Raw genomic sequence first — 57,671 nt, 5'->3', positions numbered from 1 at the left:
GATAATATAAATTATGGAGCTGAAATAAACTTAAAATATGGTACAGGAGCACGGGAGACACTTTTTGGAGGAATAATTGTAGATGTAGAAATAAAGGAATACAAAAGGTCATATTATGCAGTAATTAAGGCTAAGTCTTCTACTTGGATTTTGGATCAGAAATTAAAGAAACGTTCATTCCTAAAAGATACAATAACTTATGAAGATATTTTGAATGTAATGAAAAATGATTATGAAAGATGTGCTTTCGTTGCAGATGACAAAGCAGTTCAAAAGGTTGACAAACTTATTGTACAGTATGATGAAACAGATTTTGAATTTCTAAAACGCATAGCATCACATTTAGGAATGGTTGTTATTCCAGAAGACTTATTTAACTTACCTAGATTTTATTTTGGAATAAGTCAAAGAAATTCAATAGAAATAGATAAAGAAGATTATAAATTAGTAAGATATTTCGATAATATTGCTGGAGAAAAATATGAATATAAATTAATTAGTGGACAAGTTATAGAATTAGGATGTGAAATTGTATTAGATAATCAAAGTTTTACAGTTATTAAAAGTGAATCAAAATTAATTGATTCAAAACTTTCGAATACATATACGATTTTAGAAAGTCATTTAATTGAAGTACCAAAGATATATAATGAAAATATACGAGGAACTGCTATTGAAGGAACAATTATAGAGCCTAAGGGAACTCAAGTTAGAGTACAATTAAATATAGATAATGAAGATGTAACAAATTGGTATGATTTTATAGTTGGAAGTAATAATGCGTTATACTCCATGCCATATGCAGGGGATAAGGTAAAAGTATATTTTGAAAGTAATGAAGAGGAAGAATCAAGCGTAAGTTTTGCTACATATAGTGGAACGGGACTTGATCCAGATACAAAATTTTGGTCAAATAGAGATGGCAAAAAGATCGAATATACACCACAAACAATTGAAATTAGTGGAAAAAGTGGTACACTTAATAATAGCATAAAATTTACTGACTCATCAGGAATTGATATTAAAAGTGATTTAAAAATAACAATAATGAGTGCAGGAGACTTATCTATTAAAGCAAAGAATATAGAAATCACAGGAAAACAAGGAGTAAGCTTTAATCATTATCCAAATCCAAAAGAGAAAAATACAGGAATTCCAAAAGGGATAACAATAGATGCAACAGATGTCAGCTTTAAAGTAAATGATGCATATTTCGAAGGTTCTGAAAAAAGACAATATCCTATAGAATCAGAACCAAAACCTACTAAACCAAAGCCAAAAGTGCAAACAAAACAAGTAGCTGCAAAAAGCAAAAATGAATCAAGAGTAGAAAGTGGATGGAAAACTTTTGGTAAGGGACTTTTATTAGGGTTAGGAGCAGTCGCTATGGTAGCTGCCGTAGTGGTAACTGGAGGAGCAGCATTGGCAGTAGGAGCTGCATTGCTTGAAGGTGGTCTAGTTTCAACAGCATTAGGAGTAGGGGTAGTGGCAACTGCAGCTGTTGGAACTGAGATGGGATTAACAGCTGCTGAAAAAGAAGGTGAAATTGCAGATGCAACCATGGATGAAGGAATCGATGAAATAAACAACGGAGAAAATGGGGTAGATGAAAAGGGCTATAATAGAATAAGAGATGGAGAATTTGGAGGAGATGAAGAAAAGTATCAGGAGTACCAAGATCAAGTAATAGGACTATGGGAAACAGGGGTTATGTTAAATATGACAGCGGCCACCGCTGGCACAGAGTTATTACCAGCAGCAGGATGTGCTGATGCATATTTAGGTAACAAAATTTCTACTAATTTTAGTAATGGCAATTTTATAGGTGTCTTTAGAGGACAAAATAATACTTATGGACTTGCAGTAGGGAAAGATGTGGCAGGAGAAGAAGGAGAATCAGCGTTTAATAATGTTATAAATAATGGAGGCAAAGGATTTCTATTTCAAAGCAAAAATGGTGGATTTGGAGTTATGGGAGCTTCAAGATCAAGTAATCTTTTAGAAAACGAAAGTAGTGATCTTGTACCTACAACAGGTAATTTACCTGCGGTGCAAAATAGTGGTTATCCACCAACGATGAATTTCAATTCTAATGTGGCTAATAATCAGGCTTTAATTAATGGGAATAATCCTTTATTATTGAATGAAGGGATAAGTAATCCTAATTCAATATATAAGAGTAATCCATTAGAAAATCCAAAAGTTGCAAAAGATGTTATTGAAAATCCAGATGCAGTGTATGGCTATTCACTAAAGCCGGAATCAAAATTAAATTCTTTTGGAGTAGATTGGACAAATCCAGATGAGGTTGCATATGCACAGAGTGAAAGAATAAGATATCATGAGCATCTTGAGCAAAAGAAAGAAATGTTGAAAGATGAAATAACTAAATTACAAAATGATGGATATTCAATGGAGGATATAGCCAGAATGAAAGTTGAACAAAGAAATCAAGATAGAATTAATAATTACATTAAATCTAATAATTATGATGGATTAGAAGCAATGAAACAAAGAAATTTGGAGGAATATCAAAGAGCTGAAGGACCAACAGCAGACCAATTATATAAAAAATATGGTTCGTGGGAAGATGTTATTTATTCAAGTGTCAGAAGTAATCCTGCAATGGATGTAGTAACGGGGTTATATGATATATATGGAGGTAATTAATTATGTATGAGGAAAAAAGAAAGCATAATAAAATATGGTATAAATATAATGAGTTTATGTTTAGGGTTCAAGCTATTGATGATGAAAATTCTGTAATATGGTTAAATTATCGCTTTAAAAACCCAGCATTTTCAATGGTTATGAGAGATTTTTTGAATAGGATGGAAGAGTATCGAATACCTATAAAAGTAAATAGTATTTGGAATAAGCATAAAGGATTTGAAGTTAAAAATGCAGATGTAAAATTATTAATTGGAGAGATTATTAATTTTTGTGCTGAAAATGATGTGGAATCAATGGTTTCAAAAGATATTTATTTAAGAGATGAATGGTATGAATAATTTTTAATTGTAGCACAATGAAAATTCTATTAGTTAGATTTATTAAGGATGAAGTATTTGACAATCTGATATTGAGATCTTAAGAAATTTTAAGGGGCTGTAAAATGGATCTAATAATGAATAATAACTTAATAATTAATAAGGAAAATGTTTAAGTTTACTCGGATTTAAATTGATAGTAATGAAGAGATGTGTGATAAAATGAGGCCTGAAATGGCAGAATTTTTATATAGAGATCCTAGTTTCGATCCAGATGAAAATGGAAACAGAGTAATTATAAATAAACGTTGTGTAGGCCCAATAGAAGTAATTATTTATGGAATAACAAAAGAAAATGAATATTATCTTGATTGGACGTTTCCTGAATGCTATCCAGATGATGATGAACTTGAAAGAGATTATAAAATAATAAGTAGAGATGAAATGATTGAGGCATTGGATATAGAAATTGAGACATGTAAAAGAAATGGAAATATTGTAATGACAGATAAATATATTCAAGCGAAAAAAATAACTGAAAATTATAAATTTTAATAGATTATGAGCATATGTATGGTGGAATATGTAAAATTATTTTTGAAGAGGTACAGAATATGTCAAAAGTTTTTATAATAGCAGATACACATTTTGGAGATGAAAATATTATAGCATATGAAAAACGTCCATTTTCAAGCGTTGAAGATATGGATAAGCAGATGATCGAATTATGGAATAGTGTGGTGCGTGAAGATGATGTAGTATTTCATCTTGGAGATGTTGGTTCGTATCCATTATTGAAAATGCAGGACATTATTAAGCAGTTGAATGGCAAAAAGATACTCATTATGGGCAATCATGATAGTTATCTAACCATAAAGGAGTGGATGGAATGCGGGTTTGAGGAAGTATATAAATATCCAATTATCTACAACGAGTTTATAGTAATGCAGCATCAGCCTCCACAGTATATTAATTCTTCAACTCCATTTTTCTATTTGTATGGACATGTTCATGGAACTAAGATGTATCCTACTGTTACAAAACAATCAGCTTGTGTTAGTGTAGAACGGTGGAATTATGTTCCGGTAGAGTTTGGACATTTGAAAAAATATGTAGATGAACTACCTAAATAGAAATTTTCTAAAAGTAAAAAAATCACATGAATATAAACTTATTAGTGTAAATACTGTTTTTCATAGGATTAAGCCAGTTATCATATGTATCAACTGCTTTGCAATGTAGTTTGCATACAACAATTCATCAGGATGCTATCTGTAAGAAAGAGGATATTAATATACTTCAAGCAATATAAAATGTATGGTATATAGAAAATCGTTAGATGATTCATTAACATTTGCATACATTTAATTTAGCTTGAAGTAATTAATATCTTTTATTTTTAAACTGCTATGCTCAGACAAAAGAGAAAAATACAGGAATACCAAAAGGGATAACAATTGATGCAACAAGTGCAATATATGATCATATACAAAATGAATATGAAAATGCTAATGAAGAATTTGATCCATATTTTTATTTAAGGAGGAATGAAGGCAGTAAAAATTGATAGTGAAATCTATAGCATAATCAATTAAAATAGCTAGCGAACAAAAGGCTTTAATTTGGGAGGAAATTTAATGGGTGAAAATAGTCAATATGCAAAGATTGTTGAAGTAAGTAAAATTACTGGATATGGAGAAATGTATTGTTTACGGGCGTTAAAGGAGACAAATTGGGATGTTGAAAAGGCAGTCAAATATTTGAAAGAGCATCCACCTGTGTATTTAACATAAATAATGAAATTTTAAGCAGTAACATGAAGAATAATTCTGTCTAAGGAGTTTATATAAAGTGTTAAAAAATTCCTGTAAAGAAAAGATAGAAAATGTGATATTTGAAATTAATGATTATAATATAAATATGGATATAAAAAAGGTCATAGGCATTTTAAAGCGAATGATATAACTTATTAATAAATTTAAAAGTATATAAATAATGTTCTAAAGCGGCTAAACATCAGTGTTTCAAAGTATCATAAAATACAATAAAGTATGATTTGGTACAAGTACCTCCTAATATAGAACTCGTATAAATGAATTAATTGAATTAGAAATAATAAATCATAGCTTGAAAGATATAGAAAACTTACAAGGAATTAAATGCTATGATTGGAGTGAGAAGAATTATCATATAACTGGGAGATTAGGAAAAGTTTATTACAAGTGGTTTAATTGGATTAGGCTGGATTAAAAAATCTCTTACAAACAGAGAAGTTGGAATTACAGGAGATGGTAAAAAGAATTTATATAAACATTTTGGTATAGAACTTTAAATAATTTTATTGATGAAAATATAGTTGATAACCTAATATCGTTATGACTTACTACTGATACGGTGAACCTACCATAAGTAAATGCGGTTTTTTAAAAGGTTACAATAAGACAAATAATAATTAATATCAACTAATAGTACAGCGACTTAAAGATTATTGAAAGTAATTACGCCAATATCACAAAATGGAGAGTTGCAAATGAAATATAATGAAGATAATAATATAAAGTTTGAGGTATTTACAATTGGACAGGTTGCAGAAATAACAGGAATATCAAGGGATAGGCTAAGATATTATGAAGAAAAAGGTATTCTATATCCCACACAAAATGAAGGTAACAATTATAGAAGTTATTCTGTATCCGATATACTTACGGTTTTGTCTATAGAATTTTATCGATCTATGGATTTGAGCATGAAGGAGATTAGTTCAATATGGTCAAATAATGAACCAAAAGATATTTCTAACGTATTAGATGATAAGGAGAAAGCAATCGCTTTACAGATTGAAGAATTGCAGAAGTATCAAAGAAATATTCAAAAAGGGAAGGATGCTTGTGATAAGATTGCAAAAAATTTGAACAAATTTTCTGTACAGCCTATGCCTGCTTTTGAAGTGATAGGAGAAATATCGGATTTTACAGCTTTTTCTGAATATAAGGAAATTCATAATAGAAGAAGTAAATTAGTAGGAAAATCTATTGTCAATAGCATAAAAAGGTTGATCACTTTTTCTGAAAAAGGCATTGAGGATAACAAGATGATTATTACTAAAAATGTTATGCCAAATGTTACTGCGGATACTAATATAATGGAATATAACAAATGTTTATATACAATTGTGGAAGATTCGTTGGAAAAAGGTGATATGATGGAAGAAATGTTTGCGAAATCATTAAAGTGGGCTAGTGAAAATAATCTTAAACATAAAGGTATTGTTATCATTAATATGATTTTAATTACTGCAAATAAAAAAGCTGCTAAATCTTATCTAGAAATATTTGCTCCAATTGAATAAAAAAAGAACTTGACCTTGGGATAATACCAAGGTTTATTTTTATTGTAGATGATATGATAAAAGCGATATCATAAAATATATTCTTGGAGGAATCACGATGATAGATAAAAAAATTAAACAACTTTCCATTGTAAACTTATTAGTATTAGTATTTTTTCCTGCGTTTTTAATACTCATGACATATTTATGGTCGATACAGTTTAGAGAAACAATTCCACCATTTTTAAGTTTCATGGTTATTATTTTGGTAGTATTAATACCCATTGAGCTGGGTATTATTTTAAATTTTTCGAAAAAAGAAAATGGAAAGTTAAATCTACAAAGTGCTTTTATAGAACATGAAAAACTTTTACCCAAACAGATTATTGGAATATCAATTGTTTTAATAGTTTTCGCAGCACTGGTATTTACTGTTATCTCACCGATTGAACATAATTTTATGTTTAAGACAATATTTGGTGAGATACCGGAGTACTTCAAACTTTCATATTTTTTTAATAATTACAAAAATTATTCAAAAAGCATTATAGCGATTAGCCTTGTATTATATATTATTTGCAATGGGATCTTGGGGCCTATAGTAGAAGAATTATATTTTAGAGGACTCATTATGCCACGTATAAATAGATTTGGAAATTGGACACCAGTTATCATTGCTATTTTGTTTTCAGCTTACCACCTATTCTCGCCATGGGAATTTATTACAAGAATAATAGCTTGTTTCCCATTTGTATATTGTGTTTATAAAAAGAAAAACATTTATATTGGAATGGTAGTTCATTGTATACTTAATATGGCAAGTGCAATTATCGCTATTACTAGTCTATTGTCAAATTCAGGATTTTGGCAAAGAATATAGCATGAAACTGGCAGCTAGTGACTTCAAGGCTTCGCCTTCAAGTCTAAGGAAGTAATAGACAAGCGTATTATTATTTCTGCAATATTTATATAAAAGTATGTTGATATTGTATAATGTACAGCTGCAGGTTATTTCATTAAAGCTAGCCTATTACCTTAATTTTAACTCGCTTACGCTCAAACAAAGGAAAAGCAGTACAAGCTATAGCAAGACCTTTAAGCAGTTTTTTATAAGCTTTATTCATGGAGTTTAATTACTTGAAAGTATCGTCTTGTAGCTTGCACTTCTTATTGTTTTTATAGCCTGCCGGCAGCAAGGAATAAATTTATTAAGGAGCACTGAGTGCCCCTTTGTGGCTGCGCCACTACATAGCTTCTTGTTATTCTTATGGGTGAGTAACTATTGATGTATTCATATACATATAGTTAATTATAAAGACTTGTTGAACTATCAATCCAGTACTCTTTCAGCACACTTAAGAAGCCATCATCTATTGAATATCCTGAACTTTCTACAATAACTTTTTCTGCGCCGCAATAAGGACAAATAACAGATATATCACTATATTTTTTTATTTCATCACTGTAAAATATTTTTAGGCAGTTGATGCATCCACATTTTTCTTTTATTTTCATTATTTTATGCTTATTTATTGTATATAAATAAGCAGTGGATACAGATGATAATAATTCATCTGAAAAATAAGAGCATCTTATTTTTTTAACCTTAATTAGTTCATCAATACGGTCATCTATTAATTTTCTAACTTTATATGTAAAGAAAATTATTGTGGAAATATCTACGACAAGAACTGAAATAAATATTATGAATTCAATAGTTTGTAATTTAGTAAATTTATTAATTTCAGAATTTCCAAGAACTAAATATGCTACCCATAATACAATAAAGGCTATAGTGGAACAAGATAAAAGTGAAAATAAATATTTTTTATATTTATATCCATAATAATAGGAAAGTTTATTTTGTTTTTTAAGTTTAGAGGAGAGCCAACAAGTGCCTTGTATTTAAAACGAAAATTTTTAATTGCTTTTTTATATTCTTTAGAATATTTATCTAGAGATTGGATCTTACGAACTTCTATTGGCATAATTATTTGCTATTTTAAAAAATTTACTTTCATAAAACAATAAGGAATTTTGAAACAGATATCGAAGATAGAACTTGGCTTATGGCTTATCTCGCATTAAATAATTGCAAGGATTTAGGAAATATAGTATATGTATTTCCTTTAGTTTTTCCTTGCTTTTTTGTTATATAAATAGATGAAGGAATGTCATAAAAATCTTAGACATTCTTTTTGTTTGCCTGAAATTATGTATTTTAACAATTTTAATTAATCGCTATTATAAATAACTAGATATATTATGAGCATGTAGAATATAGTTCAATACAAGCTAAATAGTGTAATTTAGTTCTACAAGTGAATGTATGATATGAATAACGCCATTGATTTACAACTATTGAATATTTAGTGAAATATGATTTAAATCACATTCTTTTTGAGGATTTTAACTTAAAATTATGTTAAGAAACAAATCCAATTATTATTAGAGTATTCTATTTAGTAATGGTGAAAAGAGAAAGAACTAGATGTGGAAATAAAATGAAGTATAGTTTAAGGAATATTTAATATATGAAAAGACGCTCAGGAGGAAAAATAATGAACATATTTAGAAATAAGAAATTTAAGGATTTAGAAGATGAGCAAGTAATTGATGTTGAAGAAACAAAACAATTACAGGATGATACTAATAATTTTATTCAGAAAATGAGTAAGTCCTTAACTAACATTGTAAAGCAACATCATAGGGTAGATGATCAACATGATGTTTTAGGAAAGCTTGCTGATGAAGTAAAGGTGCATATGAGTGAAATTTCTATTTTAACAGAAAATACTAATGGCTTGACAGATAAATTATATTCAGAGGGGAATAATCTTATAGAAATTACAAAAGATACGGTAAAGAAATCATATGAAGGTAAAAATGCTATTGAAGAAATTGTTGAAGCAGTTAGATCTTTAGAAGATGAGAATAAGAATAATACTCAAAGTATAAACGAATTAGTAAGAAGATTTAGTAAAGTTAATGAAGTCGTAAAGTTAATAACTAATATAGCAAATCAAACTAATTTATTGGCTTTAAATGCTGCGATTGAAGCAGCAAGGGCCGGTGAACAAGGGAAAGGCTTTGCTATAGTTGCTGGTGAAATAAGAAATTTAGCAGAAATGACTAAGCAAAGTACTAAGGATATTTCAACATTAATAGGTAATATAGAAGATGAAACAAAGATTGTTATAAATAATTCTAATAAATCTAAAGAGGTTATTGCGAAAGGAGTTAATGCATCAATAAATGCGGCAGAAAAAATTGAAGAAAGTTTATCTTCAATAGGAAAAGTTGAGCAGGAAGTAAGGGACGTAATGGCAATTTTAACAAATCAAAAACAACATATTGAAAACATGAGCAAAGAAATAATGAATGTTGATGAAATATTAAAAGAGACATCAAAAACTATAATAAATCATATAGGAGAGGCGAGTATTGTAGACAGACAATTAGAAGAAATGAAAATACAACTGGAATCTTAAAAGGATAATAAAAAATACATTTTAATTAAAGTATTTTTGATTTGAATCACATAATTATAAATGGAATTCCAATATAATTAAGATATACAAATAGTGTAGGTATGTAGCTAGAATATAGTTTTACAAGGAGCTAAAGATGAAAAATAAGAATTTTAAAATCGTGGTATCAGGTGACATATGTATAAATGCGCTACAATGGGTAACATATCCTAAGATTAATAACGGCTTAAACTGGCAGACACATTTAAATATTCATAATACTTTAAAACCAGGAGAAGCATTGCTTCTGTCAAAACTTGTGGAACTCTCGATAGGGGCATCTGTACTTGCTCCACAAATACGTGATATAGAAGGAGTTTGGCAAAGAGAGTTTCTTAGTTCTACTGTGGAGTTAGATGTTTTTCCTAAATTTAATGATAAAAATAATAGTACTAAAGTTTATAGAATAAAGCGTTTAATGGGATTTACCGAAGCTATGTCGGGTATGACAAGGCTTTTGCCAATTATGAATGATGATATGAATGTGGATATGATTATATTAGATGATGAAAATAATGGCTTTAATTTTAGTAAAGACTTTTGGCCTTTAGCCTTAAAATCGACTCAAACGTCACCAATTGTAGTATATAAAATGAATAATCCTATTGATACTAATGAGCTTTGGAAGCACTTGCAAAAGTTTCACAATGAAAAAACAATAGTTATAATAAACGGTGACGATTTGCGTTCAAAGGGAGTTAACATAAGTAAAAGTCTTTCATGGGAGAGAACAGCACAAGATTTTGCTTGGCAGATTAGCAATAATCCTAATCTGGCATTTCTCTCAAAATGCCATCATCTTATAATACCTTTTGGTCTTGAAGGTGCAATCTATTATAGAAATGATAGTGCACCTGAAACCAGGTTATTTTTTCTACCTTATGGATTTGAAGGGAGTTTGGTTAAAGATTCGCAAGGCAAAATGATTGGACTTACTTCTTGTTTTGTGGCAGGTCTTGCAAGTGCAATTGTTTCCGGGAGTCAAGATAATGAAGAATTATATGAGTCAATAGGTAGTGGAATACGCAAAGGAATTGTTTCAGCCCAGAAATATTATATTGAAGGTTTTGGAGAGAATATCGAAGAATATTCATATCCCAATTCTTTAATATTTATGGAAAATGAAGATGATTTCGTGCAAAAGGAGCATGTACAAGACGTGTTAGTTCCTATTTCACATAATTCTAATTGTCGTTCTTGTTGGTATATCTTAAAGGATAAAAGTTCTACTAATTTAGCTGAAATAGCTTATGATATAGTTAAAAATGGGGTGAAAAATGCACTACAATCTATACCAATAGCACAATTTGGAGATTTAACAACAGTAGATAAAACTGAAATAGAAAGTTATAGGAGTATCAAAAATCTTATGTTGGAATACATATCCACTAAAAATACAGTTAGACCTCTTTCAATTGCAGTATTTGGTACGCCAGGGTCAGGGAAATCTTTTGGTATAGTTGAAGTGGCTAACAGCATAGCATCAAATTTAATTAGAAAGCTGGATTTTAATTTGTCTCAATTTAGATCACCAGTGGACTTAGTTAATGCTTTTCATAAAGTCAGGGATATTGTGCTGGAGGGGAAAATTCCATTAGTGTTTTTTGATGAATTTGATTCAGCCCTTGAAGGAAAACTTGGATGGTTAAAATATTTTTTAGCACCTATGCAGGATGGAGTATTTAGAGAAGGAGATTCTATTCATCCTATAGGGAAGGCTATATTTGTATTTGCTGGTGGAACAAGTAGCACATTTAAAGAATTCTGTGGAGAAGATTTTGAAGATAAAAATGATCAAAAAAAGTTTTTGCTTGAATTTAAAGGGGCTAAAGGACCAGATTTTATAAGCCGATTAAGAGGTTATGTAAACATCTTAGGCCCTAATCAAACTGATGAGAAATGGGATCATTTATTTATAATTAGAAGAGCAATGCTACTGCGTTCACTACTAGAACGTAAGGTATCACATCTTATTAATGACAATGGGGAAGCTCAAATTGATGATGGGGTACTTCGAGCATTACTTAAAATAAAGAGATATAAACATGAATCAAGATCTATGGAAGCAATAATGGAAATGAGCATGTTGACAAATGCAAAAAAGTGGGAACAATCACATTTGCCATCTAAAGAACAATTAAAGTTACATGTAGATGAGGAACAATTTCTGCGTCATTTAATGCATGATGCATTCTATAGTGAAAAAATTGAAAATCTTGCAAAGTCTATATATGAGCAAAATAAGGATAAAAATTTAGATAATATAATTCCATGGCAGGAACTAAGTGAAGAACTTAAAGATTCCATTAGGTATCAAGCGAAAAACATTCCTAATGATTTACTTAAAATAAACTATGATGTTGTATCAGTTAAAGAAAGTGAGCCATTTATAGAGTTTACAGCTAAGGAATTAGAAATTTTAGCTAAGAATCAACATACGAGTTGGTATAAGTATAAGAAAAAATTGGGCTGGAAGTATGGGGAGGTTAAAGATAATATCCAAAAAACTGATCCTGCTGTTGTGAATTGGGATAACTTATCAGACCATAAGAAAAAAGAGATATATGAAATGGTAAAAGCTTGGCCAGAAATACTAGCAAAAGAGAACTTTAAAATAGAAAGATTAAAATTCTTGTGTTATTGTGAAACTCAATCTTGACATTACATTAATATATTAGAGATTTAACTAAAAATTACATTTAAATATAAAGAAATTTTAATATATATTTGATTTAAGTCACATCTTATTAAAAGTAATAAAGTTATAATAAAGTCAGAAGTAACAAAAAAGTTCTAATAATTAGATAATAAATTTAGGAGGAATCAAATATGTTAAATTTTACTGCAACTGTGGATGCTAGAAAATATGAGCCAAGAGATAAGCATCCTGTTATTTTTAAAACTTTCGAAGGATTAGCATCTGGCGAAAGAATGGAACTTGTAAATGATCATGACCCGCGTCCATTGCATTATCAGTTTATAATGGAGCTCCCAGAAACATTTGAATGGGAATACTTAGAAGAGGGACCTGAGGTATGGAGAGTTGCAATTACAAAAAAATAAATTTTTAAAAAAGATGTCTTAGATATCGATCTGAGTCATCTTTTTTTATTTACAAGAAAATTATTCTTTGAAAGATTAAAGGTTTATTTTTCTTTTAATTTTATATATGAATACTTATTTTCAGGGGTTGGCAATTCTTTTAAGTATAATCTAACAGAAAACTGCATATATTAAGGTTTGAATTATGCAGTTTATAGAAGTTGTGAAGTGGAATTTAACTAATAGGAGGAATTAGCATGAAGGAACTTAGAAATGGAGTATATTGGGTTGGGGCTACTGACTGGGCAGTAAGGAATATTCATGGAAATGAATTATCTACACATAGAGGAAGTTCATATAATTCATATCTTATTAAAGATGAGAAAACTGTTCTTATAGACACTGTGTGGGAACCCCTAACTGATATATTTCTTAAAAATTTAAGTGAGGTAACTGATATATCAAAGATTGACTACGTGGTTATGAATCATGGAGAACCTGATCATTCAGGAGCGTTACCTGCATTAATGGAGTATATTCCTAATGTAACAGTTTTTGTTTCAAAAAAAGGTTTAGAGTCAATACAAAAGCATTATCATAAGGAATGGAATTTTAAGGTTGTTTCCACAGGGGATAAAATAAATATAGGAAAAAATGAACTTGTATTTATAGAGGCACCTATGCTTCATTGGCCTGATAGTATGTTCACATATCTTACTGGGGAAAATATATTGTTCTCTAATGATGCCTTTGGACAGCATTATGCCTCTTCAGGTATTTTTAATGACGAAGTAGATGAAGCAGAAGTTAATCAAGAAGCTCTTAAATATTACGCTAATATACTCACTCCTTTTAGTAGACTAGTTACCCAAAAAATAGATGAACTTAAAAAACTTGGAGTACCTGTAGACATGATAGCTCCAGCTCATGGCATAATTTGGAGAAAAGATCCTATGGCAATAGTGGAAAAATATTACGAGTGGGCAGCCGGAAAATCAAATAAAAGTGTAGTTGTTGCATATAACTCAATGTGGGGAGCTACCCACAAAATGGCTGAATTTATAGGTAAAGGCATAGGAGAAGCAGGAGTCGAATATAAAATATTCAATGTTGGAACTTCAGATAAAAGTGATATATTGGCTGAAGTTTTTAAAGCAAAGGGAATAATACTTGGATCATCAACGGTTAATAATGGGCTCTTAACTTCATTATTACCTCTTATTGAAGACTTAATTGGACTAAAATTTAATAATAAAGCAGGTGCTGCTTTTGGCAGCTATGGATGGAGTGGAGAATCAACAGACATTCTTACAGATTATCTAACAAAAGCTAGAATTAAAGTTGTTGATAAGGGATTAAAATTGAAATACATGCCAAATGATGGCGAACTTGAAGAGTGTATAGCCTTTGGAAAAAATTTTGCGGAGAAGATATTAGAAGAGTTTTAAATATCAATAGTTGCTTAATAGATTTAAAACATGATTAAATAAAATAATGTTATATTTAATACTCAAAGAACCTTATGAGAGTGATGCAGTCATTTGTTTAATCTCATAAGGTCCTTTTGGGTGATATTTATGATTATTTTAAATTGCGCCAAGTAGCAGGTCAGAAGTATATGTAACTATTCTATCAATGTTTTTTAGGTTGTCTTCTTTTAATGAAAATCTAATTCTTAGAGGTAATTCTATATCAGTCATACCAGTAGCTTTAATTGTATCAGAAGTATTTAATACTTTTAAACTAGTTTCATTTAAATAGTCTTGTACAACCTCTATAGCTTCTCCACTCCATCCATAAGAACCAAATGCTGCACCTAGCTTGTTTTCTATGGCTTTATTTTATAGCTATTTAATCAATTAAAATATGATTTAAATCAAATACTTATTATTTTTCGTAAAGATAAAAGTTCGTAATATTTTAGGCTTATTACGTTATTAAGGGAAAAATGAAAATATTTATTTGGATTTGATTTGAATCACATTTTATTAGAATTGATAAAGCTATAATGATGTCAAAGGATAAATAAAAAAACTCAAAAATAGAAAGAGTTAGGAGGAATTTATATGAAGATTATATACTTTAGTCAAACTGGAAATACAGAAAAGATGGCAAATTTAATATTACAAGGAATAGAAGCAGAAGGTAAAAAAGCTGAATTACTTGAAGTGTCAACAGTAACCATTAATGATATTAAAGATGAGGAGATTCTTATTTTAGGGTGTTCCGCTTATGGATCTGAAGAATTAGATGAAAGTGAAATGGAACCATTTGTAAAATCTTTAGAAGGAAATATAGCAGGAAAAAAAGCAGCACTTTTTGGTTCATATGGATGGGGCAATGGTGAATGGATGGCAGAATGGGAAAAGAGAATGGAATCATATGGAGCTATATTAATAAATGAAGGCTTAACAATACAAGAATCCCCAGAGGGTGAAGATGAAGAAAGATGTATAGATTTTGGAAAATTAATAGCAAAATCAGAATAACAAGAACCAGCAAATAAGGAGCGTAATCTCCTTATTTGTTCATGTAATAGGTATTAATTATTCAGCTCCCTTTTTAGTTCTACCAGATTTAATTAAAAAATTATGTTCAAAATATTCAACAACGGTTAATAATAGTGATGTAATTAATGCACCCCAAAAAGTTATAATAACATTCATAAAAACAAATTGACTTAAGTAAATTATTGCAAATGCTACTACAAAATCAGATATTGTACTCACCCAGAATGTTCCATTCTTTAGAATTAAAACTTCCATCATATGAGCAACAATAGCTAAAACAATGCCTACAATTAAAGCTTGAGTAAATGTATAACCAAGTCCAAAAATATAATTGGTAATTAGCAAAAGAATAGGACAAAGAATTAATTTCATTATTAAACCAGTCATAAAAAGCACCTCCTTCATAGAAATATTACATAATATAATTTAACCAGGCAAAAATTATATATACTGCAGTTTGGTTATTTTCAAAATTCATCTTGACATTGTAAACGGTTATGATAGAATAAAAATATAGCTACCATACAAGTATGGTAAAAATAAGAATATAATTTATAAGCAAATAGAATTATATTTGATGAAACTTTGTATTTATATTGACACTTAAAACAATAGTGATAAAATAAAAGCATAACTACCATACAAGTATGGTGGATCTTAATTAAATAAGAAATATGGGTATAATAAAAGTGTGGTATAAATACAGGATGGAAAATAGAAATATAACTACCATACAAGTATGTTACCTATAGACGAAGGAGAAAGTATAAAATGGTTTTAGAATTAAATAAGAATACAACAAGCAAAACTATATATTATAAGCTCAGGGAAGAAATTATTAATTTATATCTTGAGCCTGGTACAAATATTTCTGAAAAAGAACTTTCAGAAAAGTATAGTGTAAGTAGAACTCCGGTAAGAGAAGCTCTTGTACGTTTAGCTCAAGAAGGATTAGTAAATATTTATCCTCAAAAAGGAACTGTTGTTTCTCTAATTGATTTATCAGCGGTTGAAGAAGGTCGATTCTTGCGTGAACATCTAGAAAGAGCTGTAGTAAAAGAAGCTTGCAAGGAATTTTCACAGGAAAACATACTAGCATTAGAAATGAATTTGAAACTTCAAAAAATGTATATAGAAAATCATGATAATAAAAAACTTTTTGAAGCTGATGAGCAATTTCATAAGATAATTTTTGAAGGCTGCAACAAAAAAAGAATTTGGAACAGCATTAATGATGCAAGTACTGAATTTCAACGAATTCGAATATTAAGATTGTCAACTAACTCCAGTTGGGATAATATTTATCAACAACATAAAGAAATTTTTAATGCTATAAAAAATAAAGAAATCGAAAAAGCTGAGGAAATCATGGAAAAACATTTGAATATGGTTATCTTTGATAAGAACCAAATAAAAGAAAATTATCCTAATTACTTCAAAGAATAGATTAATCTTTAGATTTATAAAAAGTTATTATTATATATTAATTTGAATTTTATATTTAGGGAGGTGAGGCTTATAGAGAGGATAAAATTTTAATTTATCGTCTTTCCACATAAATTGTTTATGGGGAATTATTATGAAAAATAATATTGGATAAATGACAGGAGGGGATACTATTATGAAAATGGGTTTTAGATGGTACGGAGAAGGAAATGATACCGTAACCCTTGAACAAATTAAACAAATTCCTGGAGTTACAGAAATTGTTTGGGCTCTTCATGATATGGCAGCTGGTGATGAATGGCCAATGGAAAAAATTCTTGAAGTAAAAAAAGCAGCTGATAAATATGGATTTAACATTGATGTTGTAGAAAGTGTCAATGTTCATGAAGATATTAAGTTAGGATTGCCTACAAGAGATAAATATATTGAAAATTATAAGAAGACTATTGAAAAGTTAGCTAAGGTAGGAGTTAAAGTGATCTGTTATAACTTTATGCCTGTATTTGATTGGCTAAGAACAGATTTGTATAAGAAAGCAGAAGATGGATCTACAGCTCTTTTCTATGAAAAAGCAAGAATTAATGATATTGATCCGATGGAACTAGTTAACAAAATAGCATCTAATCCAGATCTTACAATGCCTGGTTGGGAGCCTGAAAGATTAAAGAATTTAACACAGCTTTTTGAAGCATATAAAAATGTAACAGAAGAAGATTTATGGAATAACTTAAAATATTTCTTAGAACAAATTATTCCAGTAGCTGAGATCAATGATATAAAGATGGCAGTACACCCGGATGATCCGCCTTGGTCAATTTTTGGATTACCAAGAATAGTTAAGAATAGAAATGACTTAGCAAGATTATTAAAGCTTGTTGATAGTCCATATAACTGCTTAACACTTTGCAGTGGTGCTATAGGATCAGATCCTAATAACAATGTACCATCTATGATAAGAGAATTTGGAAATAGAATTGCATTTGCTCATATTAGAAATGTAAAGATTTATGAGAATGGTGACTTTATTGAAACATCTCATAGAACTTGTGACGGTTCATTAGATATATGTGATATAGTGAAGGCGTATCATGAAGTAGGATTTACAGGATATGCAAGACCAGACCATGGAAGACACATTTGGAATGAGAAGTGCAGACCGGGTTATGGACTTTATGATAGAGCTCTTGGAATTATGTATATATGGGGAATATGGGATTCTCTTAAAAGAAATAAATAAAAAGAGACATAAACAAAACTTTTGATTTCAAAGAAATTTAGCTCGTAGGATCATAAAATAAAAGAGATAAGTAATGATATTAATCCTATTAGCAATAGTTTTAAAGAGGTGAAAAAATGAATAATGCCAAGATAGTACTAAACAAGGAAAGTATAAAAGACAGTACTTTATGGGAAAAAGCTGGGATTGAAATTCCAAAGTTTGATTACGATAAGATGTCTACTTCAACAAAGGAAAATCCTACATGGATCCATTTTGGAGCAGGGAATATATTTAGAGGATTTATTGCAATGCTGCAACAGCAATTATTAAACAAGGGTAAAGTAAGTGGTGGTATTGTTGCTGTAGATGGACATGATTGTGATATGATGGACAAAATTTATACGCCTTATGATAATTTAAGCTTGCTTGTAATTATGAATCCAGATGGAAGTTTAGATAAGAAAGTTGTAGGAAGTATAGGTGAAAGTTTAGGTGCAGATTATTCAAGAGAAGAAGAGTGGAAGAGATTACACGAGATATTCTCAAGTCCATCATTACAAATGGCAAGTTTCACTATAACGGAAAAAGGTTATAGTGTGAAAAATATTTCTCAAAATGATTTGACAGATGGTTTAAACCACCCAAAAAGTATCATGGCTAAGGTTGCATCACTTGCATATACAAGATATAAGAATGGTAAATTACCCATTGCTTTTGTTAGTATGGACAATTGTTCACATAATGGCGAAATACTTCATAGTTCAATTGAAACAATCGTAAAAAAATGGATAGAAAATGGTTTAGTAGAGGAAGAGTTTCTTAAGTATATCAATAATAATGAGAAAGTGTCATTCCCTTGGAGCATGATAGATAAAATAACCCCAAGACCATCACAAGCTGTTAAGGAATCATTAGAAAAAGAAGGCTTTAAAGGTATGGATATTATATGTACAAAGAATAATACTTATGCTGCTCCATTCGTTAACGCAGAAGGACCACAATATCTCGTAATAGAGGATAACTTTCCAAATGGGCGCATGCCTTTAGAAGAAGCTGGTGTATTTTTAACAAATAGAGAAACTGTTGAAAGAGTTGAAACTATGAAGGTATGTACTTGCTTAAATCCATTACATACTTCTTTGGCAGTTTTTGGATGTTTGCTTGGATTTAATTTAATTGCAGATGAAATGAAAGATCCGGCCTTAAAAAAATTGGTAGAGAAAATTGGATATGAAGAAGGAATGCCGGTTGTAGTGAACCCTGGAATATTAAACCCAGAGGATTTCATTAAAGAGGTAGTTGAAGTTAGACTTCCAAATCCTTATATACCTGATACGCCACAAAGAATTGCTTCAGATACTTCCCAAAAAGTTGGTATAAGATTTGGAGAAACAATTAAAGCTTATATAAAAAGAGAAGATTTAAATCCAAAAGAACTTAAATATATCCCTCTTGTTATTGCAGGATGGTGCAGATATCTAATGGGAATTGATGATAATGGAAATGCTATGGAATTAAGTCCTGATCCGTTATTAGATGAACTAAGAAAATATATAGCTGGTATAAAATTGACTTCTACAGAATCAGTAGTAAGTAGCTTAAAGCCAATACTAACAAATGAAGAAATTTTTGGAGTAAATCTTTATACTGCAGGTTTAGGAGAGAAAATTGAAGGCTATTTTAATGAATTAAATTCAGATACTGGCGCTGTTAGAGCAACTTTGGATAAATATCTAGAGTGTGAGTAATCAGAGATGATACTTGAATATACACAAAAAAATAAACATTTTTATCATTCTTCATTTATTATCTGCCCAATAATATCAACAAAGAATGATAAGAAATGTTTAAGAAAATTAATATGAAATTCATTATAACATAAATTATGCTAATTAACAACCTTATGAGTATACAGGAGTATTCTTAAGTAAGGTCGTTAATTTAGCTAAATACAAAAATATGTAATTCAAAATAAATAAGGTTAATATATAAAATTAAAGAAAACGTTGTAGTAAAGTATTGAATATATACAACTTACAATAAAGTGCGTGAATTTATATATTGTGTATTATTAACCCATTCAATACTTTACAAATAGGAAATATTTATTTGAAAGTAGGATGACGAATATGAAAAATTTCATGGATGAGAATTTTTTACTATCTAATAAAACTGCTATAGATTTATATCATAATTATGCTAAAGATTTACCTATTATTGATTATCACTGTCATATTGATCCAAAGGAGATATATGAAAATAAAAAATTCAATAATATAACTGAAGCATGGCTTTATGGTGATCATTATAAATGGAGAGCCATGAGAAGCAACGGGATTGATGAAAAATATACCACTGGAGATGGAAGTGATTATGATAAATTTTTAGCTTGGTCACAAACTATACCTATGTCCATTGGGAATCCTCTTTATCATTGGACTCACTTAGAACTTCAAAGATTCTTTGGAATATATGAACCACTTGATGAAGATACTGCTCCTGCAATTTGGAAAAAAGCTAATGAATTACTAAATGGAGAAGGCTTTAATGTTAGAGACTTAATTATAAAATCAAATGTTGAAACTATATGTACAACAGATGATCCTATTGACACATTAGAATATCATATAAAAATTAAAGAAGATAGTAGCTTCAATGTAAATGTTTTACCTACTCTAAGACCAGATAAGGGAATCGAAATAAATTTAGACGGTTTTGTTTCATGGGTAAAAGATTTAGAACAAATATCTGAAATAACTATAAATAATTATGATGAGTTTCTACAAGCTCTTGATTCAAGAATAAGATTTTTCCATTCAGTTGGATGCAGGATAGCAGATCATGGTATAGATGGCGTTGTAGTTTATGCAGATGCATCAAGAGAAGAAGCGTCAGCTATATTTGCAAAGGCTTTAAAAGGTGAAACCATAAGTATTGATGAAGAAAAGAAGTATAAAACCTACACATTAAGACATGTATTCAAGCTTTATCACGAGCTAGGTTGGACTATGCAGCTTCACATTGCAGCTCTTAGAAGTAATAATACAAAGATGTTCGAAAAAATAGGAGCTAATACAGGTTTTGATTCAATTAATGATGAAAGTATAGCTTATCCATTATCTAGACTTTTAGATTCAGTAGACAGAGAAAATTCTCTTCCAAAAACTATTTTATATACATTAAATCCAAAGGATAACTATGTTCTTGGTACTATGATAGGCAATTTTCAAGGGGATGGAATTCCAGGAAAAATGCAATTTGGAGCAGCATGGTGGTTCAATGATAACAAGGATGGAATGATTGAACAAATGAAAGCTTTAGCAAACCTAGGATTATTGGGACGTTTTGTTGGGATGTTAACGGATTCAAGAAGTTTCTTATCATACACTAGGCACGAATACTTTAGAAGAATTGCTTGTAATTTAATTGGAGAATGGGTAGAAAACGGAGAAGTACCTAAAAATGATAAATTATTAAAAAGAATTGTTCAAGGTATATGCTACAACAATGCAAGAGAATATTTTGGATTTAACGGAAAATAACTTGGGAATACTTAATTGATGAAAGAGAGGAAAAGTATATGTCAAATAAAAATAGAAAAATTACCATAGCTAGAGGCGTTGGTTATGGACTAGTTGATTTAATGGGTGGTGGCGCATTTACCATCATCGGAGCATTCTTACTATTTTTTTATACAACATTTGCTGGATTAACTCCAATTGAAGGAGCTTCGATTATTGCCATTGCCCGTATTGTAGATGCAGTTGCCAGCTTATTTATAGGTGGTATATCTGACAATTTCCATAAAACGAAACTTGGAAAAATATTTGGAAGACGTCGTTTCTTCTTATTAATTGGAGCGCCTTTAATGGCTGATTATGTGTTGTTATGGGTGACAGGAAGAAGCTATACGTTTTATCTAGTTACTTATCTATTATTTGAAATAATTGCTGCAATGGTTTTAATTCCATGGGAAACTTTGCCGGCGGAAATGACAAAGGATTTTAATGATAGAACTAAATTATCTGCATCAAGAATGTTTATTTCTGCGACAGGTACGTTCTTAGCTACTTTTGTTCCAGGAAGATTAATAGCTCTTTTTGGTGATAAGACCCCACAAGCTTATTTTATTAATGGTTTAGTTTTTGCTATCTTATATGCAATTTGCATCTTAATATCACATAGAGTAACATGGGAAAGAGAACTTACTCCTGAAATGGAAAGAGAATTAGATGCTAACCAAAATAGAAGTGTTGGGGAACGTATAGCAGGAGTTGTAAAAGTGGCTGGTGATTATGTTTCTACATTGAAGGTTAGAGCTTTTAGAAAACATTTAGCAATTTATATATGTTCATTTACTGCTAAAGATCTATTTAATTCTGTATTCATATATTTCTGTGTTTATAATTTAACTATTTCATCAGTTACCGCTGCTAATTTACTTTCTGTTAGCATCATTGGTATACCTGTAACAATTTTAGGTGGATTTTTAATGATCAAAATTGGACCAGGTAATTTGTATAAGTTTTCGTATACAACTATGATTATATGCATATTAGGATTTTATGGTGTATATATAGCTGGATTAGGGTCAAATATTGCTCTATTATTTGTAATTGCTACTATTTATCAAGTTGGAAGAGCTTTATTAGAATTTACTCCATGGAATGTATTCCCATTCATTCCTGATGTTGATGAGATGATTACAAGGCAAAGAAGAGAAGGTCTTTTTGCAGCTGTTATGACATTCACTAGAAAGAGTAGTGTTGCTATAGCTACATTTGTTATCGGTGTTGTATTACAAAATGCTGGTTTTGTTAAAGGACAAGCAACTCAATCACCAGAGGTATTATCAACTATTGCAGGTCTTTTAACTGTTGGATGTATATCATTACTTGTTGTAGCTTTATTTTTTGCTGCTTCTTTCAAGCTTAATAAAAGAACACACGGTATATTGGTAGATGAAGTTGAACGCTTGAAAAATAATGGTTTAAAACAAGAAGTTAGTTCAGAAACAAAAGCAATTGTTGAAAATCTTACTGGATATAAATATGAGAAGGTTTGGGAAGATACTACTGTATAGAAAATTTTTAAATTAATAAAAAGTTTGTTAAGTTAAAATATAAAAAAGTATATCCTATCTCTATAAATATTTTAACTTGATTACTATAGCTGTCTTAAGATGGAAAATCGATTTCTATTTTGAGGCAGCTAATTTTAAATAAAATAATCATATAAGTGAGGAGATTTTAATATGAATAGTAAAATTAATTGCCTATATTGCTATAAGGATGAAAAACTTGACAATTTAATGATTGAAATATGTAAGCTTAATGTATCCACCCTTTATTTGTTTAAGGAACAAAGTCATAAAGGAAGATGTATTGTTGCATATAACAAACATGTAAATGAATTATTTGAGTTAGAAGAAAAAGAATTAGAATTATTTATGAAAGATGTTACAAGAGCAGCTGCTGTAATTAAAAAGTCCTTTTCACCTGATAAAGTGAACTATGGAGCATATTCAGATACACTTCCTCATCTTCATTTTCATTTAGTTCCTAAATATAAGGATGCTTACTCATGGGGGGGAGTATTTGAAATGAATCCACAGAAAGTATATCTTAGTGATGAGGAATATAAGAAAAGAATTGATATCATAAAAGAAAACTTAAAAAACTAGAGATTATATACATGGAATTATATTATTATAACTAGAATAAATTAATAGTTGAATAGACTATTTAATAGGTGGTAAATATGTACATATCTATACCAAATAATTTTATAGTTTCTGTCTATTATAATGAAGAAATTTTAAGAATAAAAAAAGTTCAATTGAAAAAATATACTGGAGATTACATTTTTTTTAATAAACTTAAATATAGAAAGGATTTGGTAATAGGAGTTTCTTTACCTAATCAAAGAGATGAGAGATGGATTAAGGACAGGCAGGCTATGGAGGCATATGCTAAGGAAAAAAAAGTTATTTTAAAAATAGAAGATGCTGAATATGACGTCGCTAGACAGGAATCACAGGTAGGCAGTCTAATATCACAAGGAATAGATGCACTAATTTTAGTAGCTATAGATGTAAACACAGCAGGAAGTATGGTTGAAAAAGCTAAGCAGGCAGGAGTTAAGGTAGTAGTTTATGAGGCGCTTATATTAAATACCGATTTAGAGGTTTTTGTTGCGTTCAGTCACTTGAGGGCTGGAGAAATTCAGGGGCGATTTCTCATTACTAAAGTTCCAAGAGGAAATTATATTATTTTGTATGCGGACCTCCCATATGATACTTCCTTAAGAGATGGTGCTATGGAATATATACAACCATTAGTTATTATAGGAAATGTAAAGATAGTTGCAGAAAAACCAATTAAGAACTGGGATCCCAATATTGCTTTTCAAGCAGTAAAAGAAGTTTTAGCTGCAAATCCAAACAGTAAAATAGATGCGCTATTAGCACCAAATGATTCAATAGCAGGTGCCTCAATTCAAGCATTACAAATGCAGGGCTTAGCAGGAAAGGTAGTTGTAACTGGGCAAGATGCAGAATTAGCTGCTGTTAAAAGGATAATCCAAGGAACTCAGTCAATGACACTGTTTAAAGATACTAGGGAATCATCAAAAAAAACTATAGATACAGCAATACAACTTATTGAAGGAAAGACTATATTAACTGAGACGGCTATGTTTAATGGTAAAATGCATGTACCATCAATTCTTATTACACCGGTGCTTGTTGAAAAGAGTAGTATAGATGAGGTACTTATAAAAAGTGGATATTTTACAAGGGCAGAGGTTTATGGAAGTTAATATGGGTTTGTTTTGCAGAATGTATATAATTCAAGGCTTATAGTATAGCCTTGTTTTTTTTGCTTACTTTTTTAAAATAAACGAAATAAAACTAATTATTTCCATATTGTTATTTTCCAAGCAGCTAGATTTTGAATCATTAAATAAATGGAATAAAAATATACATAGTATTAATGCAAGTAATATTTAGGAGTAAAATATGGCTGCTTCACGTGACTGTAATTTATATTATGATCCAAATACTGCAAATTATTTGATAGAATATAAAGGTAACTTTAAAGAACGAATAGATAAAATATCTTATGCTTGTGGTGATATAATTACAGACACTATTGGGGTGGTATCAGTGCAAGAAAAAGATCTTGATAGACTCTTAAAGGATGTTCCGGAAATTGTTTTTTATGATTTTAGTACTGCATATGTATTACAAGACATCTCACCTTCATCTGTAGATAATATAAATAATATTAAAATAAATCCTTATTTAGACTTAAATGGAAGAGGGGTATTAATAGGAATAGTAGATACAGGAATAGACTACTTGAACGATGAATTTATAAGAGAAGATGACACATCAAGAATAGTTAGCATATGGGATCAATCAATTCGTGAACATACAGATAAGTCTGTATATATTGGCCAAACTTATTCAAATAACCAAATAAATCAAGCAATTATTGAGTATAGGAATAAAAGAGATCCATACAAAATTGTGCCTTCAAAAGATGAAAATGGGCATGGTACTAAGGTTGCGGGAATTATAGGGGGAAGAGGAGTTAGTAGTCAATTTCAAGGTGTTGCAAATCAAAGTAACTTTGTAATTGTAAAATTATTTGAGTCGACTAATTTTAGGAGAATATTACAAGAAAATGGAGTGCCGTATACTCCTGTGTATAATGCTTCTGAAATTGTTGGAGGGTTAGAGTATTTAAAAAGAGTAGCGCAACAGCTCAAACAACCAATGGTGATTTATATTGGTGTTGGGAGTACTGAAGGAAGTCATGATGGCCAAAATTTAATTTCTAGATATGTAACATCTTTAGGCAGCATTAGGGGATTGTGTTTTGTAGCTGGAGTTGGAAATGAAGGAGATTCACAAGGACATGCATCGGGATATTTTAAAAATGCAGGAGAAACAAAAGTAGTAGATCTAAGAATATCGAAAGAAATGAAGCGCTTTCATATAAACATTTGGGTACGAAGACCAAATGTTGCTTCTATAAATGTAATTTCACCTACTGGAGAAGCTTCGTCAGTTATTGAATCAAAAATAGATAAAACTCAACCAGTTAAATTTATTTTCTTAAATACGAGTATGGTTGTTAGATTTTACTCACCTGAACATTTTACTGGGCATCAAGTAATAAGTGTTGATTTTACTGATATAAAACCAGGAATATGGAGTTTTAATTTAATAGGAGAGTATGTAATAAATGGGAGATACGATATATGGCTTCCACCAAAAAGCACTTTACCAGAGAATACAATATTCCTTGAATCTGATCCGTTTATTACAATAACATTACCAGCATTGGCGGTTAATGTAATTACAGTAGCTTATTATGGAAATAATAATGCATTAATAGCTGCTTCAGGAAAAGGGTTTAATGCTAATGGTTTAATTAACCCTGATGTTGCAACTATAGGAGTAAATATTTTAACCACAAAGGTTGGAGGAGGTGTTACTACCTTTTCAGGAAGCTCAGCGGCAGCAGCAGTAGTGGCTGGAGGCTGTGCACTTTTATTACAATGGGGCATTGTTCAGGGAAACGATAAAACTATGTATACAAAAAAAATGAGAAGTTATTTGATGTATGGTGCGACTAGAAATCAATCTACTAGATATCCAAGTAGAGAAATTGGGTATGGTGACTTTGATTTGCTAGGAACTTTTAATGTACTTAGCAGGACATTCACAAGGATAATGTCAATAGAAAATACACATAACGATAACTCAAAATATAGAAATAAAAGTAGTGAGTATAGTGAATATTATGTTAATAATTTATTTATTAGAATTCCAAATGAAATATATGGAGGAATTTAAGTGGATAGAAGTTTTAGGGCTCCAAGGGAGATTTTTTCAGATAAAAACTATTTTCATTATGTAGTCCAATATGAGGGGAATATAGAGGAAGAGGTCTCAAAACAACCAGGATATTATGTAACTATAATTAATGATAGATATGCAATAATATCTGCAAATAGAGAACTTGAATTAAATATAAAACCGCCATTTTTTTCTACAATAGTATATGTTGCAACGCCAGACATATATACTCTTCAAGAAATTTCACCAATAGAAGCATCCGGGGCAAATTTTTTACAATTAGAATTACCATTAAGATTAACTGGTCAGGGGGTTGATGTGGCAATTATAGATACTGGTATTGATTATTTAAATGAAGAATTTATAAGGGAAAATGGAGAAACTAAAATTGAATATATTTGGGATCAGACAATTACTTCTGTGGGATCAAATGAAAATAGTGATGTACCATTTGGAACTACCTATGATAAAAATAATATACAAGAAGCTATAAATGCCTTTAGAGCTGGAAGATCGCCTTTTGATATAGTTCCATCGAGAGACGAAAATGGACATGGAACTAATATGGCTGGAATAATTGGAGCACTAGGTAAAAATCCAAATTTAAAAGGAATGGTTCCAGATTGTAATTTTGTAATTATAAAATTAGTTGAGAGTTTAGCATATAAATCACTTTTTAATATACAGATACCAATATTTGATATTGTGGCAGCTTTTACAGCTATTGAATTTTTGCATAGATACTCATTGCGCAGCAATAGACCAATGGTTATATATTTTCCTCTTGGGAGTAACTTGGGCAGCCACAGAGGAAATGGTATTTTAGAGCAATTTATGGATGCAGTATCTTTAACTAGCGGAATAGCTATAGTTGCACCTGCTGGAAATCAAGGGGCAAGTCAAACTCATACATCTGGTACTGTTTCACAAGTTAATGAATCTAGAGCAATTCAATTATATATTTCCCCAGAACAAAAAAATATTGTAATAGATATATGGGTTGATTCACCAAATATAATGTCATTAAGTATAGTATCACCTTCAGGGGAAAGCACTGGAACAATAAGCACTCAAATTGGAGCTTTAGATACGTATTCATTTGTATTTGAAAATACATCAACAATAATTAATGCTTATCTTCCCGAGGAGTATACAGGTGATCAATTAATGCGGATTAGATTTTTCAACGTTAGGGAAGGTATCTGGAATCTTGTATTAACTGGCCAGCTTATTCTAGATGGAACATATAATGCGTGGATACCACAAGAAGGAGTAAGTATAGGTGGGACAAGGTTTGTTTCATCAGATCCATATGGAACAGTTATGAGTCCAGGCACTTCTGATTATGTACTTACTGCAGCTGCATATAATCAAACTAATAATACTATTTTGAATTATTCTGGAATGGGATTTTTAAATGACTATACAAGCAGAGTAGATATTGCGGCAGGAGGTGTAAATGCATTAACTGTAGCTCCAAATAATGAAACTGCAATTATTAACGGAACAAGTGTTGCTGGAGCAGTTGTGACTGGAGCATGTGTGATGCTATTTCAGTGGGGAATTGTGGAAAAGAACGATCCTAATATATATTCTCAAACTATAAAAACATATATTCAAAGAGGTTCAGTTCAAAGAAGTGGGGATATATACCCAAATCCACAATGGGGCTATGGAGTGCTGAATGTATTAAAGATGTTTCAAAGTATGGTATAGAGATAACTTTATATATGCATTAACATATATAAAGTTATAAATTAAATGTATTCTTAATATTATCCCTACTATTTTGTATTTGAGAGCAAAGCATTATTTCTTTGAAGCATTAATAAATGCCTCAAAAAGTTTAAGCATTTTTTTATCATTATAAACAGTCATAATTTCAGGATGAAATTGAACCCCAACAACAAAATCTTCGTTACATTTTTCAATACCTTCAATTACTTTATCCTTTGAGTAAGCAGTAACTTTAAAACCTGAAGCAAGATTTTTAATTGCTTGATGATGAAAAGAGTTACTTATAACTGAATTTCCTAAAATACTATGTAAAATTGAATCTTCAATAATATCTACAGTATGGGTTGCTGCGCCATCCTTTGTTTGTTGTTGGTGTTTTATGTAGCATCCTTCCATATCTGATAAATCTTGATACAAAGTGCCGCCAAAGGCAACATTTAATATTTGATGTCCTCTGCATATAGCTAGAATAGGTTTTTTAAGCTCACAAGCTATTTTGGCTATTAAAACATCAAAATCATCTTTATCAGGATAAATATATCCTAATTTAGGGGAAGGTTCTTCATTATATAATAAAGGATTAATATCTATACCTCCGGAAAGAAGAACACCATCGAGGAGTTCCACTTGTCTTCTTACAGACTCTTCATCGGAAACTATGGGTAAAACTATAGGAATTCCACCAGCTTTAATTACTGATTCAACATAATCATTACTAAGAGATTCTATAACAGAATGAGAATAAGCTGTTTCATGCTTAATAACTCTGCCAGAGTTTATACCAATAATAGGTTTTTTCATAACAATGCCGCCTCCATTAAGAATATATATAAATTATACTATATAGGGACAAATAAATAATGTCAATTATGGGTTGTTGGAATATCAATAAAAATCTGTTAGGAATATATGCGAAGATAAGTAAAAATATATTTACAAAATAAATAAAGGAAGTACAATAGAAGTAAAAGCAATAGTAAATAAATGCATAAGATAAAAGAAATAACTCTAGGGGGATATATCATTAAAATGAAAGGATTTCTTAAAACTATCATAATTTTATTTATATCAATGCAACTTTTTACGGTAACAGCACTTGCCTATGAAAGTGTTGGAAGAATGAAGGATATGGAAGATAATATTTACAAGCATTTAGAAAATAGAGATAATAATTTTACTATTCTATATACTGGAGCAAGGAAAGAATTCGAGGATAATATACGTGATTGTATTACAAATGCATATTCTAAAGATGATTACTTAGAAAGATCTTGGTTAGAAATAAAACCTGAGGCAAAGATAACCCAAGATGGGATAGAGACAACATTGGATGTAACATATTTAACAACAAAGGAACAAGAGGAATATATAGACACTCAATTAAAAAGAATTACAGAATCGTTAATTAAACCCAATATGTCTGACTTAGAAAAAGTAAGGGTAATAAATGAATATATAATAGATAGATTTGATTATGATTACACACAAAAATCTATAAGTGTTTATTCAGCATTGACTACATCGCTAGCTGTGTGTCAAGGATATTCCATGACTGCATATAAAATGTTTAATTATGCGGGGATAGAGAGTAGAATTGTTGTAGGAAAAATAAATATTAATACGCCTCATTCATGGAATTTAGTTAAGATTCAAGGCAATTGGTATCAATTAGATGTTACTAATAATGATTCTATTGATAGAGATAAGTATTTTTTAATTGGAGATAATGACCTGATTACTAAAGGATATATTTGGGATAGTAGTAAATATCCTAAAGCACCTATAGGCTATTATAAGTAAAATTTACTTTTTATTTATAATAGCTTTTCCTTTTATATTATTTCACAAAAAAGCTGATATAGTTTTGTAAATTCTCAGTATAGAATTTAAAGGATTACATATAGTAAAATAAATTTGTAGCAGAGATAAGAAGTAAAGTATGAAAATTATTTAAAGATAAAGGGAGGAAATAAATATGGCAGATTTGTCACTAAGACATATTTATAAAATTTATGAAGGGGATGTAACAGCAGTAAAAGACTTCAACTTAGAAATTGAAGATAAAGAGTTTATAGTTTTCGTTGGACCATCAGGATGTGGTAAGTCAACAACACTAAGAATGATTGCAGGTCTTGAAGAAATTTCAAAGGGTGAATTATATATAGGTGGAAAATTAGTTAATGATGTAGAACCAAAAGAAAGAGATATAGCAATGGTATTCCAAAACTATGCATTATATCCTCATATGACAGTTTATGATAATATGGCATTTGCATTAAAATTAAGAAAAGCACCTAAAGATGAAATAGATAAAAAAGTTAGAGAAGCGGCTAAGAGATTAGATATAGAACATTTATTAGAAAGAAAGCCAAAAGCTTTATCTGGAGGTCAAAGACAAAGAGTTGCATTAGGACGTGCTATAGTTAGAGAACCAAAGGTATTCTTAATGGACGAGCCTTTATCAAACCTTGATGCAAAACTAAGAGTTCAAATGAGAACTGAAATATCAAAACTTTATCAAAGTTTAGGAACAACATTTATATATGTAACTCATGACCAAGTTGAAGCTTTAACAATGGGTACAAGAATCGTTGTAATGAAAGATGGTATAGTTCAACAAGTTGATACTCCACTTAATATATACAACACGCCAAATAATTTATTTGTTGCTAGCTTTATAGGAAGCCCTCAAATGAACTTAGTAACTGGTACCGCTGTAGAAAAGGACGGAAAGGTATATTGTAAGTTTGAAGAAAACAACATTTTATTACCAGAAGAAAAAGCAAAGGTATTAAAAGATAATGGATATGTAGGTAAAGAAGTTGTATTTGGTATAAGACCAGAACACTTAGATGATAATGAAGAAATTATTTCAAAGAATCCAACTGCAACACTTACTGGGGATGTAGAAGTTGTTGAACGTATGGGTGCAGAAAGTTATATTTATTTCAAATCAGGAAATAATAATATGACAGCAAGAGTTGATGGAAGCACTAAATGTGAGCCTAAGGATAAAATCAAATTATATGTTCAAAATGAAAATATCCACGTATTTGATAAAGAAACAGAATTAAGAATATGTTAGTATAAAATTAGAATTTAGTATATTAACTTATATCAATAATTATTATATAATAGTGATATGGTTTTAACTCCCATCTATTTAGATGGGAGTTATTATAACTAGACATGCGATAAATACAATTGAGGTGAGAGAATGAAGGGGTTAGTAAAATATCTACAAGAATTATATAAAAGTTGTGAAATACCATTTGAAGTTTACATAGACAATGAAATAATGTTTGAAGCTAATCCTGAGTTGTCTAAAGAGAATTTAGTTGAAACTATATTTTTAATTGGAACGAAGAAGTTTACCATAAAAATTGAAGAAAAACATAAAGATTCTATTAAGATATTAGAATTTTTTATTAAAGATAAATATAAAGACGATCATAATAATAAAGAAAAAATCATTACTCAATTATTGCAAAAAATAAGCATTTCAAAAGAGAAAGTAAAAGAAATAATGCCTCAAATCAAAGAAGATACATTTTTAATAACTGTAAGCTTAAAAGAAAAATTTATGGAAGCATTAGATATTTTGAAAAATATTTATATTGATACAGAAGTAATTGTATTAAATTATGAGGATTTCATAATTTTAATTGGAGCCTTCGAAGATATAAATGAGCATGTATCTAGTATAAGTGAAACAATAGTATTATCTCTTTATGAAAAATGTTTAATAAGTTATTGCCAAATTGAGGATTATGAATTATTAAATAACTCATATAATGAGAATATTTACAAAATTAACTTGGCAAAAAAATACAATTTATCACAAACAATATTTGGACAAAATGGTCTTTTATTTGAAAAAATAATGGACAATTTGAATGAGGAGACAAAAGAGAAGATTTTAAATAACTTCAATGATGGTTTTTCAAAACTAGATGATGATATGATAAAAACCATAGAAGTATTTTTTAAGCTAAATTTAAATTTAAGTGAGGCATCTAAAGAATTATATGTTCATAGAAATACCTTGATTTATAGGTTGGATAAGATTCAGAAGTACACAGGTTATGACATTAGAAAGTTCAATGATGCAGCGTTATTTAAAATAGCTTTCTTTATCTGGAAGCAAAAATAATATTTATTTATATTAAAGAATTTTTTCTAGAAATTATTTTTGGAAAAAATTCTTTATTTATTTGTCATTAATTAAAATTATATGACTTAAAATAAAAGAAATTAAGAATAATTATGTGATCAATTGTATAAATTTACAGAGTTTGTTAAAATAGAATTAAATATAGGTAAAAGTTTTTCATTTTGTAAACATTATTCAAATAAAATAGAATATAATAGTATTATTAGATTAACTGTTATTACGGGAGAAGAATATGAATATAAAGGACATAGCAAAATTGGCTGAGGTTGGAGTTAGCACGGTTTCAAGAGTGCTAAATAATCATCCTGATGTCAAAGAAAGCACAAGACAAAAAATTCTTGAAATAATCAAAGAAAGTAATTACATACCAAATAATAGCGCTAGAATTCTTAAGCAAAATAATACAAAGAATATAGGCATTTTAGTACAAGGAGTATTTAACCCGTTTTTTTATCAAATGACTAATGTTATTGGAAATATTATTAATGAAAATGGGTATACGATGATAATACAACAAAATGACTATAATAATTACTACCAAGAGGTTGACACTTTAATAGGCTTTATTAAAGAAAAGAGACTACAGGGAGTTATATGTTTGGGAGGAAATTTTATTGAGATTACTGATGAGAGCTTTAAGGAAATAAATGTTCCAATAATATTAACCTCTGTAAATACTGTTTCTAAAGAAGGAAAGTCGTATTATTCATCAATAGGTATTGATAATGTTAAAAGTGCGTATGATGCAACATCTTATTTAATTAATAAAGGCCATAAGAAAATCTCTCTAATTTTAGGTGAAACTAATGACATGGGAGTAAGCTTATGGCGGCTTGAAGGCTATAAGAAGGCATTAGCGGATAATGGGATAGAAGTGGATGATGAACTTATTATAGTGGGCGGATATTCAAGCAGAACAGCGTATAAAGAAACACTAAAATTGTTGAAAAAAAGAAAAGATATTACTGCAGTTTTTTCTCTTTCGGATATTATGGCTATTGGGGCAGCCAAAGCAATCCTTAATAGTGATTTAAAAATACCAGAGGATATTTCAGTAATTGGCTTTGATGGTATGGATGAAAGTGAATATTATAATCCGAGCATAACAACTGTAAAACAGCCAAAGAAATTGATGGCTAAAATGAGTATTAATTTATTAATGTCACAAATAAATGGTGAAAAGGGAAATGAACATGTATTATTGGATACTGAATTAATAGAAAGGGATTCATGTTTTGATATTACATCTTTAACAACTAAAAAATTGAAAGCAAATAAAGATAAGAAAAGTAAGAAGTGATTTTAAGTTTTGAGGCATAATATGGTGGTATGTTCACTATAGATAGTATGATGGATAATACTTACCTATCTATTCAGAAAAAATAACTTACAGCTTGATTTTTTATTTGACTTATGGGTGGAGGAATGAGAATGGAAAGAGGTAGCGGAGTTATTATGCATATTGCATCTTTGCCAGGGAAATATGGTATTGGGACCTTTGGAAAAGAAGCATATGAATTCGCAGATTTTTTAAAAAAAGCTGGTCAAAAGTATTGGCAGATACTCCCTTTAGGGCAGACAAGTTATGGCGATTCACCATACCAATCTTTTTCAGCATTTGCTGGAAATCCATATTTTATTGATTTTGATCTTTTAGAGGAAGAAAAATTATTAAATAAAGAAGATTATAATGAAACAGATTTTGGAGACAATCCTGAACATATAGATTATGAGAAAGTATTTAATGAAAAAATGAGGATATTGCGGCTTGCATATAAGAATTTTAAAGCCTTAAAGCCTTATAACTATAATGAATTTGTAAAATTAGAGGAATTTTGGCTTGAGGATTATTCAACGTTTATGGCAGTAAAAACTAAATTTGATTTGAAAAGTTTTCAAACTTGGGACAATGATATTAAATTAAGGGAAAAAGAAAGTTTGAAGAATTATAGAGAAAATCTTTCAGAAGAAATTGACTTTTGGAAGTTTATACAATATGAGTTTTTTAAACAGTGGAATAATTTAAAAGACTATGTGAATAAGTTGGGTATTGAAATTATAGGTGATATACCAATATATGTAGCTGAAGATAGTGCGGATTTATGGAGTAACCCGGAAGTATTTTTAGTAGATGAGAAAACCTTAAAACCTATAAAAATTGCTGGATGTCCACCTGATGTATTTTCTGCTACTGGACAACTTTGGGGAAACCCTATTTATAACTGGAAGTATCTTGAGAAAACAGATTATTCATGGTGGATAAACAGGATTAAACAGAGCTTAAAACTTTATGATGTAATAAGGATAGATCATTTTAGAGGTTTTGAAGCATATTGGGAAATACCATATGGAGAAAAAACAGCAGAAAATGGAGAATGGGTAAAAGGGCCAGCAATGAAATTTTTCAATGCTGTAAAAAAAGAACTAGGTGATGTAAATATTATAGCCGAGGACTTGGGAATATTAACTGATGATACAGTAAGCTTTAGAAAAGAGAGCGGTTTCCCAGGAATGAAAGTATTAATGTTTGCATTTTCTGGAGGTAGTGATAATTTATATTTGCCTCATAATTATGAAAAAAATTGTATAGCTTATACAGGCACACATGATAATGATACAGTAAAAGGCTGGTTTGAAAAAACTGGAGATAAGATAGAAATTGAAAATGCTATCGAGTATTTGAAACTAACAAAAGAAGAAGAGTATAATTGGGGATTCATAAGGGGAATTTGGGGAAGTGTTGCAAATATATCAATTGCACTTATGCAAGACTTCTTGAATCTCGGAAATGAATCAAGGATTAATCTGCCTTCAACAATTGGGTATAATTGGTGTTGGAGAGCAAAGGATAATGTTTTTACTAATGAGCTAGCAAATAAAATATATAGATTAACTAAAATTTATGGAAGGTGTGTATAATATGGACAAGCAAAAACTAATAGAGGGTATTAATAGGTACTTAAAAGTAAAACATGGGGTTAAATTAGAAGAGGCTAAGGATTATGAAATCTTTAATGCAGTTTCTATGACTGTCATGGAAGATATAATTGACAATTGGAATGAGACAACTGAAACATATAATAAAGGAAGAATGGCATATTATTTATCTGCTGAATATTTAATGGGAAGAGCTTTAGGTAATAACTTAATGAATTTGGGTATATATAATGAAGTTAAGGATACCTTGGAGGATTTAAATATAGATTTAAATAAAATCGAAGAAATAGAGGAAGATGCCGGACTTGGAAATGGGGGACTTGGAAGACTTGCAGCGTGTTTTATAGAATCTGCTGCGACTTTAGACATGCCTCTTGTTGGATATGGTATAAGATATAGTAATGGATTATTTAAGCAAAATATTGAAAATGGATTCCAAACTGAATGTGAAGATACATGGTTAAAATATGGAGACTCATGGAGTATTAGAAAAGATGATGAAACTCAAATAATAACTTATTCTGATATGACAGTAAAGGCAGTTCCTTATGATGTTCCAATAATAGGATATGGAACGAAAAATATTAACACATTAAGATTATGGCAATGTGAAGCTTTAAGAGAATTTGATTTCAATTTATTTAATAATCAACAATATATCGAAGCAGTATCAGCAAGAAATAAGGCTGAAGATATATCAAGAGTATTATATCCAAATGATACAGCAGAAGCAGGGAAAATATTGAGACTTAGACAACAATATTTCTTCTCAAGTGCTTCTATGAAGGATATAATAAAGAAACATAAAGCTAAATTTGGAAATGATTTTTCTGAATTTGCAAAATATAATGTAGCACAATTAAATGATACACATCCAACAATTTCGATCCTTGAATTTATTAGAATATTAACTGATGAAGAAAATGTTGATTTCTGGAATGCACTATGTATTGCAAAAGAATTTTTTGGATACACAAACCATACTATACTTGCAGAGGCTTTAGAAAAGTGGAATATTAGATTAATTGAAAGATTATTCCCAAGATTATTACAAATTGCATATCAAGTAGATGATGCACTAATGAATGAATTAAGACAAAAAGGATATGATGAAGGAGCAATTTGGAACTTTAGAATTATTGCAAATGATTTAATGAGAATGGCAAATTTAGCAATATTCGTTGGAAGAGCAGTAAATGGAGTTGCTGCACTTCATACAGAAATTTTAAAGAAATCTGAATTAAATAATTGGTATAATTTATATCCAAATAAATTCCAAAATAAAACTAATGGAATTACTCCAAGAAGATGGCTCAGACTATGTAATATAGAATTATCTAATTTTATTACAGATTTATTAGGCAGTGAAGATTGGGTTAAAAACTTAGAATTGCTTAAAGGTTTAGAAAAATATAAAGATGATGATGCAGTATTAGAAAAACTTATGGAAATTAAGCATGAAAAGAAAGTTCAACTTGCAGAATATATCAAGCAAGAAGAAGGAATTGATGTTGATCCAAATTCGTTCTTCGATATTCAAATCAAAAGATTACATGAATATAAGAGACAATTATTAAATGCATTATATATTTTAGATTTATATTATAGAATTAAGGAGAATCCAGAGTTAGACATTCCAAAAACTACATTTATATTTGGAGCTAAGGCATTCCCTGGATACAGAAGAGCAAAGGGAATTGTTAAATTTATAAATGAAATAGCTAGACTTATTGATAATGATTCACAGGTTTCTCAAAAGATTAAGGTTGTTTTTGTACATAACTACAGAGTATCGTACGCACAAAAACTATTCCCGGGTTCAGACTTGTCTAAGCAAATTTCAACAGCAGGAAAAGAAGCTTCAGGTACTGGAAACATGAAGTTCATGTTAAATGCTACTCCTACATTTGGAACATATGATGGAGCAAATATAGAAATTGTTCAGGAAAGTGGAGAAGAAAATAACTACATTTTTGGACTTAGAGTAGAAGATATTGAAAGAATGAGACATAGTTATGATCCTAAGTGGCACTATAGAGAAAATCAAAGTATTAGAAGAGTAGTAGATACTTTAATAAATGGTACATTAGATGATGGCAGAACAGGTTATTTTGAGGATTTATATAATGCTCTATTAGAAGAAAGAGATCAATACTATGTATTAGCAGATTTTGAGTTATTCAAACAAGCCCAAGAAAGAGTTTTTGAAGATTATAAAGATAAAAAGAAATGGGCACAAAAGTGCTTTGCTAATCTTTATTGCTCAGGAGCATTTTCAAGTGATAGAACTATAAAACAATATGCTAATGAAATATGGGATATAAAACCAGCTCCAGTTAAATAATAGCTTTACACAGTTTTTATAAGATTTGTAGATTTTGGAACACTAATGATATATAGTATATCCAAGGTAATAAGTTATAAGTAGTAAGTGAAAAGTTGAGGATGAAATCGCCAAAGGCTTTTCTTCCTAAACTTATCACTTATAATTTAAAACTACTTTTGCTTTTTTGATTTACAAGGAATATAATTATCAGTTATAGTAGCAAATCTTATTGATAAATATTAAAAATAGATCAGTATAAGAAATAATTAGAGATTTATAGATATAATGTTTTAATAATATATGTCTATAAATCTTTATTTTTTAATTATGTCTTGTTTCAACTGATAGAATTTTAGATGAGCATATGTAATCATATTTTATAAAAAATCATATGTATTATATTGGGAAAAAGGATAGCTATAAGTTTACATTTAGGTGTATTTACGGTATTATTAATATAGAAAAACTAAGAGGAAAATACATTTAATAGATACTTTAAATATAAATAATTTTTTGTTTCAGGATATGTAAACGAAAATACGGGTTATTTAGAAGAATTTATAGCACTAGGTGTTTTTTTATAAATAGGAAGTTCTTATGAATTTCTTTTTAATTACGCGCAATAAGGCAGAATATTTTGATGTTAGGAAAGGGGATTTAATTAATGAAGAAAATAGTAGTATTAGATGGCAAGACGTTAGGAAATGTAGATTATATTAAATTAAATGAATTTGGCCAAGTAATTTATTATGATTTAACTTCAGAAGAGGATGTAGCTGAACGAATTAAAGAGGCAAATATTGTATTAACTAATAAAGTGAAGTTAAACAGAGAAAATTTAAAAGATGCAGTTAATTTAGAATTAATTTGTGAAACTGCTACTGGATATAACAATATAGATATTGCTTATGCTAAAGAAAGAAATATTGCAGTAACTAATGTTAAAGGATATTCCACGACAACAGTAGCGCAGCATACATTTGCTATGTTGCTTCATTTATATGATAATATTAGTTATTTTGATAGCTTTGTTAAGAGTGGGGAGTACTCAAGATATGATATGTTTACAAATTTAGAGATGCCTTATAAAGACTTGTGCGGTAAGATATGGGGAATAATTGGTCTTGGTAATATCGGTAAAAGGGTGGCAAGAATAGCTCAAGCCTTTGGTGCAAGGGTAGTGTACTACTCAACTTCAGGTAAAAATGCAGATTCAGATTATGCGAGAGTGGAATTTGATTCGTTATTAAAGCAATGCGATATTATTTCTATACATGCACCTTTAAATGAAAAAACTGAAGGATTAATAAACTATGAAGCGTTTACTAAAATGAAAAAGGATGCAATTGTTATAAATGTGGGCAGAGGTCCTATAGTAGTAGATGAAGATTTAGCTAGAGCTTTAGATGAAGAAATAATAGGAGGAGCCGCGCTAGATGTGTTTAAAGAAGAACCGATTCCAGAGGAAAATCCTTTATTAAAAATAAAAAATAAAGATAGATTAGTATTAACTCCGCACATAGCATGGGCTAGCGAAGAAGCTAGAAATAGATTATTTACAGATTTATTAGAAAACATAAGTGCCTACAATAGAGGCGAAAAAAGAAATAGAGTAGACGTTTAGGCAGTTAACAGTTTACAGTGCACAGTTTACAGTTATGGAAGAAAAGCCACAGGCTTTTCATAAATAATAAAAAAATCCCCACAGGGATTTTTTTATTAACTGTTACTTGTTAACTGTTAACTGATTTAATCTGGTTTTATTTTAGGTTTAGTGTTAATATATATAAGTGCTAAAAGTAATAACTAAAGGAGGATAAGAAAAATATCATGGCGAAGGTTATTATTGCAGAAAAACCATCTGTCGCTAAAAATATAGCAGATGCATATAACATTAAAACTAGAAGAGATGGTTACTTTGAAGGAAATGGTTATTACATAACATGGGCATTTGGGCATCTCTTGCAGCTATACGATGCTAAAGACTATGATGAAAATATGAAGGGCTGGAGATTTGAAAAGTTTCCTTTTATTCCAGAGCATTTTTTGTATAAGGTGAAATGCGATAGTGTAGACAGGACTATGGAAGATAAGGGGGCAAAAAAGCAACTTGGAATAATAAAAACTTTAATTGATAAGGAAGATGTTGATGGCATAATTTCAGCTACTGACTACGATCGCGAAGGGCAGGTTATAGCCGACGAATTATTTGATTATTTTAAGGTAGAGAAGCCTGTATATAGATTACTTTTAAATGAATGGACTCCAGATGAAGTTAAAAGCGGTATGGAATCCTTAAAAGATAATAAAGAATTGCAGCCACTTCAGGATGCAGGAATAGGAAGACAGTGGAGCGATTGGATTATAGGCATTAATTTAACTTCAGTAAGTACATTAAAATATAAGTTTGAAGAAAATAAGACTATTAATATTGGAAGGGTTCTTCTTCCAACATTGAAAATTATATATGATAGAGATAAAGAGATAGAAAATTTTACAGCAACTACTTATTATAAATTAGTATCAAACTTCAAAACTTCTACCAATGAAGAATTTGAGGGTCTTTATTATGAGAATGATTCGGAAAAATTTGAAAAAAAGGAAGAGTTGGATAAATTTATTCCGCTTCTTGAGGGAGCTACTGCTAAAATTATTGATAAGCAGACAGAATTAAAAAAAGAGTATCCACCATATTTATTTAATTTATCTAATTTACAAGGACACATAACGAGTAAATATAAAGGATGGACATCAGACAAAGTGCTTAAGGTTGCACAATCTCTTTATGAAAAAAAGCTTACTACTTACCCAAGAACAGCAAGTGTTGTCTTAGAAGAAAGTTTAAAGGACAGGGCAAAAAAGGTTTTAGATACATTAAAAGTTGGATTATCGTATGAAAAAGATATTAAATTTAATACATCTAAAAGAATTTTTGATAGTTCAAAGGTTGAAAGCCATAGTGCTATAACTCCTACCTACATTAAGCCTTCTGGATTATCTGCTGATGAGAAAATAGTGTATGAAGCAATAAAAAATAGATTTATAATGCAATTTATGCCTATTGCTGAATTTGAAGAGACTAAAGTTACTTTAAAAGCTAATGTTTCAGATATGAATGGAGTATTTATATCAAAGGGAAAAGTAAAGCTTGTGGAAGGATGGAAGGTAGTAGAGAAAATAGAAAGTAAAGATGTAATTCTGCCAAAGGTTGAAATAAACGAAAACGTAGATATCATAGATTCAAAAGTTAATTCTGTTACTAAAAAGCCACCTAAATACCATACTGAAAAAACCTTACTTAGAGTAATGGAGACTTGTGGAAAGGGTATTGAAGGCACAGAAGAAGATTCAGAAGAAATGATGCAGGCTATTTTAAGCGGGTTTAGTATTGGTACTCCGGCAACCCGTGCAGAAACTATAAAAAAGCTAAAAGATATAGGTTATTTAAAGACCAAAGGAAAAAATCTCATGTGTACAGAACTTGGACGAAATTTAGTTGAAACTTTTCCTGTAAAAGAACTGTTTGACTTAGAATATACAGGTAGGCTTGAAAAAACTCTTTCAGATATTGAAAGGGGCAAATTTGCTAAAAATGATTTTATTAGATTGATAGTAGATTTCACAATTAATTCTGTTGATTTAATAAAAAAGGATGATGGAGCCTTATCAAGGTTTAAAGTAGAAATACCTAAAGGCAGTGAAAGTTTAGGACCATGCCCCGTATGTGGAAACCCAATAATCGAAGGAGAAAAAGGTTTTGGGTGCAGCAATTGGAAAAATGGATGCAAATTTACCATTTGGAAGGATGATAAATATATAGCCTCTTTTGGTAAAAAAATATCTAAGGAAATGGTTGAACTTCTGCTTAAGAATGGGAAAGTAGGATTTAGAAATCTTAAAAGTAAAAAGGGAAATACATTTTCAGCTTATTTTAAATATGAAAAGAATGATAGTACTGGATATTTTAATTGGAGAATGGAATTTATAGACTAGTCAAAAAATAATAAAAAGCATAGATATTTGAATCAGAGTTAAACAGATATTAGTTACTAAAACTTAATATCTGTTTTTTTGTTTTTTAGTATTTTAATATCAATTAAGGAAAAATTAAGAAAATATAAATTGATAAATAAGATTCTTTAGCCTATAATTTAAGTGTACTACAGCCACTAGTACACTTAAATTACAGGTTAAATAAACAAATGTAGAGTAATAAAATAGATGAAATTAAAGGGTAAGTATATACTGAAATTTTATTAATCATTTAGTTTGGGGGAGTAAATAGATGAAGAAATTTATAATGACAAAGCTTTTATACCTGCTAGTAATGATTTTTGCGCTAATTGGCTTTACGCCAGCACAATGTAATGCAGAAGATAATAGTTCAATAGCTATGAAAGTTAGCTATGGAATAGATGGCAACTTTAAGGGAATAGTAGCAATACCAGTAAATGTTGAAATTGAAAATAATGGTGAAGAAATAGATGGACAAGTAGAAGTTAGAGTGCCCACTAATGAATTGAATACATATGATGCATTTGTAACAGAAGTCAAATTAGCATCAAAAGAGAAAAGAACAGTAACAATTCCTATTAACTTACCACAAAACTCTTCAAAAATATCAGTTTTATTAACCCAAAAGGATAAGGTTCTAAAGGAAAATACAGTTGTAATAAGTACTGGAAGAATTAATGAGAATGGTATGTTCATGGGGACATTAACAGATGATTTTGAAGGGCTTACTTTAAGATATTTAGATTTTAGTGATTCAAATAATAATAAGGATTATATTAATAAAATCTCTAGTGTGCCTTTAAATCTTGATTTCTTAGCAGAAAGCTCTAAGAATATTTCTCAATTAGATACAATTGTAATTAATAATTATAATATTTCGAATTTACAGAAAGAACAATATGATACCTTATCTACCTGGGTTAATAATGGTGGAATATTAATTATAGGAAGTGGAGAAAATTCCTCAAAAACAATAGCAAATATAAGTAAAGAATTTTTAGATGTAACTTATAATGGCACAAAAGATATTAATGGCTATACACTTGCAAATTTAAACATAAAAAATGCATCTATAAAATTACAGGATGGAGAAAATCCATTGATATATTCACTTAATAAAGGAAAAGGTAAGATATATATTTCAACTTTTGATTTAGCAAATAAAAATATAGCATCAAAGGAAAATGTAGCAAATAAATGGAAAGAATGTTTAAACAGTGATTTAATAAACAAAAATAATGTTCAGTATAGAGGCGATAGTTATGTATCAGGTGAATTTGATAACTTAAGTTCTAATATTCCAATCAAAGACGAATTTAAAATAGGTACACTAATAGCTATATTTTTAGTTTATGCATTGCTTATAGGAATTATTTTATATTTTGTAATGAAAAAGCTAAACAAGAGAGAATTATTATGGGGGATCATACCAATAATATCTATTATTTTTTCACTTGTACTATATTTTCTTGGTGGTAATACAAGAATTCAAGATTTAGTGGTAAATCAAGTAAATATCATTTCAACGGATAAAAATGGTTCAAGTGAGGTTACTGGGTACTTAGGTATTGGTTCTAAATATAAGGATGATTTAATAGTTCAGGAACCGACTGGTTCTGTCCTTCAAGAATATGATAATCGTGATAATTTTATTGAAAATAAGGACGTAGACATTAATAAGCTTACGAAATTAAGAACAAAAGCCTTATATAGAGAAAATAATTCTTATTATGAATTTAATAAACTACCACCATTAAGAATGGAGAAATTTGAAATATTAGGTCATAAGGAAATAGTTCCTAAAGTTGAAGTAAAACTTAATTATAATTCTCAAACCTTGGCAGGAGATGTGAGTAATACTCTGGGATATGATATAAAAAGGTTATTAATAGTTTCATCTAATAACGTGTGGGATTTAGGTGGAATAAGCGTTAATGATAATAAGAAAATAGATGCGAATACATTTTTTGGCACAGGTTTAATAGCGTATGGGGAAAACTTGGAGCAAGATTATTTTAACAATAGTAGAAAGGGCAAAGCTTCGGTGGAACATAAGGAAGAATATAAAGATATACTTAGAATAGGCTCTTTAATTCGAGGAATTGGAGAAGAACAAATAACTAATAAACATGCGTATTTAATTGCCATTACTGATATGCCTATAGATTATGGATTTGATTTTGGTAAAAAATCTGTATCTAAATATGATACTACTGCAATTATCCAAGATATAGATATAGATTATACTGATACAGAAGGAAATTTATGCTATCCATTGGGGTATTTTAAAGGTGAAGTAGCAAAAAGTGATTCTACTATTCATATTGACACTCATAATAATCTAATTAATGGTACTGGTGATTTGATTTTTAATTATTCAGTAGATAAAGGAATAGATTTATTAGATTTGAAGATAGGATATGTAGATAATCCGAACAGAAAATCACAAGGGTTAAAAGGCTCTTTATATATTTACAATTTTGAAAAAGATACCTATGACAAAGTCAACTATACAGCAGATGGAGAGAGCATAAGCAATCCTAATCAATATATTAAAGATGGAAAAGTAACAATAAAATTAACAGGTAATGAGGAAAAGCGTGCAGGAATTCCAGAAATTGCTGTTAAGGGGAGGGCTAAATAATGCTGGTAATTAAAGAGTTAGAAAAATCATATGGAAAGTTTAAGGCTCTTAATAAATTAAATTTAGATATAAAAAAAGGGGAGATATTTGGGTTCATAGGCCCTAATGGTGCTGGTAAAAGTACTACTATGAAAATTGTATCAGGATTATTAGCTGCAGATAGTGGAGAAGTATATGTTGATGGAATTGATGCAATTAAGAATAATAGAAAGCTAAAGGAAAAGATAGGATACATGCCTGATTTCTTTGGAGTATATGATAATTTAAAGGCTTATGAATACCTAGAGTTTTATGGATCAATTTATGGAATCTCAGGTAAAGAAATTAAAAAGTTGTCAATGGATCTCTTAGAGTTAGTTAATTTAGAAAACAAATATGATGCTTATGTTGATGGCTTATCAAGAGGAATGAAACAAAGATTGTGCCTTGCAAGATGTTTAATTCATAATCCACAATTGCTTATTTTAGATGAGCCTGCATCTGGCATGGATCCAAGAGCCAGATTTGAAATGAAAAATATCCTAAAGAATCTTAGGGATATGGATAAAACTATATTGGTTAGTTCTCATATTTTATCTGAATTAGGGGAAATATGCACTAATATTGGAATAGTAGAAAGTGGACAAATGGTATGTCAGGGAACTGTGGAAGATATAATGAACGCGGCATCTGGAAACGAAAATATAATCATTAATGTTCTAAATAATGAAGAAAAAGCTGTTAAATTGTTAAAAGAAATGCCAAAGGTTGGCAAAGTAAAATTTGAAAATAATGAAATAAATATAACTTTCAGTGGAAATGAAGAGGATAGTGCGAATTTACTTAAAACATTAATAATGAATGATATACCTGTAATATCATTCAATAAAGAGACAAGCAGCCTCGAAGAATTATTTATTAAGATTACTGATAAAAATGAATTAAAGGAGGCGTTATAGTGAGGATTAATCCAGTTCTAAAAAATGAAACTAAACTTGCAGTAAGAAGCTTTAAATTTACGCTAGTAATATTTTTTTACGTAGTTTTATTGTCAGCAGGAGCACTATTTATATTCAATGTTAATGTTAGTAATGCATATTTTAATGGCATAAATTTGCAATATATTATTTCGTTTTACTTTGGATTAGCAATAATTCAAGCTATGTTATTGATGTTTATAGTACCCTCATTAACAGCAACAGCAATTTGTTCAGAGAGAGAAAAGCAAACCCTGGAAGTGCTTTTATCAACAAAAATGACTACATTTTCTATAGTAAGTGGGAAATTAATGGCTTCCATAAGCAGAGTTGTTATTTTGATAATTTGTACTATGCCAATATATTCTATTGCATTTTTAATTGGTGGAATAAGCTTAGAGAATATATTACAGTTGAGTTTGTTCTTTATAGTAACTACTATATTTGTAGGTTCTATAGGAGTTTTTATATCGACATTTATAAAAACATCAAGAGCAGCAACAGCAATAACCTATGGAGTAACATTATTCATATATGTAGGGATAGTTATAATATCATATATAATTGTCATGATTAATATGTCTAAAGCTATTTATCCTCAGGATGTAACAGCTCCATTATTTTCTTACTTAAGTCCTACAACTGGTTTTATAAGCCTGCTTAGCAGCCAGCTGGGGAGCGAAAGTGAATTATATTATGTAAGATTTATTAATGTTCCAGGCTTTGAACATGGTTATCTTATCTCTATGGGGGTACAGCTAGTTATAAGTGCATTGCTAGTATTTATAGCTGCATATAAGTTAAATCCGGTGAATAGAGGAATGAAATATATATTAAGACGTAAGTAAATTAAATTAATACAAAAAATAAATAAAGGAGAATCTATGGATGCTTTAGATGGGAAAATATTAGATTTTATAAAGAAATCTGGGGTGCGAATAAAATTTAATTTTCTTATAGATAAAATATTAATGGGGCTTCAGGCCTCATTAGTTTTAATTTTAATTATTTTAATTGCGGCGCTTTTTATAACTATTAAAAGCTCTTATGAATTAAGTTATCTAATTATAACAGTCTTTTTAGTAATTAGTATTACTATTGGAATCATAAAGTCGCCTAAGAAAAAAGAAATAGCTTTAATAGCAGACTCTAAAGGTCTAAATGAAAGAGTAATTACTGCATTAGAATTTAGAGGAGATAATAGTGAGATAGCTGTAATTCAAAAAAAGGATACCATAAGAAATATAAATGAATATAACTTTAAAGCAAATTTGCCTATAAAGATAAGGAAGAAAGAAATATATAAAATTATAATATTATTATCTTTATGCGCTATTGTAGCTGTAATTCCTACTCCTGCAAAAAAAGAGGCACAGAATTTGAGAGATTTTGATGCAATTAAAAATGAGATTTCAAAGAATATTGATAAAGAAGAAAAGAAGATTGAAAAAGAAAATGAGTTAACCAAAGAAGAGAAGGAGGGATTAAAAAAAATATTAGAGGAAACCAAAAAAGATTTGAAAGAACTTACTAAGAAAGAGGATATAAGTAAATTAACAGATAGGCTGGATAAAAAATTTGAGGCTATAAAAGAAAAGACGGAATCTCAGAAAGAAAAACAAGTAACTGATGATTTGAAGAAAAATTTAGTTGATAGCCAAAAAAATCAAGAAACTCGTGAAGCACTTAAAAATTTAAATGAAATAAATAATGCATTAAATAAAAGCGAGCTTGGGAAAGAGCTTTTGGAAACATTAAAAAACGGTGATAAGGATGCTTTAGAAAATAAATTAAAGGCCTTAAATGATTCATTAAAAAACTTAAGTGATAAAGAAAAAAGTGAACTTTCAAATTCATTAAAAGAAGCTGCAGCTAATTTAAGTGATGAAGAATTAAAGCAATTGCTAGAGCAGTCAGCTGATGGTGTACTTGACGGGGACATAGATCCATCGGAACTTGCCAATGCATTAGCATCATTAAAATCGGATTCTAATAGCGGGTCTAGCGGTCAAGGCAGCAATGGAAAAAGTTCAGAAAATGGTAATGGTTCAGGTTCTGGCAGTGGAAACGGAAGTGGAAATGGCTCAGGATCAGGAAGTGGTTCTGGGGGAAGTGGAAACGGTGGAGGCTGGAATACTGGTAGCAAGGAAGGTAAAGAAAATAATTCTAAACCAAGCAGTGGAGAGCAGGTATTTATTCCAGGAAGAACAATTGGAAATGATTCTAATTTAAAGGGAAGTAAGAGTAATAGTGGAACCTCTCAAGAAATTGAAACTCAAAATGGATTGAATTTTAATGGAGAAAAGAAAGATTATAATAGTGTAATAGGTGACTATAGTAAAGAAGAGATAGACTCTATGAATAATTCGTCTCTTCCAGAAAATCTACAAGGGGTAGTTAAAGATTATTTTAATAATATCAAGTAGAATACTGAGAATTTTATATTGAAGGGTGGTGCCTTTAGTAAGGATTTACTGTAAAATGTGTATTCTTGCTAAATGAATAATGGATATAAATGAAGAATTAATAAGTGATGTATTAGAGAAGTTAGAAAGATGCAGAAAAGAAATAGCAAAAGGCATTATAGGACAAGAGGAAATAGTTAGAGACGTTTTAATAGCTATTTTTTCAGGAGGAAATGTTTTGTTAGAAGGTATGCCAGGCCTTGGAAAAACACAGCTGGTTAAAACTATAGGAAAGGTTTTAAATCTTGGCTTTTCTAGAATTCAATTTACACCAGATTTAATGCCGGCCGATGTAGTTGGAACAAATCTAATAATTAAAGAAAATGATTCAACTAAGTTCCAGTTCGAAAAAGGACCTGTATTTACTAATTTGCTTCTTGCTGATGAAATTAATAGAGCAACCCCTAAGACTCAATCTGCTTTATTAGAAGCAATGGGAGAAAAGTCAGTAACTGTTGGAAAGGTAACTTATGAATTACCAAAGCCTTTTATGGTTCTTGCAACTCAAAATCCAATAGAACAAGAGGGAACGTATCCTCTTCCTGAAGCACAGCTTGATAGATTTCAGTTTAAGTTAAAGGTAGATTTCCCTAAGTTAGATGAGCTTATGAAAATAATGGATTTGACTTTATCTAATGAAGCCATGGAATTAGAAAGCATTTTAAATGATAAAGAAATTTTAAAAATTAGAAAGATAATTTCAGAAGTTCCAATGGCAAGCCCAGTTAAGGAATATGCACTAAAAGCAATTCTTGCTACGCATCCAGAAATTGAGGAAGGACACGCTCTTGTCAAAAAGTATGTAGAAGCAGGTGCCAGTCCAAGGGCAGCTCAAGGATTATTTAGCGGAGCAAAAGTTAAAGCCATAATGGAAGGCAGATTTAATGTATCCTTTGATGATATTAAAGCCATTGCTTATCCAGTGTTAAGACATAGAATTATTTTGAATTTTGAAGGAATGACTGAAGGCATAACAGAGGAGTTTATAATAGATAAAATTCTTGAAGATTTAAAGGTTGTGTAAGGGTAATGGAAGAAAGAATTTTTAATGAGGATTTCTTTAGAAAGTTAAACAAAATAAACTTAAATATTAATTTGAGATTGTCCAATGGTGCACAAGGAGGAAGAAAATCAAAAGCCAAGGGAGCGTCTGTGGAGTTTTCGGATTTTAGGGAATACGTTCCAGGGGATGATTTCAGAAGAGTTGATTGGAATGCCTATGGGAGATTAGATAAATTATTTATCAAGGTTTTTATGGAAGAAAGAGAAGGAGTTTTTAATTTCTTTTTGGATAAAAGCAAATCCATGGATTTCGGACAATTCAATAAAAGAAATAAAGCACTGCAAATTATTGGTGCCCTAAGTTATATTGCTTTGAATAATTTAGATAGAGTTTATATTAATGTGGCAGATGAAGAAAACCTTTCGCTTTTAAGAGGAGGAACTGGGAAAAAGGGCTTTCAAATGATTTTAAAAGAACTTGAAAGCATAGAGTTTAATGGTACTACAAAACTTTCGGAGGCCATAGTAAAAAGAAAGTTAAACAATAAAGGTGTAAGCATTATATTTTCAGATTTTTTTAATAATGAAGGGTTAGATTCTATAGAGAAAGGATTAAAATATCTAGCTTATAAAAAGCAGCAGATTGTTTTAGTTCAGATTTTAGCGGAAGAAGAAATAAATCCATCTATTGAGGAAGAGGTTACATTAGTTGATTCAGAGACAGGTGAAAAGATAAAATTGAATCTTAATTATAAACTTATTGAAGCATACAAGAAGGCCTTAAAAGATTTTAATAAGAAATTAGGAGATTTAGCTGTCAAATATGGTGGGACATTAATTAGTGTAAATTCAAATAAGGGTTTAGAAGAAATAATATTAAATGATTTTGGAAAGAAAAGAGTAATTTTTTGATTGTGCCTTATTAGGAGGAATAGAAATGGGAATAGGAAGTCTTTGGCCATTAGTTTTGCTAATAACAATTCCTTTAGTAGTCTTACTCTACATATTAAAAAGAAAGTATAGGGAAAGAAAAGTATCATCATCATTATTGTGGAAGGAAGCATATAGAAATACGCAAGCTAATACACCATGGGAAAAGCTTAAGGTAAATATAATGATGATACTTCAAATTCTAATAATATTGCTAATCATATTTGCATTACTAGGTCCATTTTTAAGATTTGGCGGGAAAACTTACAAAAATATAATAATAGTAATGGATGCAACAGCAAGTATGAGTACTTTATATGAAGGAGATAAAACTAGGCTTGATAAAGGCAAAGAAGTAGCTGAGGAATATATAAAATCAATAAAAGAAAGTACTAATAACTATATAATAGCTTTTAATGGAAACTCTAATATAGAAGCAAAAAATAATATTAATGAAGTCAATCAAACTTATGGAAAAGGCGATATAAATAGCGTTTTATCATATGTTAGATCTTTGACAGAAGGATTAGAAGAGTATGAAGTTTTAATTGTAAGTGATAAAAATGTTGATTTGGGAGATATTAATGGAAAGGCAATTTCACTAGCTAATAGCGGGGAAAATGCAGCTATAACTAATTTGTCACATAAGTTCTCAGATAACAAAATGAAGGTTATAGCAACGGTGAAAAATACAGGAAATAGTGATTATAGTGGTGATTTTTCACTATATAATGGAGAAGAACTGGTAAAGGTAGAGTCTTTAGAGTTACCTAAAGGAACAAGCCAAACCTTAAATTTTGAAATTGAGGATTTTAAAGGAGATTATTTAAAGGGAGAATTATCGAAAAAAGATTTAATAGCAGGGGATAATACTTATTACGATGTAGTTAGCAGCAATAAAGGTAAAAAGGTATTACTTGTAACTGATAAAAATGTCTTCTTAGAAAAAAGTCTCAGTAATATAGAAAATGTTGATTTATATAAAACAAATAGTGTGGATAATATTGCAGAAGATGATTATGATTTATATGTCTTTGATAATGTAATGCCAAAAGTAATGCCAAAAGGTGGCAGTATTTTGTTTATAAATCCTACATCAAATGAATTTTTTAAAGTAGAAGATAAGGAAGATGGTGGACAGGCTACAGGAGTCGAGGAAGAGCTATCTAAATATACAAAAGATATCAAGTTCACTCTATCAAATTATAAGAATATAGAGGTACCGTACTTTGGAAAAGCCTTCTTAAAAGTTGGAGAAAACACAATTGGTTTTTTAGGTGAAGTAGATGGAAGAAGTATTGGAGCACTAGGCTTTGACATCCATAATAGTGACTTAGCTCTGAAAAAAGAATTTCCTATTATGATTTATGAACTTGGAGAAAAATTAATTAAATCTGGAATACTATATAAGAACAACTACAAGGCAGGAGATGAAATAATAATTAAAGGAACTCCTCTTGGAAAAAGCCTTAGAGTTAAAGCACCAAATAAAAATTATACGGGGGTAACTCAAGGTTCAAGATATAATAGCATCTCTGAATTAGGTCTTTATAAGGTTGAGGAAGAATCTGATGAAAATAAAAAAAGTGAAGAAATGTTTTCTATTAATTTTCCGGCAGATGAAGAAAGTAATTTAAGTGAAGAGAAAATAGGTGAAGAGGATAATTTAAAATCTCAAGTTAAGATTTTAAAGAAAGGTTTAAGTTTAGTTCCATTATTGTTAATGTTAGCAATAGCAGGCCTTTTAGCAGAATGGATATTATACTTAAAAGGAAATTAGGTGTGAGCTTATGGGAATAGAAGTTACAAGGATATATGCATTAATTCTAATACCAATAATTTTATTATTCATGTATTTAACTTTGAAAAAGCTAAAAGGATTGGTTAGAAAAGATAAATTAATACTAATTAGCAGAATAACTATTTTAATGCTCATAGTCATAGGTATTTCAGATATAACCATTAATTTAAAAGGCGAAAATATATCAACGGTATTTTTACTAGATGTTTCAGACAGCATGAGCGGCTTCAAGGCAGAAGGAGTTAAATTCATTGATAATGCATTAAAAGAAATGCCTAAAAACAATAAGGCAGGAGTGATTGTTTTTGGTGATAATGCTTCAGTTGATAAGTTCATGGATACTAGTAAAGAATATAAACAAATAAAGTCAGCGCCAATAATAAATTCTACTAACATAGAAGAGGCAGTAAATAGTTCATTAGGTTTATTTGAAAAAGGTGCAGCAAAGAGAATTGTACTTATTACTGATGGAGAAGAAAACCAGGGTGATATATTAAAGACCGTACCTCTAATAAAGAAAGAGAACATTGATTTAAAGGTGTATAAAGTTGATAATGCACTTGGTGATGAGGCATATGTAGAGGATGTTAAAGTTCCAGATAATATTTCTATTGGAGAAGAATTTTCAGTAATTACAAAGATTGAATCAAATGTTCAAACTAAAGCAAAGTTAACTCTATTTTCTGGCAGAGATAAAAAAGGTGAGCAGCAAGTTGAATTACAAAAGGGAAGCAATACTTTTGCTTTTAAAGATGTTCAAACAAGCGGTGGTTTTAAATCTTATAGAGTTGTAATTGATCCGGAAAAGGATAGTAATAAAAGTAACAATGAATATAGCTGCTTTACTAATGTAGTATCGAAACCTAATATATTAGTTCTTGAAGGAAAAACAGGGGACAGTGCTGGAATTGTTGAAACTCTAAGGGCAGCTAATAGTGAATACAATGTAAGATTAGCAACGGGGGCACCTTCAACCTTAAATGAACTTTTAGCATATAAAACTATAGTCCTCGCCAATGTTCATGCAGATGATTTAAATAAAGGTTTTATGGATAATATAGAATCTTATGTTAAAGATTATGGTGGTGGAGTAGTTACTTTTGGAGGCGATAATTCTTATGCCTTAGGTGGATATAAGGATACCGCCTTAGAGAAAATACTGCCAGTAAATATGGATAAGAAGGGAAAAAATGAAGTACCTCAAATAAGCATAAGTTTAGTGATAGATAAGTCTGGAAGTATGTCAGATGGAGGTAGTGTTAGTAAGCTTACTTTAGCAAAAGAAGCTGCAATGAATTCACTAAATAATTTACGAGATACTGATGAAATAAATGTAATTGCCTTTGATGATAGTTACCAGGAAGTAGTTGAAAGACAAAAAGTACAAGATAAAGAAAAGATAAAAGGAATGATTGCTGGAATTTCTGGTGGTGGAGGAACTTCAATTTATCCTGCATTAGAAGAAGCCTATAAGTCACAAGTTGAAAGTAAGGCTAAAATTAAACATATTATACTTTTAACAGATGGACAAGATAGCTTTGGAGTAAGTAATTATCAAGAATTGATTGGAAAAATGAATGATGCAGGAATAACATTATCTACTGTATCAGTAGGAGAAGATGCGGATGGCCAATTACTTGGGAAATTGGCTGAAATGGGAAAAGGAAGAACTTATCATAGCGATAAATATACTGATATTCCTAGAATCTTTGCTAAAGAAGTACTATTGTCAAGTGGAACCTATATTATAAATGAAGAATTTACTCCTAAAGTTTCAAGTAATCATGAGATTCTAAATGGAGTGTTAGTTGATAACTCATTACCAACCTTACTAGGGTATGTAGGTACCTCTATGAAGGATAAGGCAATAGAAATTTTATCTTCAAGTCACGACGAACCAATTCTTGCAGCAAATCAATATGGGCTAGGTAAGACTGTGAGTTGGACATCAGACATAAATGGAGAATGGAGTAAAAATTTCTTAACCTGGAATAAGGGTGCCCAACTAATTAAAAATGCTATCTATTGGACAATTCCGGATCTTAATGATGCAGGAAAATTATCTATAACTCAAAGTGGAAATGAAGCAGTTGTAGAATTTTATAGTGATTCTGTTAAAGATGGATCTAAAATAAAGGGAGTATATAATAACGAAAAAGGAAACAGTGGAGAATTAGAATTAACTCAAGAAGAGCCAGGGAAATTTGTAGGAAGAGTTAAATTAGATGAATTGGGTTTTTATACTTTTAATATAAGGGAAGAGAATAATGGGCAAGTATTAAATAATTATAATGGAGCTTTTTCCTTTGAATACTCTGATGAATATAAGTTTAATAAGAATAGCGGGAAAATAGATACGCTAATAGAGGAAGTAAAAGGAAGTTTTATCAATAAACCTAAGGATGTATTTAAAGGTGAACTTAAAAGTGCATATAAAGCAATGAATTTAACAGAACCTACATTAATTGCAGCTATCTTATTATTTCTTTTAGAGGTAGCATATAGGAGGTTAAATCTAGATTTTTCAAAATATTTGATTAGATTTATGAATATATTTGCAGGGAAAGTTTTTAGAAAAAATATTGAGTTTTTAATCAAGAAAAAAGAAATTAGGAATAGAGATACTAAACAGTCTAATACAGAGAATTATACTGAAGAAGAAAAGGGGAATTTTACTGATAAGCTAAAGTCTGCTAAAAGTGAAGAAAAGGCAACTATATTGAAGAGTCATAAAAACAAAAATAAACCACAAGCATTAGATACGTCTGCTTTGCTAAAAAGTAAGAAAAAACGTGAAGATTAAGAAATAAATATAGGAAGAAGAATTAACAAAAAGGGGAATGACAGGTTCAAAAAATAATAGACCAGTGTGAGTGCATAGTTAGTCTATTTTTTATATGTGTAATTTAATAAATATCTATTAAAATTTAATTTATTATGTTATAATTATGGTAATATTTAAACAGACAAAGCTGTCTCAAAATTTATAAAATTTTGAGGCGGCTTTTTTCATTATAATAGTGAAATAAAATTATTTCCTAATAATAGAAATAAAAAATATATTACATAGAAAGAAGGTTATGCATTATGAAGAAATATAAAGAAATTAATAAAGATAAGTTAGTGAATGGACCTGATGTTTTTGCAGAAACATTTAGTGTTGAACTTTATATGAAAGAAAAACCAGTAATATTAGAAAGTGCATTATTAGCAAACATTAAAAAATATTGTGGAAATGTTGAATTAGCAGGTAATAAAGACAATAATACAACCTTTGCATTTATGGATCACATTTTAGAGTACAAAAATGTTAGCGTTCCTGTTTCTATAATTATCAGTGTCATTTATGACAGACCAGATCAGGAGAAATTAAAAAATTCTTTGGGGCAATCAGGAAATTTTGCTAACAGAGAATCAATTGAACAGTGCAAATATAGAGTTTTAGTAACTGATATAATGGCTATTGGTTTAGATTATACTAAAAGGGTAGAACTTTTCCAAAAAGCTCTTTATGGCATAGTTGAAGTAATGCAGTGTGAAGGGATTCATTTTCCTCTTACAGAACAAGTAATAAGCAGAGAAGATTATTTAGAGAATAATCCATTAAATGATGATTATGATATGTTATTTGGCATATTAAATGTAAGATTATTTAAAGTTGAAGGTGTAAAAAATGAATACATTATGGACACGCTAGGGCTTTCAGCAGTAGGATTATGCGATTTGCAATGTCATTTTAAAAATTTAGATCCTAACCATATATCAGATCTTTTATATTCTTATGGATATTATATTTTTGACAATCAGGATGCTGCAGATACTTTGGAAACTGTAGAAGGAATTAATGAGGATGATATATGGAAGTGCAGACATGAAGTCTCAATTGCTAAGCCTGAACGCGTAGTTTTAGATATAAATCCAGGAAACGAATATTCAGGCGGAAGTCGAAGATAGAATATTTACAGAATATGCTGCTAATTTAATAGTTGACTAGAAAGCCTTTTATTTTACTTAAAGAAATAGAAGGCTTTTTGGCTTTTATTCACAAAGAAACATTGATAATTATAAAAATGTAAAATATTTTTCATTTTTATATTGACATGTAAAACTTGTGATAGTAAACTAATAAAAGTAGTAATAAATTAAATATTTAGAGAACAATGGCGTTTTCATTTCAGAGGGAAAGATATATCTATGGCAGGTATACCTTTATGGGGTGATGACGTCTTTTTTGTATATATATATAAATTTTAAGTACAACTAATAATTAAAAACTTAATAATTATTCAAGGGGGAATAGAAAATGGAATTGTTAAACGGAGCAGATATGGGGTTTGTGATTATCTCTGCAGCGTTAGTAATGTTAATGGTACCAGGGCTAGCATTATTTTATGGGGGAATGGTAAAGAGTAAAAATGTATTAAGTATTACAGTACATAGTTATGCAGCACTTATTGTTATATCAATACAGTGGATTTTTATTGGTTACACTTTAGCTTTTGGTCCTGATTCACATGGTATAATTGGTGGATTAGACTGGAGTTTTCTAAAAAATATAGGAATGGCTCCTAACGCAGATTACGCAGGAACAATACCACATTTAGAATTTGTAATATTTCAATTAATGTTTTCAGCAATTACTGCAGCTGTTATTTCAGGTTCAGTTGCTGAACGTATGAATTTCCCTGCTTTTATAATATTAATTATTTTATGGAGCACATTTGTTTACGATCCTATATCACATTGGGTATGGGGAGCAAATGGATGGTTAAAGAATTTAGGTGTACTTGATTTTGCAGGTGGACATCCAGTTGAGATTAATTCAGGTATTTCTGGACTAGTTGCCGCAATAGTTGTTGGTAAAAGAAAAAGGGCAGTTCCAGAACCTCACCATATACCTATGGCAATATTAGGTGGTGGACTATTATGGTTTGGATGGTTTGGATTTAATGCAGGAAGCGCACTTGCTATGAATTATGTAGCTGTTAATGCATTTTTCACTACAAATACTTCAGCTGCTGCAGGAGCTATTGCATGGGTGGCATGTGAATGGCTAATTTACAAAAAACCTACAGCTTTAGGAACAGTCAGTGGAGCTATAGCTGGATTAGTTGCAATAACTCAAGGTGCGGGATATGTAAGCCCAATGTCAGCTGTATTTATCGGACTAGTTGGAGGAACATTAAGTTTCTTTGCAATAGCTATAATGAAGAAAAGATTAGGATATGATGATGCTTTAGATGCATTTGGATGTCATGGAGTAGCAGGTATATGGGGATCTATAGCCACAGCTATTTTTGCATCAAAGGCTATTAATCCAGCAGGTGCTGATGGAGCTATATACGGTAATTTCGCTCTATTAAAAGTTCATTTAATATCAACTTTATCAACAGCATTATATGCTGCTCTTGCAACATTTATTATATTAAAGGTTATGAGCTTAGTTATGAATTTAAGAGCAACTTCAGAACAAGAATCAGAAGGATTAGATATTTCACTTCATGGAGAAGAAGCTTATTCAGGATTAAATATGTAAAGATTTATTTATAAATATTTACTACACTTAAGCGTGTATTAATCGAAATTAGGTACATGTGTGTTTCATAGGTCTATGAAGCAAGCACACATGTACCTATTTCTTTGTTTTGATAAACGCGTAAGATTAGTAAATGTTATAACCCACTTTAGATAAACTAACTATAAATTGTACTTATACTTTTAAATATATCCCAACCAGAAATCAGAATCATT

General features: G+C 30.0%; 43 protein-coding genes (1 of these 43 running past the window's edge). 40 read left to right on the top strand and 3 right to left on the bottom strand.

Going from position 1 to position 57,671, the window contains the following annotated elements; all coding sequences use genetic code 11:
• The 7 genes from COL3_RS25130 to COL3_RS25095 form a co-directional block, all read left to right on the top strand.
• Nucleotides 1-2,670, top strand: the 3' portion of a protein-coding gene (locus tag COL3_RS25130) for a phage late control D protein (GPD) (RefSeq protein ID WP_008427819.1). It extends 159 nt beyond the left edge of the window; the window shows 2,670 of its 2,829 coding nt (coding positions 160-2,829); the start codon falls outside the window, past its left edge; its stop codon occupies nt 2,668-2,670.
• A gap of 2 nt (nt 2,671-2,672) precedes the next feature.
• Entirely contained in the window at nt 2,673-3,011 is a 339-nt protein-coding gene (locus COL3_RS25125; protein WP_008427817.1) for a hypothetical protein, read from the top strand.
• Between the two features lie 213 nt (nt 3,012-3,224).
• Complete coding sequence (locus COL3_RS25120; protein ID WP_008427815.1) at nt 3,225-3,545, top strand: hypothetical protein; 321 nt, start codon at nt 3,225-3,227, stop codon at nt 3,543-3,545.
• Between the two features lie 59 nt (nt 3,546-3,604).
• A complete protein-coding gene (locus COL3_RS25115) occupies nt 3,605-4,123 on the top strand; it encodes a metallophosphoesterase (protein WP_008427812.1) in 519 nt (172 codons plus the stop codon).
• A gap of 504 nt (nt 4,124-4,627) precedes the next feature.
• Complete coding sequence (locus COL3_RS25110) at nt 4,628-4,783, top strand: translation elongation factor Ts (protein WP_008427810.1); 156 nt, start codon at nt 4,628-4,630, stop codon at nt 4,781-4,783.
• A gap of 737 nt (nt 4,784-5,520) precedes the next feature.
• Nucleotides 5,521-6,339: a MerR family transcriptional regulator gene (locus COL3_RS25100; RefSeq protein WP_008427809.1), complete on the top strand. Its 819-nt coding sequence runs from the start codon at nt 5,521-5,523 to the stop codon at nt 6,337-6,339.
• Between the two features lie 97 nt (nt 6,340-6,436).
• Complete coding sequence (locus tag COL3_RS25095; RefSeq protein WP_008427807.1) at nt 6,437-7,198, top strand: type II CAAX endopeptidase family protein; 762 nt, start codon at nt 6,437-6,439, stop codon at nt 7,196-7,198.
• 425 nt (nt 7,199-7,623) lie between these two features.
• On the opposite strand, the gene COL3_RS25090 is transcribed toward COL3_RS25095, so the two are convergent.
• A complete protein-coding gene (locus COL3_RS25090; protein ID WP_099716751.1) occupies nt 7,624-7,833 on the bottom strand; it encodes a cytoplasmic protein in 210 nt (69 codons plus the stop codon).
• 190 nt (nt 7,834-8,023) lie between these two features.
• Here COL3_RS25090 and COL3_RS29005 point away from each other — a divergent pair, with 190 nt between their 5' ends.
• The 6 genes from COL3_RS29005 to COL3_RS25060 all read left to right on the top strand — a co-directional run bounded on the left by COL3_RS29005 (nt 8,024) and on the right by COL3_RS25060 (nt 15,379).
• Entirely contained in the window at nt 8,024-8,164 is a 141-nt protein-coding gene (locus COL3_RS29005; RefSeq protein WP_180277987.1) for a hypothetical protein, read from the top strand.
• Nucleotides 8,165-8,879: 715 nt separating this feature from the next.
• Entirely contained in the window at nt 8,880-9,809 is a 930-nt protein-coding gene (locus COL3_RS25085; RefSeq protein WP_035284218.1) for a methyl-accepting chemotaxis protein, read from the top strand.
• Between the two features lie 136 nt (nt 9,810-9,945).
• On the top strand, nt 9,946-12,507 hold the full coding sequence (locus COL3_RS25080) for a RyR domain-containing protein (RefSeq protein WP_008427803.1): 2,562 nt from the start codon (nt 9,946-9,948) through the stop codon (nt 12,505-12,507).
• 170 nt (nt 12,508-12,677) lie between these two features.
• Complete coding sequence (locus COL3_RS25075; RefSeq protein WP_008427801.1) at nt 12,678-12,911, top strand: DUF2249 domain-containing protein; 234 nt, start codon at nt 12,678-12,680, stop codon at nt 12,909-12,911.
• Nucleotides 12,912-13,147: 236 nt separating this feature from the next.
• Entirely contained in the window at nt 13,148-14,338 is a 1,191-nt protein-coding gene (locus COL3_RS25070) for an MBL fold metallo-hydrolase (protein ID WP_008427799.1), read from the top strand.
• 618 nt (nt 14,339-14,956) lie between these two features.
• A complete protein-coding gene (locus COL3_RS25060; protein ID WP_008427797.1) occupies nt 14,957-15,379 on the top strand; it encodes a flavodoxin in 423 nt (140 codons plus the stop codon).
• Between the two features lie 57 nt (nt 15,380-15,436).
• Here COL3_RS25060 and COL3_RS25055 read toward each other — a convergent pair whose 3' ends face one another.
• Nucleotides 15,437-15,787 carry a DUF2512 family protein gene (locus COL3_RS25055; protein ID WP_008427796.1) on the bottom strand — a complete coding sequence of 117 codons (351 nt, stop codon included), beginning with the start codon at nt 15,785-15,787 and terminating at the stop codon, nt 15,437-15,439.
• A gap of 384 nt (nt 15,788-16,171) precedes the next feature.
• Here COL3_RS25055 and COL3_RS25050 point away from each other — a divergent pair, with 384 nt between their 5' ends.
• The 9 genes from COL3_RS25050 (at nt 16,172) to COL3_RS25010 (ending at nt 28,650) form a co-directional block, all read left to right on the top strand.
• The gene (locus COL3_RS25050) at nt 16,172-16,846 is read left to right on the top strand and encodes a GntR family transcriptional regulator (protein ID WP_008427794.1); all 675 of its coding nucleotides are present in this window, start codon (nt 16,172-16,174) and stop codon (nt 16,844-16,846) included.
• Nucleotides 16,847-17,021: 175 nt separating this feature from the next.
• Nucleotides 17,022-18,083, top strand: coding sequence for a mannonate dehydratase (gene uxuA / locus COL3_RS25045; RefSeq protein WP_008427792.1), 1,062 nt, complete (start codon nt 17,022-17,024; stop codon nt 18,081-18,083).
• A gap of 116 nt (nt 18,084-18,199) precedes the next feature.
• On the top strand, nt 18,200-19,813 hold the full coding sequence (locus COL3_RS25040; RefSeq protein ID WP_008427790.1) for a mannitol dehydrogenase family protein: 1,614 nt from the start codon (nt 18,200-18,202) through the stop codon (nt 19,811-19,813).
• Between the two features lie 381 nt (nt 19,814-20,194).
• Nucleotides 20,195-21,607, top strand: a complete 1,413-nt coding sequence (gene uxaC / locus COL3_RS25035; RefSeq protein WP_008427788.1) for a glucuronate isomerase — start codon at nt 20,195-20,197, stop codon at nt 21,605-21,607.
• A 38-nt stretch (nt 21,608-21,645) separates the two neighbouring features.
• Nucleotides 21,646-23,148 (top strand): MFS transporter, encoded by a 1,503-nt coding sequence (locus tag COL3_RS25030; protein WP_008427787.1) that lies wholly within the window; start codon nt 21,646-21,648, stop codon nt 23,146-23,148.
• A gap of 171 nt (nt 23,149-23,319) precedes the next feature.
• The gene (locus COL3_RS25025) at nt 23,320-23,748 is read left to right on the top strand and encodes an HIT domain-containing protein (RefSeq protein ID WP_008427784.1); all 429 of its coding nucleotides are present in this window, start codon (nt 23,320-23,322) and stop codon (nt 23,746-23,748) included.
• 77 nt (nt 23,749-23,825) lie between these two features.
• Entirely contained in the window at nt 23,826-24,884 is a 1,059-nt protein-coding gene (locus tag COL3_RS25020) for a substrate-binding domain-containing protein (RefSeq protein WP_008427783.1), read from the top strand.
• A 199-nt stretch (nt 24,885-25,083) separates the two neighbouring features.
• On the top strand, nt 25,084-26,931 hold the full coding sequence (locus COL3_RS25015) for a S8 family peptidase (RefSeq protein ID WP_008427781.1): 1,848 nt from the start codon (nt 25,084-25,086) through the stop codon (nt 26,929-26,931).
• Nucleotides 26,932-28,650 carry a S8 family peptidase gene (locus COL3_RS25010; RefSeq protein ID WP_008427779.1) on the top strand — a complete coding sequence of 573 codons (1,719 nt, stop codon included), beginning with the start codon at nt 26,932-26,934 and terminating at the stop codon, nt 28,648-28,650.
• Nucleotides 28,651-28,743: 93 nt separating this feature from the next.
• Here COL3_RS25010 and COL3_RS25005 read toward each other — a convergent pair whose 3' ends face one another.
• Nucleotides 28,744-29,472: a gamma-glutamyl-gamma-aminobutyrate hydrolase family protein gene (locus COL3_RS25005; RefSeq protein ID WP_008427777.1), complete on the bottom strand. Its 729-nt coding sequence runs from the start codon at nt 29,470-29,472 to the stop codon at nt 28,744-28,746.
• A 183-nt stretch (nt 29,473-29,655) separates the two neighbouring features.
• Here COL3_RS25005 and COL3_RS25000 point away from each other — a divergent pair, with 183 nt between their 5' ends.
• The 18 genes from COL3_RS25000 (at nt 29,656) to COL3_RS24915 (ending at nt 57,456) form a co-directional block, all read left to right on the top strand.
• Nucleotides 29,656-30,471: a transglutaminase-like domain-containing protein gene (locus tag COL3_RS25000; protein WP_008427774.1), complete on the top strand. Its 816-nt coding sequence runs from the start codon at nt 29,656-29,658 to the stop codon at nt 30,469-30,471.
• 175 nt (nt 30,472-30,646) lie between these two features.
• Nucleotides 30,647-31,756, top strand: a complete 1,110-nt coding sequence (ugpC, locus tag COL3_RS24995) for a sn-glycerol-3-phosphate ABC transporter ATP-binding protein UgpC (RefSeq protein ID WP_008427772.1) — start codon at nt 30,647-30,649, stop codon at nt 31,754-31,756.
• A 132-nt stretch (nt 31,757-31,888) separates the two neighbouring features.
• Complete coding sequence (locus tag COL3_RS24990) at nt 31,889-32,824, top strand: helix-turn-helix domain-containing protein (protein WP_008427769.1); 936 nt, start codon at nt 31,889-31,891, stop codon at nt 32,822-32,824.
• 253 nt (nt 32,825-33,077) lie between these two features.
• Complete coding sequence (locus COL3_RS24985) at nt 33,078-34,145, top strand: LacI family DNA-binding transcriptional regulator (protein ID WP_008427768.1); 1,068 nt, start codon at nt 33,078-33,080, stop codon at nt 34,143-34,145.
• A gap of 131 nt (nt 34,146-34,276) precedes the next feature.
• Nucleotides 34,277-35,764, top strand: a complete 1,488-nt coding sequence (malQ, locus tag COL3_RS24980) for a 4-alpha-glucanotransferase (protein ID WP_008427766.1) — start codon at nt 34,277-34,279, stop codon at nt 35,762-35,764.
• Nucleotide 35,765: 1 nt separating this feature from the next.
• Nucleotides 35,766-38,126, top strand: coding sequence for a glycogen/starch/alpha-glucan phosphorylase (locus COL3_RS24975; RefSeq protein ID WP_008427764.1), 2,361 nt, complete (start codon nt 35,766-35,768; stop codon nt 38,124-38,126).
• A 646-nt stretch (nt 38,127-38,772) separates the two neighbouring features.
• Complete coding sequence (locus COL3_RS24970) at nt 38,773-39,732, top strand: D-2-hydroxyacid dehydrogenase (protein ID WP_008427760.1); 960 nt, start codon at nt 38,773-38,775, stop codon at nt 39,730-39,732.
• 206 nt (nt 39,733-39,938) lie between these two features.
• Complete coding sequence (locus COL3_RS24965) at nt 39,939-42,101, top strand: type IA DNA topoisomerase (protein ID WP_008427758.1); 2,163 nt, start codon at nt 39,939-39,941, stop codon at nt 42,099-42,101.
• 292 nt (nt 42,102-42,393) lie between these two features.
• Nucleotides 42,394-44,766 (top strand): hypothetical protein, encoded by a 2,373-nt coding sequence (locus COL3_RS24960; RefSeq protein ID WP_008427756.1) that lies wholly within the window; start codon nt 42,394-42,396, stop codon nt 44,764-44,766.
• A complete protein-coding gene (locus COL3_RS24955) occupies nt 44,766-45,704 on the top strand; it encodes an ABC transporter ATP-binding protein (protein WP_008427754.1) in 939 nt (312 codons plus the stop codon). The genes COL3_RS24960 and COL3_RS24955 overlap by 1 nt, the downstream gene beginning before the upstream one ends.
• Nucleotides 45,704-46,570 carry an ABC transporter permease subunit gene (locus tag COL3_RS24950; protein WP_008427752.1) on the top strand — a complete coding sequence of 289 codons (867 nt, stop codon included), beginning with the start codon at nt 45,704-45,706 and terminating at the stop codon, nt 46,568-46,570. Before COL3_RS24955 ends, COL3_RS24950 begins: the two co-directional genes overlap by 1 nt.
• A gap of 36 nt (nt 46,571-46,606) precedes the next feature.
• Nucleotides 46,607-48,148 (top strand): hypothetical protein, encoded by a 1,542-nt coding sequence (locus tag COL3_RS24945; protein WP_008427751.1) that lies wholly within the window; start codon nt 46,607-46,609, stop codon nt 48,146-48,148.
• Nucleotides 48,149-48,227: 79 nt separating this feature from the next.
• Complete coding sequence (locus tag COL3_RS24940) at nt 48,228-49,211, top strand: MoxR family ATPase (RefSeq protein ID WP_008427749.1); 984 nt, start codon at nt 48,228-48,230, stop codon at nt 49,209-49,211.
• Nucleotides 49,212-49,216: 5 nt separating this feature from the next.
• Entirely contained in the window at nt 49,217-50,101 is an 885-nt protein-coding gene (locus COL3_RS24935) for a DUF58 domain-containing protein (protein ID WP_008427747.1), read from the top strand.
• A gap of 25 nt (nt 50,102-50,126) precedes the next feature.
• Nucleotides 50,127-51,899: a BatA and WFA domain-containing protein gene (locus COL3_RS24930; RefSeq protein ID WP_008427745.1), complete on the top strand. Its 1,773-nt coding sequence runs from the start codon at nt 50,127-50,129 to the stop codon at nt 51,897-51,899.
• A gap of 10 nt (nt 51,900-51,909) precedes the next feature.
• The gene (locus COL3_RS24925) at nt 51,910-54,723 is read left to right on the top strand and encodes a VWA domain-containing protein (protein WP_008427742.1); all 2,814 of its coding nucleotides are present in this window, start codon (nt 51,910-51,912) and stop codon (nt 54,721-54,723) included.
• A gap of 284 nt (nt 54,724-55,007) precedes the next feature.
• On the top strand, nt 55,008-55,874 hold the full coding sequence (locus tag COL3_RS24920; protein WP_008427740.1) for a DUF4261 domain-containing protein: 867 nt from the start codon (nt 55,008-55,010) through the stop codon (nt 55,872-55,874).
• Nucleotides 55,875-56,223: 349 nt separating this feature from the next.
• Nucleotides 56,224-57,456: an ammonium transporter gene (locus COL3_RS24915; protein ID WP_008427738.1), complete on the top strand. Its 1,233-nt coding sequence runs from the start codon at nt 56,224-56,226 to the stop codon at nt 57,454-57,456.
• The last annotated feature ends 215 nt before the right edge of the window (nt 57,457-57,671 follow it).

The sequence above is a fragment of the Clostridium sp. LS genome (assembly GCF_002760435.1).
Classification (GTDB): Bacteria; Bacillota; Clostridia; order Clostridiales; family Clostridiaceae; genus Clostridium.
The sequence above is the reverse complement of the archived record's forward strand: the minus strand, read 5'-3'. Positions and strand labels throughout refer to the sequence as shown.

Coding starts and splice junctions, on each gene's coding strand:
- COL3_RS25095 (WP_008427807.1), top strand. CDS start 6,437: ATGATAGATAAAAAAATTAAACAACTTTCCATTGTAAACTTATTAGTA.
- COL3_RS25085 (WP_035284218.1), top strand. CDS start 8,880: ATGAACATATTTAGAAATAAGAAATTTAAGGATTTAGAAGATGAGCAA.
- COL3_RS25125 (WP_008427817.1), top strand. CDS start 2,673: ATGTATGAGGAAAAAAGAAAGCATAATAAAATATGGTATAAATATAAT.
- COL3_RS24940 (WP_008427749.1), top strand. CDS start 48,228: ATGGATATAAATGAAGAATTAATAAGTGATGTATTAGAGAAGTTAGAA.
- malQ (WP_008427766.1), top strand. CDS start 34,277: ATGGAAAGAGGTAGCGGAGTTATTATGCATATTGCATCTTTGCCAGGG.
- COL3_RS24925 (WP_008427742.1), top strand. CDS start 51,910: ATGGGAATAGAAGTTACAAGGATATATGCATTAATTCTAATACCAATA.
- COL3_RS25025 (WP_008427784.1), top strand. CDS start 23,320: ATGAATAGTAAAATTAATTGCCTATATTGCTATAAGGATGAAAAACTT.
- COL3_RS29005 (WP_180277987.1), top strand. CDS start 8,024: ATGAATTCAATAGTTTGTAATTTAGTAAATTTATTAATTTCAGAATTT.
- COL3_RS24970 (WP_008427760.1), top strand. CDS start 38,773: ATGAAGAAAATAGTAGTATTAGATGGCAAGACGTTAGGAAATGTAGAT.
- COL3_RS24945 (WP_008427751.1), top strand. CDS start 46,607: ATGGATGCTTTAGATGGGAAAATATTAGATTTTATAAAGAAATCTGGG.
- COL3_RS24985 (WP_008427768.1), top strand. CDS start 33,078: ATGAATATAAAGGACATAGCAAAATTGGCTGAGGTTGGAGTTAGCACG.
- COL3_RS25120 (WP_008427815.1), top strand. CDS start 3,225: ATGGCAGAATTTTTATATAGAGATCCTAGTTTCGATCCAGATGAAAAT.
- COL3_RS25100 (WP_008427809.1), top strand. CDS start 5,521: ATGAAATATAATGAAGATAATAATATAAAGTTTGAGGTATTTACAATT.
- COL3_RS25055 (WP_008427796.1), bottom strand. CDS start 15,787: ATGACTGGTTTAATAATGAAATTAATTCTTTGTCCTATTCTTTTGCTA.
- COL3_RS24955 (WP_008427754.1), top strand. CDS start 44,766: ATGCTGGTAATTAAAGAGTTAGAAAAATCATATGGAAAGTTTAAGGCT.
- COL3_RS24935 (WP_008427747.1), top strand. CDS start 49,217: ATGGAAGAAAGAATTTTTAATGAGGATTTCTTTAGAAAGTTAAACAAA.
- COL3_RS25070 (WP_008427799.1), top strand. CDS start 13,148: ATGAAGGAACTTAGAAATGGAGTATATTGGGTTGGGGCTACTGACTGG.
- COL3_RS25050 (WP_008427794.1), top strand. CDS start 16,172: ATGGTTTTAGAATTAAATAAGAATACAACAAGCAAAACTATATATTAT.
- COL3_RS24990 (WP_008427769.1), top strand. CDS start 31,889: ATGAAGGGGTTAGTAAAATATCTACAAGAATTATATAAAAGTTGTGAA.
- uxuA (WP_008427792.1), top strand. CDS start 17,022: ATGAAAATGGGTTTTAGATGGTACGGAGAAGGAAATGATACCGTAACC.
- COL3_RS25090 (WP_099716751.1), bottom strand. CDS start 7,833: ATGAAAATAAAAGAAAAATGTGGATGCATCAACTGCCTAAAAATATTT.
- COL3_RS25060 (WP_008427797.1), top strand. CDS start 14,957: ATGAAGATTATATACTTTAGTCAAACTGGAAATACAGAAAAGATGGCA.
- COL3_RS25015 (WP_008427781.1), top strand. CDS start 25,084: ATGGCTGCTTCACGTGACTGTAATTTATATTATGATCCAAATACTGCA.
- COL3_RS24930 (WP_008427745.1), top strand. CDS start 50,127: ATGGGAATAGGAAGTCTTTGGCCATTAGTTTTGCTAATAACAATTCCT.
- COL3_RS25005 (WP_008427777.1), bottom strand. CDS start 29,472: ATGAAAAAACCTATTATTGGTATAAACTCTGGCAGAGTTATTAAGCAT.
- uxaC (WP_008427788.1), top strand. CDS start 20,195: ATGAAAAATTTCATGGATGAGAATTTTTTACTATCTAATAAAACTGCT.
- COL3_RS24960 (WP_008427756.1), top strand. CDS start 42,394: ATGAAGAAATTTATAATGACAAAGCTTTTATACCTGCTAGTAATGATT.
- COL3_RS25040 (WP_008427790.1), top strand. CDS start 18,200: ATGAATAATGCCAAGATAGTACTAAACAAGGAAAGTATAAAAGACAGT.
- COL3_RS25080 (WP_008427803.1), top strand. CDS start 9,946: ATGAAAAATAAGAATTTTAAAATCGTGGTATCAGGTGACATATGTATA.
- COL3_RS24975 (WP_008427764.1), top strand. CDS start 35,766: ATGGACAAGCAAAAACTAATAGAGGGTATTAATAGGTACTTAAAAGTA.
- ugpC (WP_008427772.1), top strand. CDS start 30,647: ATGGCAGATTTGTCACTAAGACATATTTATAAAATTTATGAAGGGGAT.
- COL3_RS24915 (WP_008427738.1), top strand. CDS start 56,224: ATGGAATTGTTAAACGGAGCAGATATGGGGTTTGTGATTATCTCTGCA.
- COL3_RS25030 (WP_008427787.1), top strand. CDS start 21,646: ATGTCAAATAAAAATAGAAAAATTACCATAGCTAGAGGCGTTGGTTAT.
- COL3_RS25020 (WP_008427783.1), top strand. CDS start 23,826: ATGTACATATCTATACCAAATAATTTTATAGTTTCTGTCTATTATAAT.
- COL3_RS24965 (WP_008427758.1), top strand. CDS start 39,939: ATGGCGAAGGTTATTATTGCAGAAAAACCATCTGTCGCTAAAAATATA.
- COL3_RS24920 (WP_008427740.1), top strand. CDS start 55,008: ATGAAGAAATATAAAGAAATTAATAAAGATAAGTTAGTGAATGGACCT.
- COL3_RS25110 (WP_008427810.1), top strand. CDS start 4,628: ATGGGTGAAAATAGTCAATATGCAAAGATTGTTGAAGTAAGTAAAATT.
- COL3_RS25000 (WP_008427774.1), top strand. CDS start 29,656: ATGCATAAGATAAAAGAAATAACTCTAGGGGGATATATCATTAAAATG.
- COL3_RS25075 (WP_008427801.1), top strand. CDS start 12,678: ATGTTAAATTTTACTGCAACTGTGGATGCTAGAAAATATGAGCCAAGA.
- COL3_RS25115 (WP_008427812.1), top strand. CDS start 3,605: ATGTCAAAAGTTTTTATAATAGCAGATACACATTTTGGAGATGAAAAT.